General features: G+C 72.2%; 52 protein-coding genes and 1 pseudogene (1 of these 53 only partly in view). 28 read left to right on the top strand and 25 right to left on the bottom strand.

The genetic code is table 11. The features are described 5' to 3' along the window. From K4G64_RS10515 to K4G64_RS10490, 6 genes are all read left to right on the top strand, one after another. Window positions 1-88: the 3' portion of a S8 family serine peptidase gene (locus K4G64_RS10515; RefSeq protein ID WP_221755756.1), read on the top strand. The gene continues 1,703 nt to the left of window position 1, outside the view; the window shows 88 of its 1,791 coding nt (coding positions 1,704-1,791); its start codon lies off the left edge, out of view; the stop codon is at window positions 86-88. A gap of 280 nt (window positions 89-368) precedes the next feature. Beyond that, window positions 369-1,016 (top strand): ScbR family autoregulator-binding transcription factor, encoded by a 648-nt coding sequence (locus K4G64_RS10510; protein ID WP_221755755.1) that lies wholly within the window; start codon window positions 369-371, stop codon window positions 1,014-1,016. A 55-nt stretch (window positions 1,017-1,071) separates the two neighbouring features. Continuing rightward, a complete protein-coding gene (locus tag K4G64_RS10505) occupies window positions 1,072-2,262 on the top strand; it encodes a damage-control phosphatase ARMT1 family protein (RefSeq protein ID WP_221755754.1) in 1,191 nt (396 codons plus the stop codon). Window positions 2,263-2,367: 105 nt separating this feature from the next. Next, complete coding sequence (gene cyc2 / locus K4G64_RS10500) at window positions 2,368-4,563, top strand: germacradienol/geosmin synthase Cyc2 (protein WP_221755753.1); 2,196 nt, start codon at window positions 2,368-2,370, stop codon at window positions 4,561-4,563. Between the two features lie 63 nt (window positions 4,564-4,626). After that, a complete protein-coding gene (locus K4G64_RS41370; RefSeq protein WP_374206397.1) occupies window positions 4,627-4,824 on the top strand; it encodes a hypothetical protein in 198 nt (65 codons plus the stop codon). Between the two features lie 125 nt (window positions 4,825-4,949). After that, the gene (locus K4G64_RS10490) at window positions 4,950-5,522 is read left to right on the top strand and encodes a PDZ domain-containing protein (RefSeq protein WP_221755752.1); all 573 of its coding nucleotides are present in this window, start codon (window positions 4,950-4,952) and stop codon (window positions 5,520-5,522) included. Between the two features lie 9 nt (window positions 5,523-5,531). On the opposite strand, the gene K4G64_RS10485 is transcribed toward K4G64_RS10490, so the two are convergent. Further along, complete coding sequence (locus K4G64_RS10485; RefSeq protein ID WP_221755751.1) at window positions 5,532-6,287, bottom strand: phosphodiesterase; 756 nt, start codon at window positions 6,285-6,287, stop codon at window positions 5,532-5,534. A gap of 185 nt (window positions 6,288-6,472) precedes the next feature. Here K4G64_RS10485 and K4G64_RS10480 point away from each other — a divergent pair, with 185 nt between their 5' ends. The 3 genes from K4G64_RS10480 to K4G64_RS10470 all read left to right on the top strand — a co-directional run bounded on the left by K4G64_RS10480 (window position 6,473) and on the right by K4G64_RS10470 (window position 9,118). After that, complete coding sequence (locus K4G64_RS10480; RefSeq protein WP_221755750.1) at window positions 6,473-7,600, top strand: aminopeptidase P family protein; 1,128 nt, start codon at window positions 6,473-6,475, stop codon at window positions 7,598-7,600. Between the two features lie 46 nt (window positions 7,601-7,646). Beyond that, the gene (locus K4G64_RS10475) at window positions 7,647-8,672 is read left to right on the top strand and encodes an aminoglycoside phosphotransferase family protein (protein ID WP_221755762.1); all 1,026 of its coding nucleotides are present in this window, start codon (window positions 7,647-7,649) and stop codon (window positions 8,670-8,672) included. A gap of 194 nt (window positions 8,673-8,866) precedes the next feature. After that, on the top strand, window positions 8,867-9,118 hold the full coding sequence (locus K4G64_RS10470) for a hypothetical protein (protein WP_221755749.1): 252 nt from the start codon (window positions 8,867-8,869) through the stop codon (window positions 9,116-9,118). Window positions 9,119-9,131: 13 nt separating this feature from the next. On the opposite strand, the gene treZ is transcribed toward K4G64_RS10470, so the two are convergent. Beyond that, window positions 9,132-10,877 (bottom strand): malto-oligosyltrehalose trehalohydrolase, encoded by a 1,746-nt coding sequence (gene treZ, locus K4G64_RS10465; RefSeq protein WP_221755748.1) that lies wholly within the window; start codon window positions 10,875-10,877, stop codon window positions 9,132-9,134. A gap of 173 nt (window positions 10,878-11,050) precedes the next feature. Between treZ and K4G64_RS10460 the strand changes: the two genes are divergently transcribed. Next, entirely contained in the window at window positions 11,051-11,602 is a 552-nt protein-coding gene (locus K4G64_RS10460; protein ID WP_031111569.1) for a DUF1707 and FHA domain-containing protein, read from the top strand. Between the two features lie 176 nt (window positions 11,603-11,778). Beyond that, a complete protein-coding gene (locus tag K4G64_RS10455; protein WP_221755761.1) occupies window positions 11,779-13,116 on the top strand; it encodes a M14 family zinc carboxypeptidase in 1,338 nt (445 codons plus the stop codon). A gap of 21 nt (window positions 13,117-13,137) precedes the next feature. Here the strand turns inward: K4G64_RS10455 and K4G64_RS10450 are convergent, their stop codons facing one another. The 3 genes from K4G64_RS10450 to glgX form a co-directional block, all read right to left on the bottom strand. Next, window positions 13,138-14,388: a M14 family zinc carboxypeptidase gene (locus K4G64_RS10450; protein ID WP_221755747.1), complete on the bottom strand. Its 1,251-nt coding sequence runs from the start codon at window positions 14,386-14,388 to the stop codon at window positions 13,138-13,140. 179 nt (window positions 14,389-14,567) lie between these two features. Next, window positions 14,568-16,937 (bottom strand): malto-oligosyltrehalose synthase, encoded by a 2,370-nt coding sequence (treY, locus tag K4G64_RS10445; protein ID WP_221755746.1) that lies wholly within the window; start codon window positions 16,935-16,937, stop codon window positions 14,568-14,570. A 104-nt stretch (window positions 16,938-17,041) separates the two neighbouring features. After that, window positions 17,042-19,192 (bottom strand): glycogen debranching protein GlgX, encoded by a 2,151-nt coding sequence (gene glgX / locus K4G64_RS10440; RefSeq protein ID WP_221755745.1) that lies wholly within the window; start codon window positions 19,190-19,192, stop codon window positions 17,042-17,044. Window positions 19,193-19,372: 180 nt separating this feature from the next. Here glgX and K4G64_RS10435 point away from each other — a divergent pair, with 180 nt between their 5' ends. From K4G64_RS10435 to K4G64_RS10420, 4 genes are all read left to right on the top strand, one after another. Then, entirely contained in the window at window positions 19,373-20,191 is an 819-nt protein-coding gene (locus tag K4G64_RS10435; protein WP_221755744.1) for a Tat pathway signal sequence domain protein, read from the top strand. Between the two features lie 58 nt (window positions 20,192-20,249). Further along, complete coding sequence (locus tag K4G64_RS10430; protein ID WP_221755743.1) at window positions 20,250-21,572, top strand: copper amine oxidase; 1,323 nt, start codon at window positions 20,250-20,252, stop codon at window positions 21,570-21,572. A 72-nt stretch (window positions 21,573-21,644) separates the two neighbouring features. Further along, entirely contained in the window at window positions 21,645-22,916 is a 1,272-nt protein-coding gene (locus tag K4G64_RS10425; protein ID WP_221755760.1) for an SAV2148 family HEPN domain-containing protein, read from the top strand. 98 nt (window positions 22,917-23,014) lie between these two features. Further along, window positions 23,015-23,737 (top strand): 3'-5' exonuclease, encoded by a 723-nt coding sequence (locus K4G64_RS10420; protein ID WP_221755742.1) that lies wholly within the window; start codon window positions 23,015-23,017, stop codon window positions 23,735-23,737. 25 nt (window positions 23,738-23,762) lie between these two features. Here K4G64_RS10420 and K4G64_RS10415 read toward each other — a convergent pair whose 3' ends face one another. Next, entirely contained in the window at window positions 23,763-24,626 is an 864-nt protein-coding gene (locus tag K4G64_RS10415) for a phosphotransferase enzyme family protein (RefSeq protein ID WP_221755741.1), read from the bottom strand. Window positions 24,627-24,786: 160 nt separating this feature from the next. Here K4G64_RS10415 and K4G64_RS10410 point away from each other — a divergent pair, with 160 nt between their 5' ends. Genes K4G64_RS10410 through mgt form a run of 4 tightly spaced genes read left to right on the top strand, consistent with a single transcriptional unit; the run spans window position 24,787 to window position 29,103 of the window. Then, on the top strand, window positions 24,787-25,749 hold the full coding sequence (locus K4G64_RS10410; RefSeq protein ID WP_308122314.1) for a sugar ABC transporter permease: 963 nt from the start codon (window positions 24,787-24,789) through the stop codon (window positions 25,747-25,749). Continuing rightward, window positions 25,746-26,579, top strand: a complete 834-nt coding sequence (locus K4G64_RS10405; protein WP_221755740.1) for a carbohydrate ABC transporter permease — start codon at window positions 25,746-25,748, stop codon at window positions 26,577-26,579. Before K4G64_RS10410 ends, K4G64_RS10405 begins: the two co-directional genes overlap by 4 nt. Then, the gene (locus K4G64_RS10400; RefSeq protein ID WP_221755739.1) at window positions 26,579-27,853 is read left to right on the top strand and encodes a sugar ABC transporter substrate-binding protein; all 1,275 of its coding nucleotides are present in this window, start codon (window positions 26,579-26,581) and stop codon (window positions 27,851-27,853) included. Before K4G64_RS10405 ends, K4G64_RS10400 begins: the two co-directional genes overlap by 1 nt. 47 nt (window positions 27,854-27,900) lie before the next feature. Continuing rightward, window positions 27,901-29,103, top strand: coding sequence for a macrolide-inactivating glycosyltransferase (gene mgt / locus K4G64_RS10395; protein ID WP_221755738.1), 1,203 nt, complete (start codon window positions 27,901-27,903; stop codon window positions 29,101-29,103). Window positions 29,104-29,130: 27 nt separating this feature from the next. On the opposite strand, the gene K4G64_RS10390 is transcribed toward mgt, so the two are convergent. After that, window positions 29,131-30,081 carry a zinc metalloprotease gene (locus K4G64_RS10390; RefSeq protein WP_221755737.1) on the bottom strand — a complete coding sequence of 317 codons (951 nt, stop codon included), beginning with the start codon at window positions 30,079-30,081 and terminating at the stop codon, window positions 29,131-29,133. Between the two features lie 200 nt (window positions 30,082-30,281). On the opposite strand from K4G64_RS10390, the gene K4G64_RS10385 reads away from it, so the two are divergent. From K4G64_RS10385 to K4G64_RS10375, 3 genes are all read left to right on the top strand, one after another. Beyond that, entirely contained in the window at window positions 30,282-30,599 is a 318-nt protein-coding gene (locus tag K4G64_RS10385; protein WP_221755736.1) for a hypothetical protein, read from the top strand. Window positions 30,600-30,783: 184 nt separating this feature from the next. Then, entirely contained in the window at window positions 30,784-31,176 is a 393-nt protein-coding gene (locus K4G64_RS10380; RefSeq protein ID WP_221755735.1) for a hypothetical protein, read from the top strand. Further along, window positions 31,173-33,020: a caspase family protein gene (locus tag K4G64_RS10375; RefSeq protein WP_221755734.1), complete on the top strand. Its 1,848-nt coding sequence runs from the start codon at window positions 31,173-31,175 to the stop codon at window positions 33,018-33,020. The genes K4G64_RS10380 and K4G64_RS10375 overlap by 4 nt, the downstream gene beginning before the upstream one ends. A 72-nt stretch (window positions 33,021-33,092) precedes the next feature. Here K4G64_RS10375 and K4G64_RS10370 read toward each other — a convergent pair whose 3' ends face one another. Next, window positions 33,093-35,345, bottom strand: coding sequence for an MMPL family transporter (locus K4G64_RS10370; protein WP_221755733.1), 2,253 nt, complete (start codon window positions 35,343-35,345; stop codon window positions 33,093-33,095). A 340-nt stretch (window positions 35,346-35,685) separates the two neighbouring features. Here K4G64_RS10370 and K4G64_RS10365 point away from each other — a divergent pair, with 340 nt between their 5' ends. The 3 genes from K4G64_RS10365 (at window position 35,686) to K4G64_RS10355 (ending at window position 37,610) form a co-directional block, all read left to right on the top strand. Beyond that, entirely contained in the window at window positions 35,686-36,234 is a 549-nt protein-coding gene (locus K4G64_RS10365) for a DUF1697 domain-containing protein (RefSeq protein ID WP_221755732.1), read from the top strand. Continuing rightward, on the top strand, window positions 36,227-36,601 hold the full coding sequence (locus K4G64_RS10360) for a DUF4440 domain-containing protein (protein ID WP_221755731.1): 375 nt from the start codon (window positions 36,227-36,229) through the stop codon (window positions 36,599-36,601). Before K4G64_RS10365 ends, K4G64_RS10360 begins: the two co-directional genes overlap by 8 nt. A 181-nt stretch (window positions 36,602-36,782) precedes the next feature. Further along, the gene (locus K4G64_RS10355) at window positions 36,783-37,610 is read left to right on the top strand and encodes a GvpL/GvpF family gas vesicle protein (RefSeq protein WP_221755730.1); all 828 of its coding nucleotides are present in this window, start codon (window positions 36,783-36,785) and stop codon (window positions 37,608-37,610) included. 4 nt (window positions 37,611-37,614) lie between these two features. Here the strand turns inward: K4G64_RS10355 and K4G64_RS10350 are convergent, their stop codons facing one another. The 15 genes from K4G64_RS10350 to K4G64_RS10280 all read right to left on the bottom strand — a co-directional run bounded on the left by K4G64_RS10350 (window position 37,615) and on the right by K4G64_RS10280 (window position 52,510). Continuing rightward, window positions 37,615-38,355: a sirohydrochlorin chelatase gene (locus K4G64_RS10350; protein ID WP_221755729.1), complete on the bottom strand. Its 741-nt coding sequence runs from the start codon at window positions 38,353-38,355 to the stop codon at window positions 37,615-37,617. A 5-nt stretch (window positions 38,356-38,360) separates the two neighbouring features. Then, a complete protein-coding gene (locus K4G64_RS10345) occupies window positions 38,361-39,257 on the bottom strand; it encodes an ABC transporter permease (protein WP_221755728.1) in 897 nt (298 codons plus the stop codon). Then, entirely contained in the window at window positions 39,244-40,032 is a 789-nt protein-coding gene (locus K4G64_RS10340; RefSeq protein ID WP_221755758.1) for an ABC transporter ATP-binding protein, read from the bottom strand. Before K4G64_RS10340 ends, K4G64_RS10345 begins: the two co-directional genes overlap by 14 nt. A 46-nt stretch (window positions 40,033-40,078) precedes the next feature. Continuing rightward, the gene (locus K4G64_RS10335; protein ID WP_221755727.1) at window positions 40,079-41,182 is read right to left on the bottom strand and encodes an aliphatic sulfonate ABC transporter substrate-binding protein; all 1,104 of its coding nucleotides are present in this window, start codon (window positions 41,180-41,182) and stop codon (window positions 40,079-40,081) included. Between the two features lie 223 nt (window positions 41,183-41,405). Then, on the bottom strand, window positions 41,406-42,740 hold the full coding sequence (locus tag K4G64_RS10325; protein WP_221755726.1) for a sulfate adenylyltransferase subunit 1: 1,335 nt from the start codon (window positions 42,738-42,740) through the stop codon (window positions 41,406-41,408). A gap of 2 nt (window positions 42,741-42,742) precedes the next feature. Continuing rightward, on the bottom strand, window positions 42,743-43,678 hold the full coding sequence (gene cysD / locus K4G64_RS10320; RefSeq protein ID WP_221755725.1) for a sulfate adenylyltransferase subunit CysD: 936 nt from the start codon (window positions 43,676-43,678) through the stop codon (window positions 42,743-42,745). After that, complete coding sequence (gene cysC, locus K4G64_RS10315; RefSeq protein ID WP_221755724.1) at window positions 43,675-44,211, bottom strand: adenylyl-sulfate kinase; 537 nt, start codon at window positions 44,209-44,211, stop codon at window positions 43,675-43,677. Before cysC ends, cysD begins: the two co-directional genes overlap by 4 nt. Before the next feature lie 20 nt (window positions 44,212-44,231). Further along, window positions 44,232-44,942 carry a phosphoadenylyl-sulfate reductase gene (locus K4G64_RS10310; RefSeq protein ID WP_221755723.1) on the bottom strand — a complete coding sequence of 237 codons (711 nt, stop codon included), beginning with the start codon at window positions 44,940-44,942 and terminating at the stop codon, window positions 44,232-44,234. After that, entirely contained in the window at window positions 44,939-45,127 is a 189-nt protein-coding gene (locus tag K4G64_RS10305) for a hypothetical protein (protein ID WP_221755722.1), read from the bottom strand. Before K4G64_RS10305 ends, K4G64_RS10310 begins: the two co-directional genes overlap by 4 nt. Then, on the bottom strand, window positions 45,124-46,821 hold the full coding sequence (locus K4G64_RS10300) for a nitrite/sulfite reductase (RefSeq protein ID WP_221755721.1): 1,698 nt from the start codon (window positions 46,819-46,821) through the stop codon (window positions 45,124-45,126). The genes K4G64_RS10305 and K4G64_RS10300 overlap by 4 nt, the downstream gene beginning before the upstream one ends. Window positions 46,822-46,950: 129 nt before the next feature. Next, the gene (locus K4G64_RS41365) at window positions 46,951-47,034 is read right to left on the bottom strand and encodes a putative leader peptide (protein WP_311241247.1); all 84 of its coding nucleotides are present in this window, start codon (window positions 47,032-47,034) and stop codon (window positions 46,951-46,953) included. 126 nt (window positions 47,035-47,160) lie between these two features. Then, window positions 47,161-47,733 carry a GNAT family N-acetyltransferase gene (locus K4G64_RS10295; RefSeq protein ID WP_221755720.1) on the bottom strand — a complete coding sequence of 191 codons (573 nt, stop codon included), beginning with the start codon at window positions 47,731-47,733 and terminating at the stop codon, window positions 47,161-47,163. 67 nt (window positions 47,734-47,800) lie between these two features. After that, on the bottom strand, window positions 47,801-49,111 hold the full coding sequence (locus K4G64_RS10290; RefSeq protein WP_221755719.1) for a hypothetical protein: 1,311 nt from the start codon (window positions 49,109-49,111) through the stop codon (window positions 47,801-47,803). Between the two features lie 175 nt (window positions 49,112-49,286). Continuing rightward, entirely contained in the window at window positions 49,287-50,564 is a 1,278-nt protein-coding gene (locus K4G64_RS10285) for a GAF domain-containing protein (protein ID WP_221755718.1), read from the bottom strand. Between the two features lie 311 nt (window positions 50,565-50,875). Next, window positions 50,876-52,510 (bottom strand): acyl-CoA dehydrogenase family protein, encoded by a 1,635-nt coding sequence (locus K4G64_RS10280; RefSeq protein ID WP_221755717.1) that lies wholly within the window; start codon window positions 52,508-52,510, stop codon window positions 50,876-50,878. Between the two features lie 110 nt (window positions 52,511-52,620). Here K4G64_RS10280 and K4G64_RS10275 point away from each other — a divergent pair, with 110 nt between their 5' ends. Further along, a complete protein-coding gene (locus K4G64_RS10275; RefSeq protein ID WP_221755716.1) occupies window positions 52,621-53,802 on the top strand; it encodes a YihY/virulence factor BrkB family protein in 1,182 nt (393 codons plus the stop codon). Window positions 53,803-53,822: 20 nt separating this feature from the next. On the opposite strand, the gene K4G64_RS10270 is transcribed toward K4G64_RS10275, so the two are convergent. Continuing rightward, on the bottom strand, window positions 53,823-54,692 hold the full coding sequence (locus K4G64_RS10270; RefSeq protein WP_260460282.1) for an NmrA family transcriptional regulator: 870 nt from the start codon (window positions 54,690-54,692) through the stop codon (window positions 53,823-53,825). An 81-nt stretch (window positions 54,693-54,773) separates the two neighbouring features. Between K4G64_RS10270 and K4G64_RS10265 the strand changes: the two genes are divergently transcribed. Both K4G64_RS10265 and K4G64_RS10260 read left to right on the top strand, forming a co-directional pair. After that, entirely contained in the window at window positions 54,774-55,709 is a 936-nt protein-coding gene (locus K4G64_RS10265) for an AraC family transcriptional regulator (protein ID WP_221755715.1), read from the top strand. 120 nt (window positions 55,710-55,829) lie between these two features. Next, window positions 55,830-56,519: a helix-turn-helix domain-containing protein gene (locus K4G64_RS10260; protein WP_221755714.1), complete on the top strand. Its 690-nt coding sequence runs from the start codon at window positions 55,830-55,832 to the stop codon at window positions 56,517-56,519. Here the strand turns inward: K4G64_RS10260 and K4G64_RS40040 are convergent. Next, window positions 56,499-56,595 (bottom strand): annotated as a pseudogene (locus K4G64_RS40040) (glyoxalase); the annotation flags it as partial. The gene K4G64_RS10260 and the pseudogene K4G64_RS40040 sit on opposite strands and share 21 nt — an antisense overlap.

Raw genomic sequence — 56,595 nt, 5'->3', positions numbered from 1 at the left:
GGCGGCCAACGGCACCTGGAAGCTGCGCGTCCAGGACACCGCGGCCCAGGACACGGGCACGCTCAACAGCTGGAAGCTGACCTTCTGATCCTCCCTCGGGAACGCTGAACGAGGCAGGCCACAAGCGGGCGGGCCGGCCGGTGCGGATGGGGCACCGGCCGGCCCGCCTTTACGTCTGGCCCCACATCCCCCACAGTTAGATACCGAACGCGCTGTTTTCTTTCACCAGTTGCGCTTGTTTTGCCGGATGTGCACCCGCACTCCGGCACACTGGTGTGATGGGCGCCGTCTCAGGGTGAGTTATCGTGTACGGGGGGTAAAAACAAACGGCATGACCCGTTCATTTCCGTCCCGGGAGAGTGCAGTCGATGGCGAGGCAGTTGCGAGCCGAGCAGACCCGCTCGACGATCATCACGGCCGCCGCTGACCTGTTCGACCGTCGCGGCTACGAATCGACCAGTCTCAGCGACATCGTGGAGCACGCGCACGTCACCAAGGGCGCCCTGTACTTCCACTTCGCGGCGAAGGAGGATCTCGCCCACGCGATCCTCGAACTCCAGTCGCACACCGCCCGCCGGCTGGCGACGGAGACCGACAACCGCGGCCACACCTCTCTCGAGGCGCTGATGCGCCTGACGTTCGGCATCACCCGCATGTCCGTCGAGGACCCGGTGCTGCGGGCCGGCCTGCGGCTCGCCACCGGCGGGATCCGGCCCCGGCCGCCCCTGAGCCATCCGTTCACCGAGTGGCTGGACATCGTCACGGCCCGGCTCGTCGGCGCGGTCAAGGAGTCCGACGTCCACCCGGACATCGACATCGACGTCGTGGCCCACTCGCTGGTCTGCTTCTTCGTCGGCACCCGCGTCGTGGGCCGCTCCCGCGAGCCGGTCGCCCGCCAGCCCCGCCGGACGGCCGAGATGTGGAACATACTCATCCGCGGTCTGGTCCCGGTGACCCGCCGAGCCCGCTATCTGAGCCTGGCGGCACGCCTGGAGCGGGAGATCGCACCCGTCTGACCCGAGAGCGGGCGGCTCGACCCGTGCGAGGGGCACGCGCGTTACGGTGTGGCCCATGCCCGACACCCCCTCCGCGCCCCTGCTCCTCGGCAACCAGCCGGGCTCCTTCCCCCACAGTGTGCTGGCCGAGCGGCACCCCGCGATCATCAAGCAGGTCCGCGAGGCCTTCCCCTACGAACCCGCGCAGCACCGCGCCCTGGACGAACTGCTCGCCGAGTGCACCGAGGGCGAGATCGAACCCCTCCCGGCCGACGCGCACGACCGGGACCTCTGGGAGGCCTGGGGGCTGCGCGAGTACACCGGCCGGTCCTGGTTCGACGTGCCGTGGCTCTGGTCCGAGAGTTGGTTCTACCGCCGGCTGCTCCAGGCCGTGGGCTACTTCGGCCCCGGCCCCTGGCAGGGCATCGACCCCTTCCGCCCCTTCAAGCTCGCCGAACTCGACTCCGCCGAGACCGGCGAGGAACTCGCCGCCCTCGACGACCTCGCCGCCCGGCCCGCCGCCGAACAGGCCCAGGCCCTGCTGCACGGCTCCCTGTGGGGCAACCGGGCCGACCTCGGCTTCCGCCTCTCCGCCGAAGGCGCACGGGCCGCGGACGCCGCGCCCGGCCTGGTCGCCGACGACAGCGACCGGCTCTGGTCCCTGCTCGACACCACCGGGCCGGGGACCGGCACGCTGTGCCTGGTCGCCGACAACGCCGGACGCGAACTCGTCCCCGATCTCCTCCTCCTCGCCCACCTCCTGAGCAGCGGCCGCATCGGACGGGCGGTCCTGCACGTCAAGCCGTACCCCTACTACGTCTCCGACGCCACCACCGCCGACGTCGTCGACGCCCTGCGCCGGCTGACCGGCGCCGGGGGAGCGGCCGCCGCGTACGGCGGACAGCTCTGGTCCGCCCTCGCCGACGGCCGCCTCACCCTGCGCGCCCACCCCTTCTCCAGCGCCCCGCTGCCCTACGAGGAGATGCCCGGCGACCTGCGCGAGGAGTTCGCCTCGGCCACCCTCACGATCGTGAAGGGCGACCTCAACTACCGCCGCCTGGTGGGCGACCGGCTGTGGGCCCCGACCACACCGTTCGCCGACGTGACCGCCCACTTCCCCGGCCCGGTCGCCGCCCTGCGCACCCTGAAGTCCGACGTGATCACCGGCCTCGACGCACAGACCGAGGCCGCTCTGGTCGCGGCGGAGGATCAGCGCTGGCGCACCAGCGGCACCCACGCGCTGATCCAGGTGAGGGCCCCCGGCTAGGTCAAGTCTTCTGCACCACGCCCGCGTTCACGTTCGCTTCACGCGATGGTGTGATCATGTCCCGCCCCGCGGATGCCGCCGCGGGGCGCCGGGTAGAGCCCGGCCATGACGCAGCCGTTCGAACTCCCGCATTTCTACCTGCCGCACCCCGCGCGGCTGAACCCGCATGTCGACGAGGCCCGGGCCCATTCGACCGCGTGGGCGCGCGAGATGGGCATGCTGGAGGGCTCCGGCGTCTGGGAGCAAGCCGACCTGGACGCGCACGACTACGGCCTGCTGTGCGCCTACACCCACCCCGACTGCGACGGCCCCGCCCTGTCCCTCATCACCGACTGGTACGTGTGGGTCTTCTTCTTCGACGACCACTTCCTGGAGATGTACAAGCGCAACCCGGACCGCGTCGCCGGCAAGGCGCACCTGGACCGGCTGCCGCTGTTCATGCCGCCGGACCTGTTCGCTGCCGTGCCGGAGCCGCGGAACCCGGTCGAGGCGGGCCTCGCCGACCTGTGGGCGCGCACCGTGCCGGTGATGTCCGAGGACTGGCGCCGCCGCTTCGCGGTGGCCACCGAGCACCTCCTCAACGAGTCGATGTGGGAGCTGTCCAACATCGACGAGGGGCGGATCGCCAACCCCGTCGAGTACATCGAGATGCGCCGCAAGGTCGGCGGCGCCCCCTGGTCGGCCGGGCTCGTGGAGTTCGCCACCGCCGAAGTGCCCGCCGCCGTCGCCGGGACCAGGCCCCTTCGGGTGCTGATGGAGACGTTCTCCGACGCCGTGCACCTGCGCAACGACCTGTTCTCCTACCAGCGCGAGGTCGAGGACGAGGGGGAGAACAGTAACGGCGTGCTCGTCCTGGAGACCTTCTTCGGCTGCACCACCCAGGAGGCCGCCGACACCGTCAACGACGTCCTCACCTCCCGCCTCCACCAGTTCGAGCACACGGCGTTCACCGAAGTGCCCGCCGTGGCCCTGGAGAAGGGGCTCCGGCCGGACGAGGTCGCGGCCGTGGCGGCGTACACGAAGGGACTGCAGGACTGGCAGTCCGGCGGCCACGAATGGCATCTGCGCTCCAGCCGCTACATGAACGAGAACGCGGCGCGCGGCGGGAGCCCCTGGCCTGGATGCACCGGCATCGGCACCTCGGCAGCCGACGTGCGCGCCCTGCTCGCGACGGCCGGGGCCACGGGCGCCCCTCCCACGCCTTTCGGGCAGTCGGGGAGGCTGCGCTCCCACACCCACGTGCCGTACCAGCAGGTCGGGCCGTCGCGGATCCCCGACATCCGCATGCCGTTCCCGCTGCAGCTCAGCCCGCACGTGGACAACGCCCGCCGCGGTCTGCGCGACTGGGCGGAGCGCATGGGCATCCTCGCCGAGGGCGTCTGGGACGAGGACAAGCTCCGCGCCTACGACCTCGCCCTCTGCTCGGCCGGCCTCGACCCGGACGCCACACCCGAGGCCCTCGACCTCAGCGCGCAGTGGCTCGCCTGGGGCACCTACGGCGACGACTACTACCCCCTGGTGTACGGCCACCGCCGCGACCTCGCCGCCGCCCGGCTGACCACGGCCCGTCTGTCCGACTGCATGCCCGTCGACGGCGCTCCGCCGCTCCCGGCCAACGCCATGGAGCGCGGCCTGATCGACCTGTGGGTGCGCACCACCGCCGGGATGACGCCCGAGGCGCGGCAGACACTCAAGCACGCGGTGAACGTCATGACCGAGAGCTGGGTGTGGGAGCTGTCCAACCAGTTCCTCAACCGGGTGCCCGACCCGGTCGACTACCTGGAGATGCGCCGCGCGACCTTCGGCTCCGAGCTCACCCTGAGCCTGTGCCGGATGGGACACGGCCCGGCCGTCCCGCCCGAGGTCTACCGCAGCGGCCCGGTCCGCTCCCTGGAGAACGCCGCGATGGACTTCGGGTGCCTCGTCAACGACGTCTTCTCGTACCAGAAGGAGATCGAGTTCGAGGGCGAGGTCCACAACGCGATCCTCGTCGTGCAGACCTTCTTCGGCTGCGACTACCCGACCGGGCTGGGCATCGTGCACGATCTGATGAGCCAGCGCCTGCGCCAGTTCGAGCACGTCGTCGAGCACGAACTGCCGGTCCTGTACGACGACTTCCGGCTCACGCGGCAGGCGCGCGCGGCCATGGCGACGTATGTGGCGGACCTGCGGAACTGGATGTCCGGCATCCTCCACTGGCACCGCGAGGTGGACCGCTACAAGGCCGAGTGGCTGTCCCGCCGCACCCACGGCTTCCTCCCGGACCGGGCGCCGGCCGTGCCCGTGCCCGCGCTCCGCTGAAGGGGCGACCTCCACGTTCCGGCCGGGGGCGTCATCCAGGTCACCGGCCCGGACGCGCCCATCGTGCACCCCCTGCACATCCACCTGGTCGACTTCCAGCTCCTCGGCCGCGACGCCCACGACGTGTCGGGCTTCGACCCGGCGGTGGGCGGCACGCGTGCGCCGATCCGGTACGCCCCGGGCACCAGATGCTGCGCGTCATGCGGACGTTCGACGGCGCGCACGGGGGTCACGGGGACGGGCACACAGGCTGATCCCTGACCGCGCCGGACCCCGGTCAGTCTCACTCGTTCGTGGCTCGTGGCCCGACGGTGCGCCGGGTAGAGCACCTGCCGTGATCGTTCCGGGATCCGCCGGAGGCGATCGGCACCATCCGGAGGCGAGCCATGGAACAGACCGCGCTGCGACCCAAGCCGATGCCGGGCCGGGAACCCGAGGGGGCCGCCCCGGCGCCGGGGTCCGGACCGTCCCGGCCCCGTCCGCATGCCGCGCGGCGACGGGGGCGGCGAATCCTGAACGTGCTGCTCGCCGGGTTCGCCGGTGCGGTCCTGGTGCTCTCCGGGATCGGCCTCGGGACGATGGGCACCGCGGTGCTCGGCAAGGGCGCGCGCCTCGACCTGCGAGGGTGGCAGCACACGTCCTCGCCACCCGGCCCCACGCCCGCCGCCGCGGCACCCACCGCCCCCGCCGCCGCCGCCGCGACGCTCGGCGTGCAGGTCATGGACGCCCGCAAGCCGGGGGCCGTGGTGGTGGGACTGCACGTCCCCGGTCCGGCGCAGGCCGCCGGTCTGGTGCGCGGCGACGTGCTGCTGGCCTTCGGCGCGACCCGGATCGACACCGCCGCCGATCTCGTCAGGGCCGTCGCCCGCGTTCGCCCGGGCGCCGAGGTCAGGCTGACGGTCCGCCACCGCAGCGGTGGCTACGAGCAGCTGACCCTCGTACCGGCCGTCGCCGCGTGAGGCACGCCCTCACGGCACGACGCGGAAGTGGCTGGTGAGCCGCCCCGAGTCGTCCAGGACGTGGAAGGCGAGCCCGGGGGGCGCCTCCCGGTCGGCGATCTGCTCACCCTCCCAGGGCAGCCGCAGCGTCCACGTCACACCGGGCCCGACGACCAGGGGCCGCCCCGCGAACGAGGTGGCGGCCGGGGTGTGGGCGTGGCCGGTGATCAGCCCGGCGATCTCGGGCCGGCGGGCCAGCAGGTCCGCCAGCCGGCCGGGATGCCGCAGCGCGTAGGAGTCGGGCAGCGGGTGGTGCAGCGCCACCGGCGGGTGGTGGAAGGCGAGCAGGGCCGGAAGGCCGCCGTCGAGTTCGTCGAGGGTCGTCTCGATCCAGTCGTACGTCTCCTCGTCCAGTTCCCCGTCGTCGCTGCCGGGGATGCTGGAGTCGCACATCAGCACCGCGCCGTCGTCGAAGACCTGCACGCTGTTGACCGGCCCCTCGCCCCCGGGCCGGTCCAGCAGCGCCTTGCGACAGGGCGTACGGCTGTCGTGGTTGCCCGGGCAGGTCAGCACCGGGAACGGGGCGTCGCCGGTGCGCAGACCCAGGATGCGGGCGGCCTCCTCGTACTCCGGCTCCGTGCCGTGGTCCGCGATGTCCCCGGTCACCAGCAGCGCGTCCACATGGCCCGGCAGCTCCCACAGCCGGTCGCGCACCCGCTCGGCGCGCTCCGTCGCCCGCGCGCTCCCGTCCAGATGCAGATCGCTGATGTGCGCGAGTACCAGCACCGTCGTACGCCCCCTCGATCGACCGCTTAATGGAAGAGTCGCATCTAAGCATTAGGCGTAACGCCGGGGCAATCCGCTGCCGTTGGGCAGGTTGCCGGGGTGAATGCCCGCAGACGGCTCGCGCCGCCCCCTTGGGCCGGGCAGGATGCTGCCCGTAGCCCCTTCGCCCGTCCTGGGAGGCCCGGATGACCGGAAGCACGGCCGCGACCTTCACCGCCGACGACTACCGGGCCCGCATGGAGCGCGCCGCGCGCACGGCCGCCGACGCCGGTCTCGCGGGCCTGCTGGTGGCCCCGGGCCCGGACCTGGTCTGGCTCACCGGCTACACACCCCCGGCGGTCACCGAGCGGCTCACCCTGCTGATCCTCGCCGCCGGGCAGGACCCCGTCCTCGTCGTCCCCGCCCTGGAGGCCCCGGACGCGCAACGCGCCGCCGGCGCGGCCGCCCTGACCCTGCACGACTGGACCGACGGCAAGGACCCCTACGCCGCCACCGCCGCCCTCCTCGAAGACTCGGGCCGGTTCGGCATCAGCGACAACGCCTGGGCCCTGCACCTGCTGGCCCTCCAGCAGGCCATGCCCCGCAGCTCCTACGCCTCGCTCACCGACGCCCTGCCGATGCTGCGCGCCGTCAAGGACGCGGCCGAGCTGGACCTCATGGCCGCCGCCGGAGCCGCCGCCGACGCCACGTTCGAGGAGATCCGGAACGTCCCCTTCGCCGGGCGCCCGGAGTCCGAGGTGGCCGCCGACCTCGACCGGCTGCTGCGCCGGCACGGTCACGAGCAGGTCGACTTCACCATCGTCGCCTCGGGCCCGAACGGCGCCAACCCGCACCACGAGGCGGGCGACCGCGTCATCGCGCGCGGCGACATGGTCGTCCTCGACTTCGGCGGGCTGCGGGACGGCTACGGCTCCGACACCTCCCGCACGGTCCACGTCGGCGAGCCCACCGACGAGGAGCGGCGCGTGCACGACATCGTGCGCGAGGCCCAGGAGGCCGGCTTCCGCGCGGTGCGCCCCGGCGCCGCCTGCCAGGACGTCGACCGGGCCGCCCGCGAGGTCATCGCCGCCGCCGGCTACGGCGAGTACTTCATCCACCGCACCGGGCACGGCATCGGCGTCACCACCCACGAGCCGCCGTACATGATCGAGGGCGAGGAGCGGCCCCTCGTCCCCGGCATGTGCTTCTCCGTGGAACCCGGCATCTACCTGCCCGGCCGCTTCGGGGTCCGCATCGAGGACATCGTGACCGTCACCGAGGACGGCGGACGGCGCCTGAACACCACCACGCGCCAGCTGGTCATAGTGGAGTGAGGCCCCGATGTCCCCAGCTCGCCTCCCGAACGGCAACGGCGCGACCATGACCCAGGCACCCACACCCACCGCGGACACCGTCCGCCGGCTGGTCCTGTCCCTCCTCGAGGACGCCAAGGAAGGCAAGGACGGCAGGGACTCCAAGAGCACCAAGAGCACCGAGGGCCCCGCGGGCACCCCGCAGGGCCGCGGCGGCAAGGAGCCCCGGCCGGGCGGGAGCGGCTCCGGCCCCGACGTCCGGCCCGCCGGCCCGGGCGCCGAACCCGTCACCTGGTGGGTCGGCACCCGCCACGTGCTGCGCCTCGCCCCCGACCGCGAGGCCAGCCGGCGCCAGCGCCGCGAACTGCGCCTGCGCGACCTCGTCCGCCCGCACGTCCCGGCCACGGTGCCCGCCAGCGTCGCGCACGGCGAGTGGGCCCCCGGCCTGAGCTACACGCTGGACACCAAGGTGCCCGGCGGCTCGGGGGAGGAGCACGACGTGTCCGCCGTCGGCGAGGCCGACCTCGCCGCGCTCCTGACGGGTCTGCGCGAGGTGCCGGTCCGGCAGGCCGAGACGCTCGGCGTGCCGCGCGCCGCGCCACGCTCCCTGGAGGCGCTGCGCCGGGCCGCCATACGCGCCGCCGAACGCCTCGCCGCAGCCGACGAGTTCGACGCCACACGCCTGAACCAGCTCACCCCGCCCGCCGCGTCCCAGCTCGCCGCCCAGCCCGCCTCGGCGGTCCTCACCCACCGCAGCCTCACGGGCGGGCACCTCGTGGTCAGCGCCGACGGCCGGGTGCGCGGCGTGCTCGGCTGGGCGGGCGCGGTCGTCGGCGACCCGGCGGAGGACATCGCGGGCCTCGCGCTCGCCGTCGGCTCACCGGCCGCCGTACGCGCCGCCACCCTCGCCGGCTACGGCGCCCGCCCCTGTCTGCGCGGCCTCTGGCTCGCCCGCTGCGACACCGTCGTCCACCTCGCCGAGGACCTCACCGGCAAGGACGCCGCCCTGCTGCGGACCCGGCTGCGCCGCGCCTGGGAGCCGATCCTGCTGGAACGGGTGACGGACCTGGGGGACGCCGACGACGCCCTGTGACGTGCCGGGCGCCGCCCTTCCGTACGGCTGCCCTCCGCCCATGACGCCTGCCGCGGCGGCCCTGCTCCTGCTGACCGCCGCCGCCCTCACACACCTGGCCGGCCGCTCCGGCACCCCCGCGCCCCGGCACCGGCGCGACGGCGCCCCCGGCCCGGCAGCAGGCCCCGGAGCAGCGCCTTACCGGGCTCCCCAGGGTGACGGCGCCCGACCTCGGCCCCGGCCGGTGCGCCCGCACGGTGAAGCCGAGGGAGCAGCCCTGCACGGCGTCGGCGAGGAGAGTGTCCATCACCGTCACGCACGAGGGCGGCACGCCCCGCCCGGTCCGCACCGCCGCCGTACGCCACGGCGACGTCACCGCCGTACGCACCGCGGTGGGCGGCGCCCCCATCGCGAGCCCCGCGGTCCTCACGCCCGTGATCGAGGCACAGGACGCGAAGCTCCGCTGACGGCCCGCGCTGCTCAGTCCTGGGCGAGCACCACGGCCGACTCCCCGGGCAGCCGCACCACCCCGTCCGCCCCGGGCTTGTCCACCGGCTCCCACGCGGCCAGCACGCGCGCGTGGGGCACGCCGAGCGGCAGCTCGGCCGGCTCGGCGGCCAGGTTCACCGCCACCAGGACGTCCCCGCGCCGGAAGGCGATCCAGCGCCGCTCCTCGTCGAAGGCCACCTTGGTGTCGGCGAGGTCGGGGTCGGTCAGGTCCGGCTGCTCGTGGCGCAGGGCGAGGAGCTGCCGGTACCAGGCCAGCATGCGCGCGTGCGGCTCGCGCTCCGGCTCGGACCAGTCGAGGCAGGAGCGGTCCCGGGTCGCCGGGTCCTGCGGGTCGGGCACGTCCTCCTCCTTCCAGCCGTGCGCGGCGAACTCCCGCCGCCTGCCCCGCCGTACGGCGTCCGCGAGCTCCGGGTCGGTGTGGTCGGTGAAGAACTGCCAGGGCGTGCCCGCCGCCCACTCCTCGCCCATGAAGAGCATCGGTGTGAAGGGCGCGGTCAGGATCAGCGTGGCCGCGCACGCCAGCAGCCCGGGGGAGACAAGGGCCGAAAGCCGGTCCCCCCGGGCGCGGTTGCCGACCTGGTCGTGGGTCTGGCCGTAGCCGAGCAGCCGGTGCCCGGCCACCCGCGAGCGGTCCAGCGGGCGCCCGTGGTGGCGCTCCCGGAAGCTGGAGTACGACCCGTCGTGGAAGTAGCCGCCGGTCAGGGTCTTGGCGAGCCCGCCGAGGCCGGCGCGCGCGAAGTCGGCGTAGTAGCCCTGCGACTCGCCGGTCAGCGTGGTGTGCAGGGCGTGGTGGAAGTCGTCGTTCCACTGCGCGTGCAGCCCGAGGCCGCCCTCCGCGCGGGGGGTGATGAGCCGCGGGTCGTTCAGGTCCGACTCGGCGACCAGGAACAGCGGCCGGTCCGTCTCGGCGGCCAGGGCGTCCACGGCCTGGGACAACTCCTCCAGGAAGTGGTACGCGCGCGTGTCCACCAGCGCGTGCACCGCGTCCAGGCGCAGCCCGTCGATCCGGTAGTCGCGCAGCCAGGCCAGCGCGCTGCCGATCAGGAACGCGCGCACCTCGTCCGAGCCCGGTGCGTCCAGATTGACCGCGGCGCCCCAGGGCGTGTGGTGGGTGTCCGTGAGGTACGGGCCGAAGACGGGCAGGTAGTTGCCGGACGGCCCGAAGTGGTTGTGCACCACGTCGAGCACCACGCCCAGTCCGAGTTCGTGCGCCCGGTCGACGAAGCGTTTCAGCGCCTCGGGGCCGCCGTACGGCTCGTGCACCGCCCACAGCGAGACACCCTCGTAGCCCCAGCCGTGCGTGCCCGGGAAGGGGCACAGGGGCATCAGCTGCACATGCGTGACGCCGAGTTCGGCGAGATGGCCGAGCCGCCCGGCGGCCGCGTCCAGGGTGCCCTCGGGCGTGTACGTCCCTACGTGCAGCTCGTACAGCACCGCTCCGGGCAGCGGCCGCCCCCGCCACCGCGCGCGCCACGCGTACCGCTCGTGGTCGACGACCGCGCTCAGCCCGTCCGGGCCGTCCGGCTGCCGCCGCGAGCGCGGATCGGGCAGCACGGTCCCGTCGTCCACCGCGAAGCCGTACCGGGATCCCTCGCGCGCTTCGGCCTCACCCCGCCACCACCCCGCCCGTTCCGGATCTCGCTCCAACGCGTGTGTGACGTCGTCGCACCGGAGCGTCACACGGCCGGCCTGTGGTGCCCACACCTCGAACTGCACGGACGGTTCCCCTTCGTCTGCTCACCGTGATGTAGCCCGTCCATGGTGCGTCAAAAGAGATCAATCCGCTGGTGCATCCACCCATTTGCGGCGGGTCTACCCGGGTACGCGCGCGGGGCGGCCGATTTCCCGTTTTCTGGACAGCCCGGCCGCGCTGCCCGACAATCACCAGCGTGACGTCGTCCTTCGAGTTCAACACGTTCCCCGCGCGGCTCTCCGACGCGGAGCGGGACCGGGTGCTGAAGGTGCTGCGGGACGGCGTCGCCGTGGGCCGCCTCTCCCACGACACGTTCGTCCACCGCATGGAGCTGGCGCTCGCCGCCCGCCGCCCGGACGAACTCGCCGCGCTCACCGCCGACCTGCGCACCGAGAGCCGCCTCTCGCGCCTGGTGTTCGGCACCGTCGAGGCGGTCTCCGGATTCTCCGTACGGCTGCGCAGGGCCTGGCAGGCCGAGCGGCTGCCCAAGCTGCAACTGCCTCACCCCTCGCACGGCCATCCGCTGCGCATAGGCCGCGATCCCGCCAGCGGACTGCGCCTCAACCACGAGACGGTCTCCCGCGTGCACGCCGAACTCCGTCACCAGGGTGGCATGTGGGTCCTGCGCGACCTCGGCTCCACCAACGGCACGACGGTGAACGGCAGGCGCGTCGTCGGCGCGGCCGTCGTCCGCGAGGGCGACCAGGTGGGCTTCGGCCGGATGACGTTCCGGCTGTCGGACGGCTGACCGGAAACCGAGCCACGCCTCACCTCTGGCCTGGGGGTTGCCGAAAGCCGGTCCCGGAACCCTGGCCGAAATCCCGTTGCCGCTCACGGTGTTGACGTACCCCTGAAGTCGTGACTGACTGTGCGTACGCCATCTACACCTGGTGAACCGACGGCACCGCATGGGGGAGGTGTGCCCTGCCGCCCCTGCTGCGCTACCCGACCGTCGACGAACTGGGCGCCCGGGCCGCCGCCCTCGTCGCCCGCCACCCCCGTGACGCCCGGCTGCGCCGGGTCGGCACCTCCCGCGCGGGCACCCCGCTGTGGCTGCTCTCCGTCGGACACGGCAGCCGCCAGGCCCTGGTCGTCGCCGGCCCGCACGCCAACGAACCGGTGGGCGGCGCCACCGTGCTCCGCCTGGCCGAGCGGGCCCTGGCCGACCCGCGGCTGACCGAGGGCGCGCACGCCACCTGGAACCTGCTGCTGTGCCTCGACCCGGACGGCTCGCGCCGCAACGAGGGCTGGCTGCCCGGCCCCTACACGCTCGGCCGGTACGTCCGTCACTTCTTCCGGCCCGGATTCCTGGAGCAGCCCGAGTGGCTGCCCGACGGCGCGGCCGGCGCCGCCCTGCCGGAGACCCGCGCCCTGCTCGGCCTCCAGGACGAACTGCGCCCGTTCCTCCAGTGCTCCCTGCACGGCGTCGACATCGGCGGCGGCTTCGTGGAACTCACCCACGACCTGCCCGGCCTCGACCGGCGCCTCGCCCACATCGCCGCCCGGCTCGGCATCCCCCGCGAACTCGGCGCCTACGACGCTCTGTACTGGCCCGGCCTCGGACCCGCCGTCTACCGGATCCCGCCGCCGCGCCGGGCCGATCTGGTCGCGGCCATGACGGAGGCCGCCGTCGAGTCCACGTGGTACCACCCCTACCGGCACGGCACCGTCACCGCGGTCGTCGAGGCACCCATGTGGGGCGTGAGGGCCGTGGCGGACGGCTCCCCGCCCGCGGACGGGGAGGCCGTGCTCCGGGCCGTCAGCCGCACCCTGCGCCACGACACGGACCTCCTGCGGCACCTGCTGGCCCGGATCCGGCCGCACCTCGCCACCGCGCCCGACGCGGCCCGCCTGCTCGCCCCGGTCGACGACTACCTCCTGGTCTGCCCCGGCCTCGCCGACGCCTGGGACCCCGACACCGGCGAAAGCCCGGGCCATCCCCTCCCGGCCCTGAGCACCGCCCACCTGGTCGCCCTGCGCATCTCCGGGCGCCGCCTCGCGCTGCGCACGGCGGGACTGCTGCACCAGCTCGTCCGGGCCGCCGGCCGCGACCCCGGCGGGGTGCTGCCGGACCTGGACCGGCTGATCGACCAGTGGTGCGCCGAGTACCGCGACGGCTGCGGGGCGCGCTGGATCCCGGTGGCCCGCCAGGCGGAGTACCAGGCCCGGGTGGTGCTCGCCGCGTTCGAGCTGGCGGGGCGGCGCACCCGCGCGTGCTCCGGCTCGGGTCCGGGTGAGCCGGTGCCGCTGCAACGGGACTGAGGAACGGGACGGGGACGCCGGCTACCAGGCCCGCTCGCGCGCATGCAGCGCCGCCGCGACGACCGTGCGGGACTGGTGCTCCACCTGGTGCTCCAAGGGCACCCAACGGGCGCGGAAACGTTCCGCGAAGGCGTCGCTCCAGGTCGAGACGAGCCCCTCGAGCTGCTTCGCCGCCGCGTCGTCGGTCCCGCGCAGCACCCGCAGCAGCATGGCCGCCGCCCGCAGCGGCACGCGGCGCGCGAACGCGTCCACGCTGCCGACGTACGCCCGGGTGCGGTCGGCGGGCGGCGTGTGGAGCAGGTCCGAGGCCAGGCCCGGCACCAGCTCCAGCCCCCACCGGGCGGCCCGCAGCAACGGCCCGTCCAGGTCCGCCAGCCGCGGCAGCACGCCGTCGAGCACGCGCGACACCTCCAGCGCGTCCCGCTGCAGCCGGCGCGCCAGCATCCCGATCGCCGCCGCCGGAGCCGGATGCGGAGCCGGGTCGTCGACCAGGTCGCTCGCCCACATCGGCACCTCGACGACCGCGGTCAGCCCGCCGTAACGGTGGGCGTGGTACCAGGTGCTGTGCCGCGCGTCGTCCGGCAGGCTCGGGTACGCCGGCCCGATCCCCGGCGCCGGCATCACATGGACGCCCGGCCCGGAGGCGGGCCACCCCGCGGCGTCCGACGCCCCGGTCTCCACCGGGATGTGCAGCTCGGCCGCGGACTTGACGAACGGCTCGGCGAGCCCCGGCACGTCCCTCGTCAGCTGCACCCAGCTGCCGCCCAGATCCGTGCCGTGCAGGGTGACCTGCAGATATGGGCGCAGTTCGTCGATGACGCCCGTCAGGGCCCGGGTCTCGGGCGGCAGCCGGTCCGGCGGCAGCACCGACGGCGCCCACTCGGGCTGCTCAGGGCCCGCCGGCCGGAAGAAGCCCAGGTGGTAGTCGAAGAGGCTGCGCGGCGCCGGCGTGACGTGCAGGCTCGCCCCGTCGGGGTCCGCGCACAGCAGGAAGTGCCAGGAGATGCCGTCGCGCAACTCCCGCTGCTCCAGGACCCGCCGGGCGAGCGCGAGCAGGGTGCAGGAGCCCGTCGGCTCGTTGGCGTGGGCGCCGGCCACCACCAGTACGGCGCGGCGGGCCCGGCCCACGGACAGCAGGTGCAGGGGCCTGCCAGCGCGTGAGGCACCCACCTGCCGCAGGGTGCACACACCGGGACGCTGAGCGGTCAACGCCCGGGCAGCAGAAACCTGTTCGGTCACCGTCGGGTAGCGCAGCTCCGGCAGGACACTCACCCCCGTCACATCCGCCCGAGTTCGCCATCGCAGTACCCCACGGCCATGGTGCGCTGTCAAGGGCGCGACGGGGTGGCCGCCAGGGGGCGCCCGGAAGCATTGGCCGCCGGGGCAGGCGCCACACCCGGTGCGGCCGCGTCCCATCAGGGCCCGGACACCTCCGGCCGGCTGTCCCGCCCTCAGTCACCCACCCGCTCCAGCAACGCCACCGGCAGCCCGCCGAACAGCTCCGCCACGCGCGCGTGCCCCGAGAACTCCCGCCCCGGCTCCAGCACGTCCGCCCACCGGCCGGGCGGCAGCGGCAGGCGTGTGTCCCCCCAGCCGCCCGCCTCCGCGAGCCGCAGGGACAGGCGGGTCACCGCCGTCAGCACCTCGCCGGAGCGGACGAACGCCAGGCAGTGCTGTGCCGCCGGGCCCTCGGCAGGCAGCGCCTGGTACGTCGCCGTGTCGCCGAAGGCGCCGGGCCGCCGGGCCCGCAGCCCCAGCGCCGCCCGCGTCACCGCCGCCTTCTCCCCGGACGTGCCGCCGGACTCCGCGGGCGGGAAGTCCACCGCCCGCCGGTTGTCCGGGTCGACCAGCGCCCGGTACTCGGCCTCCGTGCCCTGGTAGACGTCCGGGACGCCCGGCATCGTCAGCTGCACCAGGGCGGTGCCCAGCACGTTGGCCCGGATGTAAGGCTCCAGCGACCGGCGGAACGCGGCGACCCGCTCACCCGGCGCCCCGCACGGCCCGGCCGCCACGAACCGCTCCACCGCCTCCTCGTACGGCGGCTCCTGCTCGGTCCAGCTGGTGTACAGGCCCGCCTCCCGCACATGCTTCAGCAACGCCCCCTGCACCCGCTCCCGCACCCCGGAGGCCGGGCCCAGGCCGAACACCGTCTGCCAGGCCGCCCACGCCAGCTGCGCGTCCGGCACCCCCTCCCCGGTGCGGGTCACCTCCGCGAGCACGTTTGCCCAGCGGCCCGGGCACTCGGTGAGCACGTGCAGCGCCGCCCGGACGTCCGCACTGCGCTTGGTGTCGTGCGTGGTGGCCACCGTGCCGGTGACCGGCCAGTCGCGCTGCACGCGCGCGCAGTACGCGTGGAACTCCTCCGGCGACAGCGCGGGAGCCCCCGGATTCCCGCCCACCTCGGTCGCCGACAGCAGCGGCACGTACCGGTAGAACGCCGTGTCCTCCACGGACTTGGCCCGCAGCGCCGACGAGGTCTGTGCGAACCGCGTCCGGAACTCCAGCTGCGCGGGCCCGTCGCCGTACCGCCCCAGCACCAGGTCCCGTACGACGTCCACCGCACCGGCCTCCTCGGGCACGACGAAGGCCTGCCGGGCCTCGGCGGCCGCCTCCTCGGTGACCACGGACGCCGCGTCGGCGGACTCGTAGGGCCGGTAGACCTCCATGCGGACCAGGAGCTCCTGGAGCGCGGTGCGCAGTGCCCAGGGGGCGCGGTCGCGCAGGGCCGGCTCCGGGGAGGAGGCGCACAGCCGGCTCGCCACCCGGGTCAGCCGGTCGGTCTCGGTGGCCAGCTCGTGCGTGAGGACCTTGTACGCCGCCCGCCGCACCGTCGCCTCCCACTGCCCGCCCCGGTCCGTCTGCGGGGCCGCGAAGCGCCGGTACTGCCCCAGCAGCTCCCCGAACCCGGCGGGGTCCGTGAAGACCCCGTCCACGTGCCGCAGGGCGTCGTACCCGGTGGTCCCCGCCACGGGCCAGGACGCCGGCAGGTGCTCACCGTCGGCCAGGATCTTCTCCACGACCGTCCAGCGCCCCCCGGTCGCCTCGTGCAGCCTGGCGAGGTAGCCGTCGGGATCCGCGAGCCCGTCGGGGTGGTCGATGCGCAGTCCGTCGATCACGCCCTCGTGCAGCAGCCGGAGGATCGTGTCGTGGGTGGCCTCGAACACCTCCGGGTCCTCCACCCGCACCCCGATGAGCTCCGAGATGCTGAAGAACCGCCGGTAGTTGAGCTCGGTCCGGGCCAGCCGCCACCACACCGGGCGGTACCACTGCGCGTCCAGCAGATGCGGCAGCGGCAGGTCCTCGGTGCCCTCGCGCAACGGCAGGACGTGATCGTAGTAGCGCAGCACGTCACCGTCGACGCGCAGCTCGTCGAGCACCTCGCCCAGCGGCCCGCCGAGGATCGGCAGCAGCACCTGGCCGTCCTGCGCCTCCCAGTCGATGTCGAACCACCGGGCGTACGGCGACTTCGGGCCCTCGCGGAGCACCTCCCACAGGGCGCGGTTGTGGCGCGGGGCCATGGCCATGTGGTTCGGGACGATGTCCACCACCAGGCCGAGCCCGTGCTCGCGTGCGGTGCGCGCCAGTGCCCGCAGGCCTTCCTCGCCGCCGAGCTCCTCGCGCACGCGCGCGTGGTCGACGACGTCGTAGCCGTGCGTCGAGCCCGGCACGGCCTCCAGGACGGGGGACAGATGCAGGTGCGAGACGCCGAGCGAGGCCAGGTACGGCACGACGGCCGCGGCTGCTCCGAACGGGAACTCGGGCTGCAGCTGCAGCCGGTACGTGGCCGTGGGCACCACCGGGTCAGGTCGCTCAGGTGTCATGGAACGTACGTACCCGCCCCGCCGCCGTTCGTGTCATCCCCCGCGCCAGGTGCGCCGCGCGTCGCCCGGACGAGTGGCTTCCGGGCGACGCGCGCGCCGGGCGGTCAGACGGGCCGCTGGAGCACCGTCATGCTCCGGTCCGGCAGGGTCAGCCGGTCCCCGGCCTGCACCTTCGGGCCGGTCTCCGAGGGCACGCCGGCCGGGAGGGCCGTGTCGACCACGACCTCCCACTGCCGTCCGTGATTGACCGGCACCACGAACTCCAGCGGCTTCGGCGAGGCGTTGAACATCAGCAGGAACGAGTCGTCGCTGATGCGCTCCCCGCGCGGGCCCGGCTCGGAGATCGCGTTGCCGTTGAGGAACACGGTCAGCGCCGACGCCTGCGCCGAGTCCCAGTCCCGCTGGGTCATCTCACGGCCGTCCGGAGTGAACCAGGCGATGTCGGACAGGTCGTCGTGCGTGCCCTCCACGGGCCGGCCGTGGAAGAAGCGCCGACGGCGGAAGACCGGGTGGTTGCGGCGCAGCCACACCATCGCGCGGGTGAAGTCCAGCAGCCCGGTGTTCGCACCGCCCTGCGCGTCCTCGTCGCCCTCGGTGTTCTCGTCGTTCTCGGGCCACTCGACCCAGGAGATCTCGTTGTCCTGGCAATAGGCGTTGTTGTTGCCGCGCTGGGTGCGGGCGAACTCGTCGCCGTGGCTGATCATGGGCACGCCCTGGGACAGCATCAGCGTCGCGATGAAGTTCCGCATCTGCCGGGCGCGCAGCCGCAGCACGTCGGGGTCGTCGGTCTCGCCCTCGACCCCGCAGTTCCAGGACCGGTTGTGGCTCTCGCCGTCGCGGTTGTCCTCGCCGTTGGCCTCGTTGTGCTTGTCGTTGTAGGACACCAGGTCGTGCAGCGGGAAGCCGTCGTGGCAGGTCACGAAGTTGATCGAGGCCAGCGGGCGGCGCCCGTCGTCCTGGTACAGGTCGGACGAGCCGGTCAGCCGCGAGGCGAACTCCGCGAGGGTGCGCTGCTCGCCCCGCCACAGGTCGCGCACGGTGTCCCGGTACTTGCCGTTCCACTCGGTCCACAGCGGCGGGAAGTTCCCCACCTGATAGCCGCCCTCGCCCACGTCCCACGGCTCGGCGATCAGCTTCACCTGGGAGACCACCGGGTCCTGCTGCACCAGGTCGAAGAACGACGACAGCCGGTCCACCTCGTGGAACTGCCGGGCCAGCGTCGCGGCCAGGTCGAAGCGGAACCCGTCGACGTGCATGTCCGTGACCCAGTACCGCAGCGAGTCCATGATCAGCTGGAGCACGTGCGGGGAGCGCATGAGCAGGGAGTTCCCGGTCCCTGTCGTGTCCATGTAGTAGCGGGGGTCGTCGGTGAGCCGGTAGTAGCGCGGGTTGTCCAGGCCCTTGAAGGACAGGGTCGGGCCCAGGTGATTGCCCTCGGCGGTGTGGTTGTAGACCACGTCGAGGATCACCTCGATCCCGGCCTCGTGCAGCGCCTTGACCGCCGACTTGAACTCCAGCACCTGCTGGCCCCGGTCGCCCCAGGACGCGTAGGCGTTGTGCGGGGCGAAGAAGCCGATGGTGTTGTAGCCCCAGTAGTTGTTCAGGCCCATGTCCACCAGGCGGTGATCGTTCACGAACTGGTGCACGGGCATCAGCTCCAGGGCCGTGACCCCGAGCTCCGTGAGGTGCTCGATGATCGCCGGATGCGCGAGGGCCGCGTACGTGCCGCGCAGCTCCTCCGGGAGGCCCGGGTGCCGCATGGTGAGGCCCTTGACATGGGCCTCGTAGAGCACCGTGTGGTGGTACTCGGTGCGCGGACGCCGGTCGTCGCCCCAGTCGAAGTAGGGGTTGACCACGACCGAGGTCATCATGTGCGGCGCCGAGTCGAGATCGTTGCGCCGGTCGGGATCGTCGAAGTGGTAGCCGTAGACCTCCTCGCCCCAGCGGATCGAACCGCTGATCGCACGTGCGTACGGGTCGAGCAGCAGTTTCGCGGAGTTGCACCGCAGTCCGTGCTCCGGTGCGTACGGTCCGTGCACCCGGAACCCGTACCGCTGCCCGGGCATGATGCCCGGCACGTACGCGTGCCGCACGAACGCGTCGCTCTCGCGGAGCTCGATCGCCGTCTCCGAGCCGTCGTCGTGCAGCAGACACAGCTCTACTCGGTCCGCGGCCTCCGTGAAGACCGCGAAATTGGTACCGGCGCCGTCGTACGTGGCACCGAGTGGATACGCCTCGCCAGGCCAGACCTGCATGTCTACGACTCTTTCAGGTGTGCGGCGCCGGTGGGGACGCCTTGGTCCCGAGTCTCCCCGAAAGTGAGGGAACCTCCTATGACTTATCTCCCTCTTACCGAGTGACCAGTGCATACGCGGTATGCCAAACCAATGGGGCAATCACATACTCCCGGGGCTGTGGGGGAGTAGGGGGAAGACGTGCGCAACACAGTGCACCGCCACCTGGGGAAGGTGGTGGCCGGTACCGCCATCGCGGTGGCCGGGACCGCCGTGATGGTGGCGGTGACCCTGCCGGGCACGGCGGGGGCGGACGACAGCGGGGCCCGGGCGGGGCAGGCCGTCCCGCAGGAGGCCGGCGCGACGGCGGGCGCGGGCGGCCGGGCCGTGTCGCCGGGCGTGGTGGAGGCGGCCCCCGCCGAGGGGGAGAAGGGCGAGGGCCGCGACCCGCTGACCGACGACGAGCTGAAGCGGGTCGAGAAGATCGCCCTCGGCAAACAGCTGTTCCGCAACAGCGAGAGCGTCGACGGGGACCGCGGCCCGCAGCGGCTCGGCATCGACCTCGCCGAACCCGAGGCCGACGAGGCCGGCAGGCCGGACGCGCCCCGGCGCGCCGACGTGACGTTCTACGACTACCGGGACGACACCCTCGTGACCCGGACCGTCGACCTGGGTACCGGCAAGGTGGTGCGCAGCGACACCCAGCACGGTGTCCAGCCGCCGCTGAGCCGCGCCGAGAAGGCCGAGGCGGCCGCCCTCCTGATCGCCGACCCGCTGGGCTCGGGCCTGAAGGCCGACTACAAGGGCGCCACCGGCAAGGCGCTCACCGGTCCGGACCAGCTCCAGCTCAGCGGCGCCGTCTACCGCGCCGCGCCGGGCGCCCAGCCCGCCGTGCTCGACCGGTGCGGGGAGCACCGCTGTGTCCGGCTGTTCCCGAAGGTCAAGAACGGTCCGTGGGTCGACGCCCGGTCGCTGGTGATCGACCTGAGCGCCCGCAAGGTCGCCCGGCTCGACGGCTGACCCGCCCTCCTCGCTCACCCGTCCACCCCGCTCCTCCTCGTCAGGGAGTCATCTCGTCATGCGCGTGAACAGCCACTCCAAGGCCCGTACCCGGGCCGCCGTGGGCCTGACCGTGGCCGCGCTGGCCGCGGGCGCCACGGCCGGCGCGGGTCCGGCCACCGCCCAGCCGAAGGCCGCCCCCGCCGCGCCCACGGCCGCCGACTGCAGCACCGCCTACCGCATCGAGCAGAAGCTCTCCACCGGCACCACTTGGCGGATGTGCTGGCGCTACGACGGCAAGGCCGGCCTCGTGCTGGAGAACATCTCGTACCAGCCCAAGGGCGAACCCAAACAGATCAAGGTCCTCAACAGTGCCCGCCTCGGTCAGATCCACGTCCCCTACGACGACGGCAACGTCGAGTACGACGACCTGACCGGCTTCGACTTCGCCCAGGGCCTGATGAACCTGGCGCCGGGCGAGTGCCCCGGCGGCACCATCAAGACGGTCAAGGTCCCGGACTCCTGGAACGAGGACCCGAACGTCAAGGGCCTGTGCACCACCACCCGCTCCCGCGGCCACGCCTACCGCATGCAGGGCGACACCGCGAACAAGGTCTTCCAGGCCGAGGGCAAGGACCTCCTCGTCTACACGGTCAACCAGGTCGGCTGGTACGAGTACATGACCGAGTGGCGCTTCCAGGACGACGGCACCATCACCATGAACGTCGGAGCCACCGGCAGCCTCTCCTGGGACGACTACGACGCCGGCGACGGCCGCGGCTGGCCCATCGGCAAGGGCGCGAGCGCCAAGGCCACCAGCCACAGCCACAACGCCTTCTGGCGGCTCGACTTCGCCCTGGACGGCTCCACCAAGAACAACGTCGAGCAGTACGACTCCACCGTCACCGCGCCCACCCGGGGTCAGCGCGCCCCCACCACCAAGACCACCCGCAAGAAGGTGACCAAGGAACTGGCCGGCGACAGCAAGGCCTACCGCTGGTGGCGGATGGTCAGCGCGACCGGCAAGAACAAGGACGGACACGCGCGCTCCTACGAGATCGTCCCCGGACCCACGACCAAGTACCCGGGCCGCGGCTACACCAAGCACGACCTGTACGTCACGCAGTACAACAAGTGCGAACTGTTCGCCAGCAACAACCCCGGCAACTGCGGGGCCGGAGCCGGTAGATCCGTCGACAAGTGGGTGAACGGCCAGGCCCTGACCCACCCGGTGGTCTGGATGAACATCGGATTCCACCACATAGCCCGGGACGAGGACCAGCAGCCCATGCCCGTCCACTGGCAGGGCTTTTCCATCGCCCCGCGCGACGTCACCGCTATGAATCCGCTCACTCCGGCCGAGCTCGGTCGGCAGAACGGCCACTGGCGTCCGCGGAGTTGAGAACTACCCTGCCCATCCGGCTGCACCGCCGACCGCTCCCGGAGTACCCTTCCTTGATCGTTGACAAGGGGAGTGCTCGGGGGAGCGGAAGGCGGTGCGCGGGTGGGCTCGGGAGGGCTGGAGCTGCCCCCTGGTGACGAGGGTCACGAGGGGAACTCCACTGACGTCCCGACCGGTGCCGTGTCCCTGGCACGGCCGATGGACGCGACGGGCTCGATCGGCCCGGAGCTGGACTGGGACGCCGACGCCTGGCGCGAGGTGCGCACCCGCGCGCAGCGGGCCGGCCGCGCCTACATCTGGCTGAACCTCGTCGAGCAGAGGCTGCGCGCGGTCGTCGCCGCCGTGCTGAGGCCCGTCTACGAACCCGTGCACGGCGAGGACTGGGTGGTGGCCGCCGCCGGGCCGGCCGGCCAGGAGTGGGTGCAGCGCGCGGTGGCGGTCCGCGAGGTCAGCCGCCGCAAGGGCTATCTGCTCGACCCGGCCGACGACAACGTGCTCTCCTTCCTCACCCTGCCGCAGCTGCGCGAGCTGATGGTGCAGCACTGGCCCTGTTTCGAGCCGTACTTCGACGACCGCCGGGACGTCGAGCTCGCCCTGGACGAGCTGGAGGTCACCCGCAACGTCGTCTCCCGCAACCGGGCCCTGTCCGAGGCCGTGCTGAACCAGGCCGAGCGGGCCTCGGCCCGGCTGCTGGAGATGCTCGGCGCGGGCGGTGACGTGCCCTCGGCGCGCAGGCTGCCGATCGACGCCGTCGAGGACCTGGTCGGTGACCGGTACGCCGACGTGGTCGCCGTCCACCCGGACCGGGTGCGGCTGATGCGGCAGTTCCCGGCCGAGGACATCTTCGGCGGCGCCCGCCGCCTCGACGCCATCGGTATCGGACTCAACCTGCTCGTGCAGAACTTCTCCGGCCGGCGTCTGGTGCGGCTGGCCGAGTCCGGCTGCCGGGTGCGGCTGCTGTTCCTCAACCCGGCCTCCAGCGCCGTCAAGCGCCGCGAGCGGGAACTCGGCATCAAGCGCGGCGAGCTCAGCCGGGCCGTCGAGATGAACATCCTGCACATGCGGCGGGTGCGGGCCCGGCTGCGCGACCCGGGTGCCTTCGAGATCCAGGTCTTCGACGAGACGCCCCGCTTCACGGCGTACCTGGTGGACGGCGACGGTGCGGACGGCATCGCGGTCGTACAGAGCTATCTGCGCCGCACCCGGGGCATGGAGGCACCGGTGTTCGTGCTGCGCAACGGCAGCAAGGTGGTCAAGTCGGGCGAGGCGGATGAAAGCGGCCTCTTTCCCACGTACCGCGAGGAGTTCGAGGTGATGTGGGCGGATTCGCGGCCGGTGTCGTGAACGGCCGGGCGTAAACGGAGCGCGGCCCTCTGGTTGTCAGTGGTGCATGCGAAGGTGGAGACCACTGGGGGAACGCACCACAAGGAGGGGGACCGCCCATGGGCTGGCACCGGGAGCTGCTGATCGGCTTCGACCTGGAGACGACGGGCACGGATCCGCGCGAGGCGCGCATCGTCACGGGGGCCGTGATCGAGGTCAGGGGCGGGGAGCCGATCGGGCGCCGGGAGTGGCTCGCCGACCCGGGAGTGCCGATCCCCGAGGACGCGGTGGCGGTGCACGGCATCAGCAATGAGCGCGCGGCGGCCGAGGGCAGACCGGCCGACCAGGTGGCGGACGCCCTGGCCGACGTCCTCACCTCCTACTGGAAGACGGGCGTGCCGGTCGTCGCCTACAACGCGACCTTCGACCTCACCCTGCTCTCCGCGGAGTTGCGGCGCCACGGACTGCCGTCCCTGCGCGACCGCCTGGGCGGCGTGGACCCGGCGCCGGTCATCGACCCGTACACTATCGACCGCTGGGTCGACCGCTACCGCCGTGGCAAACGCAACCTCGAAGCGGTCTGCGCCGAGTACGGCGTCGTCCTCGATGCCGCCCATGACGCCCTGGCCGACGCCCTGGCGGCGGCCCGGCTGGCCGGGGCGATAGCCGACCGCCACCCCAAGATCGCCATGCTCGGCCCGGCGGCCCTGCACCACCGCCAGATCGAGTGGTACGCGCAGTGGGCGGCGGACTTCCAGAGCTTCCTGCGCGGCAAGGGCGACCCGACCGCCTCCATCGACGGGACATGGCCCCTGCGGGAGTTGGCGGACGAGCCCGTCTGAGACGGCTCCAGGCGGGGCCGGACGGTCAGAAGGGATACCACCGCACGGTCTCGTCCCCGTCCCTCAAGGACCGCACCCGCCGCTCGAACTCGGCCCGTGCCTTCGGGTTGCTCGGCGCATGCTGGGCGACCCACGCGCAACTGGCCGTCTCCCGGGCTCCGCGCAGCACACCGCAGCCGGCCCAGTCGCGCACGTCCCATCCGTAGGTCTCGGTGAAGGAGGCGTACGCCTCGTCCGGCATCCCGTACCGGTCGTGGGACAGCGCCATCACCACGAGGTCGTGCTCGCGCAGATCCGCGGACACCGTCTCCAGATCCACCAGCACGGGCCCGTCGGGGCCGACGTGCACATTGCGCGGCAGCGCGTCCCCGTGGATGGGCCCCGGCGGCAGGTGCGGCGTGAGCGCGGCGGCCTGCGCGGCGAATCCGTCCCGCCGCTCGCGCAGGTAGGCCGCGTCCGCGGGATCGATCGCGTCCCCCGCGAGCCGCAGCCACCGCTCCACCCCGCCCAGCAGATCGCGGGCCGGGAGTGCGAAGGGAGGCAGGGGCGTGGCATGCACGACCCGCAGCAGTTCGGCCAAATCCCGCGGCTCGGCGGGGCGCACGGCGTCCGGCAGCCGATGCCACACCGTCACCGGATGCCCGTCGACCAGCAGTGCCTTGGGCTCGGCCGCCCGCACCGCCGGCACGCCCGCCTCGGCGAGCCACACCGCGACGTCCAGTTCACGGCGCGCCCGGTCCAGGAGTTCGGCGTCGCGGCCGACCTTGACGACCAGGTCACCGGCGGCGAACACCGCGTTCTCGCCCAGGGCGAGCAACCGCGCCTCCCGGACCGCACCGGGCAGCACCCCCGCCGCGGCCAGTACGTCCCGCGCCCGTGCCTCGTCCATCGTCCGCCTCCGTCGTCCGCGCTTCGACCGTCGGGTTCCGGCCATCCCTCGGTCAGTGTCCCATCGGCACAGGTCGGGCGGCGTACGCGGTGCCTTGACGAGGCACGCCGCCTTCACGAGCATGACCAGGCCGACCCGAGCGTGCAAAGGGGTTGATTCCGTGACAACGGTGACCGAGGCCTCGCCCCCCTCGCCCCCTTCGCCTCCGAGGAGAGGGGCCGGCCGCAGACCGAGCGGGGGGCGGCCCCGGCACCACGTCGACCACGGCGCGTGGTTCCTGGTGCTGCCCGCCCTGATCCCGATCCTCGTCCTCAGCGTCGGACCCCTGCTGTACGGGATCCTGCTGGCCTTCACCGACGCCCAGTCGGGCCGCACCGCACCCACCCAGTGGATCGGCGCCCTCAACTTCCGGGACCTGCTGCACGACACGCTGTTCTGGGAGTCGTTCCGGATCGGGCTGGTGTGGGCGGTCGGCGTGACCGTGCCGCAGTTCCTCCTCGCGCTGGGCCTCGCCCTGCTGCTCAACCAGGACCTGCGGCTGCGCTGGCTGGCCCGCGCCCTGGCGATCATCCCGTGGGCCATGCCCGAGGTAGTCGTCGGCATCATGTGGCGGCTCGTCTACAACCCCGACGCGGGCATCCTCAACGAGACCCTGCGCGACATCGGCCTGGGCGGCGGCCGGGACTGGCTCAGCGGACTGGCGACCGCGCTGCCCGCCGTGGTCCTCGTCGGCGTCTGGGCGGGCATGCCCCAGACGACGGTGGCGCTGCTCGCCGGGCTGCAGAACACCCCGCGCGAACTGCACGAGGCGGCGGCGGTCGACGGCGCCGGCGCCTGGCGCCGCTTCCGCACGGTCACCTGGCCCGCCCTGAAACCCATCGCCCTCGCCATCACCGCCCTCAACCTCATCTGGAACTTCAACTCCTTCGCCCTGGTCTACGTGCTGACCAGCGGCGGCCCCGGCGGCCGGACCAGGCTGCCGATGCTCTTCGCCTACGAAGAGGCCTTCCGCTACGGACAGTTCGGCTACGCGGCGGCGATGGGCTGCGTGATGGTGGCCGTGATCTCGATCGCCCTGGCCGTCTTCCTGGCCGGCCGCCTCAGGGGAGGTGACGGCGCATGAGGACCAGCACACCCGCCCGCGCCGGCCAGTACGCCGCGCTGCTCGCCTACCTCGTCTTCCTCGCCTTCCCGTTCCTCTGGCTTCTCTCCACCGCGTTCAAGCCGCCGCGTGAGCTCGGCAGCCTGCACCCGGCCTGGATCCCGAAGGACCCCACCCTCGCCAACTTCCGGCAGGCCTTCGACGAACAGCCGCTGCTGCAGGCCGCCCTCAACTCCCTGCTCGCCGCGCTCGCGGCGGCGGTCGTCGCCGTGCTGATCGCGACGCCGATGGCCTACGTCGTCGCCCGCCGCCGCACCCGGCTCGCGAAGGCCGTGACGGGCTGGGTGGTGGTCAGCCAGGCCTTCCCGTTCGTCCTGCTGATCATCCCGCTGTTCCTCGTGCTGAAGAACCTGCGCCTGATCAACTCGGTGCCGGGCCTGGTGCTGGTGTACGTGGTGTGGGCGCTGCCGTTCGCACTGTGGATGCTCGCCGGGTACGTACGGGCCGTGCCGCCCGAACTGGAGGAGGCCGCGGCGGTCGACGGGGCGGGGCGGGTGCGGACGCTGGTGTCGGTGACCGCGCCGCTGCTCGCGCCGGGCATCGTGGCGACCGCGCTGTTCGCGTTCATCACCGCGTGGAACGAGTTCTTCTTCGCGCTGGTGCTCCTCAAGACACCGGAGAAACAGACGCTTCCCGTGGTCCTCACCCATTTCATCGGCGCCGAGGGCGTCGCCGACCTCGGCCCGCTCGCGGCGGCGGCGTTCCTCGCGACGCTGCCCTCGCTCGTCGTCTTCGCGCTCATCCAGCGGCGGATCACGGGCGGCATGCTCACCGGGGCGGTGAAGAGCTGATGCGCACCCGCCTGCTCGCCCTGGTCCTCCTGCTGCTGCTCGCGGGCTGCTCCTCCGGCGGCACCCGTGACGACGGCCGGATCACCCTGCGCTTCCAGTCCCTGGCCTGGCAGGAGGAGTCAGTCAAGGCCAACAAACAGCTGGTGAAGGAGTGGAACGCCACCCATCCGGACGTCCGGGTCGAGTACGTCCAGGGTTCCTGGGACAGCGTCCACGACCAGCTCCTCACCGCCTTCGAGGGCGGCGAGGCACCCGACATCATCCACGACGCGTCCGACGACCTCGCGGACTTCGCCTACGGCGGCTACCTCGCCGATCTGACCGGCCTGCTGCCCGCGAGGCTGAAGTCGGACATCCCGCAGCGCAGTTGGGAGACCACGACCTTCGGGGACGGCGTCCACGGCGTGCCGTTCCTCCAGGAACCGCGGGTGCTCATCGCCAACGCGACGTGGCTGCGGAAGTCCGGTGTACGGATCCCGGCCCCGGAAAAACCCTGGAGCTGGGCCGAGTTCCGCCGGATCACCGAACGCCTCAGCGGCCCGGGGAAGTACGGCGTCGCCTGGCCGCTGAAGGAACCCGTGTCCGCAACGCTCAACCTCTCCCTGTCGGCGGGCGGGCGGCTCTTCCACCGTGGTGCGGACGGCAAGGTGACGGTGCGGTTCGGGACGGCCGACCAGGTGGTGCCGCGCACCGTCCACGCCCAGGCGACCATGGATCACAGCGCCTCGCCGACGACCCTGGGCAGCGGCGGTTCCGACACCCTGCCCGGCTTCTTCGCGGGCCGGTACGCGATGGTCCCGCTCGGCTTCTCCTACCGTCAGCAGATCGTCCAGCAGGCCCCGAAGGGCTTCGAGTGGCAGGTGCTGCCCGCCCCGGCGGGGGCCGGTGGACTCACCCAGGGCGTCAGCCCGCAGACCCTCTCCATCGCCGAGGACTGCCCGCACAAGAAGGAGGCCGCGGAGTTCCTCGACTTCTTCCTCAGGCCGCCGAACATGGTCCGCCTCGCCCTCGGCGACTGGATGCTTCCCACCGGCACCGAGGCGCTGAAGGACCCCGCCCTGCACCGGACGAAGGACGGCTGGGCCACCGGCACGGCCCTCGCCGGGCATCTGAGACCGGCACCGGCCCAGTCCGTTCGCGGCTACCCCGAGTGGAAGGACAAGGTCGCCACCCCCGCGCTCCAGGAGTACTACAGCGGAGCGATCGGCATCGGCGAGCTGCGCCGACGGCTGGAGGAGGACGGCACCTTGGTGCTGGCGCGCTACCAGCGCTGACGTTCAACAGGTTGCACGAGACGTCTCGTCTCGCATAGGGTCGGCGCATGACCAGTCGCGCCCACATCGCCATGTTCTCCATCGCCGCCCACGGCCACGTGAACCCCAGCCTGGAGGTGATGCGCGAGCTCGTGGCGCGCGGCCACCGGGTGACCTACGCGATCCCGCCCGTCTTCGCGGACAAGGTCGCGGACACCGGCGCCGAGGTGAAGCCCTGGAACTCGACGCTGCCCTCGCCCGACGACGACCCGGAGGCGTGGGGGAGCACCCTGCTGGACAACGTGGAGCCGTTCCTCGCCGACGCGATCCAGGCCCTCCCGCAGCTGATCGAGGCCTACGAGGGCGACGAGCCGGACCTCGTGCTGCACGACATCGCCTCCTACCCGGGGCGGGTCCTCGCCCACCGCTGGGGCGTCCCCGCGGTCTCCCTCTCGCCGGCCATGGTCGCCTGGGAGGGGTACGAGGAGGAGGTCGCCCGGCCCATGTGGGAGGAGCCGAAGAAGACCGAACGGGGCCGCGCCTACTACGCCCGCTTCCAGGCCTGGCTCGAGGGGAACGGCATCACGCGGCACCCCGACGACTTCGCGGGCCGGCCCGACCGCTCGATCGTCCTGCTCCCCAAGGCGCTCCAGCCGAACGCGGACCGTGTCGACGAGCGCGTGTACTCCTTCGTCGGCGCCTGCCAGGGCGACCGCACCGCCGAGGGCGACTGGCAGCGGCCGGCCGCCGCCGAGAAGGTGGCGCTCGTGTCCCTCGGGTCGGCCTTCACCAAACAGCCCGGCTTCTATCGGGAGTGCGTCAGGGCGTTCGGCGACCTGCCGGGCTGGCACCTGGTGCTCTCGATCGGCAGGCACCTCGACCCTGCCGAGTTCGCGGACGTCCCGGCCAACGTCGAGGTGCGCACCTGGGTGCCGCAGCCGGCGATTCTCAAGCAGGCCGACCTGTTCGTCACGCACGCCGGCGCCGGCGGCAGCCAGGAGGGCCTGGCCACCGCGACGCCCATGATCGCCGTACCGCAGGCCGTGGACCAGTTCGGCAATGCGGAGATGCTCCAGGGCCTGGGCGTCGCCCGCCGGATCTCCACGGAGGAGGCGACCGCGGAGACCCTGCGCGCGGCGGCCCTCGCCCTGGCCGGCGACCCGGAGGTGGCCCGCCGCCTGAAGGAACTCCAGGCGCAGACGGCGCAGGAGGGCGGCACCGGGCGAGCGGCCGACCTCGTCGAGGCGGAGCTGGCCGCCGCCCGGAGGTAGGAGCGCCGCCCTCGCGTCAGGCCGTCGTCACACCGCGACGGCCTGACGGGTCAGGGTCAGGCGGGCGTTGTCGAGCGTGGCGTCCATCCGCGCCGACTGGCCCTTGGTGAACATGAACATCGCGGCGTCGTCCGTGTAGTCCATGTAGTTCATGAACATGTCGCCGTCCGGTCCGTTGCCGCACGTCATATGGGGGAAGGTGGGCGAACCGGTGTTGGCACCCCCCTGGTTGGGGGTGTCCGCCACGAAGTCGCTGCCGCTGCACCCCTCGTCGTCGTCGCCCCAGATGTGCCGCAGGTTCAGCCAGTGCCCGATCTCGTGCACGGCCGTGCGGCCACCGTCGAACGGCGCCGTGGCGGTGCCGGTGGTCCCGAGGGCGGTGTGGGTGACGACCACGCCGTCCGTGGATGCGGCGCCACCCGGGAACTGGGCGTAGCCGAGCAGTCCGCGGCGCAACTGGCAGACCCAGAGGTTCAGGTAGATGTCGGCGGGCCAGGCGTCCTGGCCGCCGCTCAGGCTGAACTTGACCTGGTCATCGGTGCCCCAGTCGTCGACCGCGCTCTCGGTGCGCGTGATGCCGTCCGTGGGGCGGCCCAGCGGATCGGTCCGGGCGAGATGGAACTGCAGGCGGGCGTCGGCCACCAGGTCCTGCCAGACCGCGGGCACCTTGCTCACGTCCGGGTTGCTCGCGCGGAAGTCCTGGTTGAGGACGTCGATCTGACTGTGGATCTGGGCGTCGCTCACGTTCTGTTCGGAGTTGCTGTGCACCACGTGCACGACGACGGGGATGTCGATCAGGCCCTGCCGGGCGGTGACCTGCTCCATCGACTCGTAGGCGAACGCGGTGTTCTCGATCAGGGCGCGGTTCTCGGCGTACTCCGGGTTCAGGGTGAGGAGTCTGCGGTGTACCTCCATGGCGCCGCACCAGCGGCTGTAGTCGGGCGAGGTGGCGCGAAGGAATGCCTGCGCATCGGACATGGCTTGCCCCCGGGGGGAGCTGGGGTGTGCCGCGCACGCGGCTGAGGAACTGCGCGTATGACACGCGCCGCGAGGGCCGGGCGACGCCGGTCGGAGCGGTCGGTTGCCCGTTCCCTCCGAACCCATACACTGATAATTCTAGTCACTTCGGTATCAGAGCGGCAATGCGGACGGCGTCGGACGAGTGAGGTGGCCGGGTCATGCGAGAGCCCCCGTCGGACCTGTTCCGTTCGTGGTTCCACTTCTACGAGGAGGACCACGAGGACGTACGGGTTTACCGGCCGGACGACTTCCCCTTCCCACCCGCGCGCGGGCGCCACGGCATGGAGTTCGCACCCGACGGCGGCTTCGTCGACCACCCCGTGGGACACGGCGACGCCCCCGGAGCGGTGCCCGGCCGCTGGCGGCTCGTCTCGGACCGCCACCTGGCACTGTCCTTCGGGGGCGGCCGTCCGGAGCGGGAGCTGGAGATCGTGCGCTGCGACGAGCGGGTGCTCGAGGTGCGGCGGCTGGTGTAGGGCCCGTTCGCGAACCTGGGCCAGCCCAAGTTGAACGAGGAACTTTACCGTTGAGCCGTCAATTTCATTCCGTCCCGGGTGACTTGCCGCCCCGCTCTGAGCAGCGGAAACTGAAAGTGATGACGTAGAGCCCACCGACACTCCGACTCTGCGCCGCTCCGACGGACGAAAAGGGGGTGACCCGGTGGAGAACGAACTGCACATCCTCCTCACCGAAGAGGACGCGGAAGCCGAGCGCGTCGCGGAGCTGACCGGCTATCTGCGCGAGGAACTGCTCGATCTCGACGTGGACGACGTCGCCACGCTCCCCGGCGGCGAGGCCCCGCCCGGAACGCGCGCCGTGGACGTCACCCAGATCGGTGCCCTGCTCGTGACCCTGGGCAGCTCGGCCACCGCCCTGAACCAGGTGATGACCGTGATCCGGTCGTGGATGGGCCGTGGCCACGACACCCACCCGTCCCTGCACCTGCGGATGGGGGACGACGTCCTGGAGGTGTCCGAGGCGACCGACGACCAGGTCACCGAGGCGTTCAGGATCTTCGTCGAGCGCCACTCCAGGGCTGGAGCCGAGCCATGACGGATTCCAGACACGCGTTGATCATCGCCAACGACCGGTACGCCGACCAAGGGCTCAAGAAGCTCAAGGCGCCCGCCCAGGACGCCGCGGCTCTCGAACGGGTGCTGCACGACCCGCAGATCGGCGACTTCGAGGTGGAGGTCGTGCACAACGCCTCGGCCGACCTGATGCGCAGGCGCATCCAGGGCTTCTTCAACGACCGCCGCCGCGCCGACACGCTCCTGCTGCACTTCTCCTGCCACGGCCTCAAGAGCGAGTCCGGCGAGCTGTACTTCGCCGCGAGCGACACCGAGCCCCCGCTGCTGGCCGCCACGGCTGTCGCCTCCCAGTTCGTCCGCGGCTGCCTGTCCGGCACCCGGGCGGGCCGCAGCGTCCTGTTCCTCGACTGCTGCTACGGCGGCGCCTTCTCCCGCGGCTCGGCCTCCGTGCGCGCTGCGGGAGATGTCAACGTCCTGGAGTCGTTCGCGAAGGACGAGCCGGCCGGCGGGCGCGGCTGGGCCGTCATCACCGCGTCCGACTCCATGGAGTACGCCTTCGAGGACCGCGAACTCACCGAGAACTCCGCTCCGCGACCTTCGCTTTTCACGCACGCGGTGGTCGAAGGCCTGGAGACCGGCGAGGCCGACCTCGACGCAGACGGCAACGTCTCCCTCGACGACCTGTATGAGTACGTCTACCGGCATGTACGCGATCGGAACCCTCACCAGACACCGAAGAAGGCGGCGGAGCTGCAAGGGGAGCTGCATCTGGCACACAGCCGGCGCGGCGGCATCAAGATCGTTGCCATTCCCTCGCCGTCCGCTCTGCAGGCGGCTCTGCACAGCGACGAATTCCTCAGACGTCAGGGCGCCGTCACGGAGCTGTGCAAGCGACTGCAGCGCCCCGAGCTGCCCGTGGCGGAAGGGGCGCGTCAGCACCTGGGGGAGGTCGCCCACGACGAAGTCCAGCCGCTCGCCGATCTGGCGGCCGACGCCTTGAGCACGATCCGCCTGGCACCGTCCCCGGACCGCCTGGACTTCGGCCGGATACCGAGGGGCTCGACCTCTCCGAGGCTTCCCGTGACCATGCAGGGCCCACCGCTGGCACGTCACTGCGTGGTCCAGCCCAAACAGCCGTGGCTGCGGGTCGATCCGACCCGGAGCGGTCTGGAGGTCCACGTCGACACGACCGCCGAGGGGCACCTCTCCGGGGACATCGCGCTGAAGGGCGTGGCCGACGAGTCCGTGATCCACGTCGAGGCGGAGGTGACCCCGGCGGACGGTCCCCGGACGCCCGGACCGCACGTCCCGAACCGCTCCACGACGCCGCAGCCCCCGCCGGACGACAAGCGGCGCACGGTGGTCATCGGTCCCTCGCACATCCCCTCCAAGCCCAAGGAGCCGCCCAGGACCAAGGAGCCGCTCAGGACCAAGGAGCCGCCCAGGACCACGGAAAAGGAGAAGCGAACGGACGGGAAAACCCCGTCCCGGCGCGCTCCCGCCCTCGCCGGTGCCGCGCTCGCCCTCGCCGTCACGGCGCTCGCCATGCTCTTCATGACCATCCAGCGGGGAGCGGTGGCCATCGTGGCCCGGGCCGACGCAGGTGTGACCGGCAACGTCGAGAACGACATCCGCGAGTACGGAGCGCTCACACCGCTCATCGTGTGTCTGATCACCGGTGCGGCGGCCCTGTTCGTCGGCGCGTTCGCCCGGCACGACCTGGACACACGGCGGGAGCACTACACGAAGCAGGCGGCGAGCGGTACGCGGACACTGACCTCGGTCGCGAAGGGCCTGGCGATCCCCGCGCTGGTCCTGGCCGTCCTCGCGGGCATCGCCTACCTGGTGGGCAGCGCTCATTGGTGACGCCAGGCCGTGGAAGGGCCCGTCGATTGCCTGGGCAGGCAACCGACGGGCCCCTCCACGCCACCGCGGCGATCAGACCTTGAGGGGCTCGCCCTCGTCGTCCCGCGCCGCCGGGGCGACGACCGCCTGCGGCGTCTCGTCGTGCGTGAGGTCCGGCAGCCGGTGCAGCCACCTCGGCAGATACCAGTTGCGCTCCCCGAGCAGCGCCATCACGGCCGGCAGCAGCACACCGCGGATGATCGTCGCGTCGATGAGGACCGCCGCCGCGAGGCCGACGCCCATCTGCTTCATGGACTGCATGGAGAGCGTCCCGAAGATCGCGAACACGGCGACCATGATGACCGCGGCACTGGTGACCACCCCGGCCGTGGTGACCACGCCGTGCCGGATCGCGTCCTTGGTCGCCAGGCCCCGCAGCCGCGCCTCGCGGATCCGGGAGACCACGAACACGTGGTAGTCCATCGACAGGCCGAACAGGATCACGAAGAGGAACAGCGGCAGCCAGGTGATGATCGCGCCGACGCCCTCCGCGCCCACCAGGGACGCGCCCCAGCCGTGCTGGAAGACCGCGACGAGAATGCCGTACGCGGCGCCCACCGACAGCAGGTTCAGCACGATCGAGGTGACCGCGATGGTCAGCGAACGGAACGACAGCAGCATCAGGACGAAGGCGAAGACCACGACGAACGCGAACACCGGAACGACCGCGCCCGCCAGCTGGTCGTTGAAGTCCTTCGACCCGGCCACCTGCCCGGTGATGGGCGCCTCCAGACCGTCGACCTTGCCGAGCGTGGCCGGACGCACCTCGTCCCGCAGCAGGTCCAGGCTCGCCCCCGCCCTGTCCTGGTCGGAACCGCCCACGAGCGGGACGTAGACGAACGCGACGTTCTGCGCGTCGTGCAGCTTGATCTCCACCGGGCCCCGCGAGGCGCCCGAACTGATCGCCCGGTCACGGAAGTCGGCGAGCGCGGACTTCACCTCCGGCGCGTTGATGTCGTGCGCCTTGACGATCACCTCGGCCGGCTCGGAACCGCCCGGGAAGGCGTCGTTGAGCCGGTTGTACGTCTGGACGATGGGCAGCGAGTCGCCGAACTCCTGGTCCAGGGTGAGCTGTTGCGTCTTCATGCCGAGCGCGGGAGCCGTGATGGCCAGCAGCGCACCGGCCGCCACCACGACGGCGACCACCGGCTTGGCCAGGACGCGCCGCAGGACGGCCGTCCAGAACCGGCTGTCCTGAGTGCCGCCGCTGCGCTTGCGCCGCCGCAGGAACGGCAGACGGCCCTTCTCGACGCGCTCGCCCAGCAGCGACAGCAGCGCGGGCAGCACGGTCACGGACCCCACCATGGCCACGGCCACCACCATCAGCGAGGCCAGGCCCATCGCCTCGAACTCGGCGAGCCCGGTGAACAGCATGCCCGCCATCGCCACGCACACCGTGACACCCGAGACGACGATCGCCCGGCCACTGGTCGCGGCGGCGATCCGCAGAGCCGTCTGCGCGTCCCGGCCGGCCTCCCGCTCCTCGCGTTCCCGGCGCAGGTAGAACAGGCAGTAGTCGACACCGACCGCCATGCCGACCAGCAGCATCACGGAGTTGGCGGTCTCGCTCATCGGCATGACGTGGCTGACCACGCCCATGAGGCCCATCGTCGCCATGATGGCGGTGACCGCCAGCGCCACCGGCAGCAGCGCCGCGACCAGCGCCCCGAAGGCGATGAGCAGAATGCCGAAGGCCACCGGCACCGCGGAGTACTCGGCCTTCTTGAAGTCCTCGCCGAACGCGTCGTCGAACGTCTTCATCATGCTGGCGCCGCCGATCTCCTCGATCCGCAGCGACGCGTGATCCTCCTGGACGCCCTCGACGGCCTTCAGCACCGGTTCGACCCGCTCGCCGGCGGTGTCCGACTCGCCGCGCATGTCGAACTGCACGAGCGCGCTGCGCCCGTCCTTCGAGATCGTCTTCGTCTCGTACGGCGAGGTCACCTCGGTGACCTTGCCGGTTCCCTCGACGGCCCGCACGACCGCGTCGACGGCATCCCGGAACTCGGGGTCCGTCGCCTTCAGGTCACCGCCCCTGGCCTGGATCAGCACGGTCTCACCGGCCGGCTCGTCGATGCCGGCGTCCTCCACGATCCGCGCGGCGGTGTGCGTCTCCCCCTTCAGCTGGTCGCTGTCCTTGACGTCGACCCGGCCCGCGGCCGAACCGAGCCCCATCGCCAGGACGACGAACAGCACCCAGATGCCGACGGCAGCCCATCGGTGTCTGGCGCTCCAGCCACCGGCCCGGGCGGCGAGGCCCCGCACCCGTATGTCTCCGTTCCCCATGACGGGCTTGCCCCCTCGTGACGCGGTGGCGACCCCCTGCCGCCCCCTTTCGTTTCGAAGGTATGGGCCGGATAAAGCCATCTCGTCGTGCTGCCCGGTGACGTGGCGGAGCCGGAACTCATCCCCATGGAGCGAGCCCTCTCCCCACTGGGGAGGACCCCCACGGACCGTGGTCCCTTACACCTATCGCCGGACATGTCCGGGTCCCCGGGTGTGTGGATCCTGGGCAGACGGTTGTGCCCCGCACTGACCGGTGAGTAATTTACGGGGCCGGGCAGCTGCCCGCGGCGGCCGTCGTGCCCACCCCCACGGGGCACGACGGCCGCCTTATCGTGAGCGGATGACGACGACATACGCGGCCCTGCTGCGCGGCATCAACGTGGGCGGCAGCAGGAAGGTCCCCATGGCCGACCTGCGCACGCTCCTGGCGGATCTCGGCCTCGGCGACGTCCGCACGTACCTGCAGAGCGGCCAGGCCGTGTTCTCCTCCGGCCACGGCGACGAGGAGTCGCTGGCCGGTGAGATCGCGCGGGCCATCGAGAAGCGTTTCGGCTTCGGCGTCGACGTGATCGTGCGCGATCACGCCTATCTGCGGGCCATCGCCGACGCCTGCCCCTTCCCGGCCGCCGACCTGGAGCCCAAACAGCTCCACGTCACCTACTTCTCCGCCCCCGTCACCCCCGACCGTTTCGGGGAGATCGACCAGGAGGCCTACCTCCCCGAGGAGTTCCGCCTCGGCGACCGGGCCCTGTACCTGTACGCCCCGAACGGACTGGGCCGCTCCAAGCTGGCCGAACACCTGTCGAAGCCGCGCCTCACCAAGGGCGTGATCGCCACCAGCCGCAACTGGAACACGGTCGTCAAGCTCGTGGAGATGACCGGTGCCTGAGCACAACCCGGCCGTCGAGGCCGCGATGGAGGGCGAACTCGCCCTGCTCACGCCCAAGGTCCGCCGCTCGCCCGACCGGGTCGGGGCACTGCTGCACCCCGACTTCCACGAGTTCGGCGCCTCCGGCCGGCACTGGAGCCGGGCCGCCATCATCGCCTCCCTGGCCGCGACCACCGAGACCGGCGCCCGGCCCGTCGCCGTCTCCGCCCTCAGGGGGGTGCAGCTCGCCCCGGACCTGGTCCACCTCACCTACGACACCGAGTACGACGGCAGCCGCGCACACCGCAGTTCGCTGTGGCGGCGCACGGAGGGCCGCTGGCTGCTCTGGTTCCACCAGGCGACCCCGTTCAGCGAACGGGCCACGTGACGCGCAGGCCCCCGGGGGCAGGGCCTGCACGACGTCACGTCGGCCCTGCCCGCGGGGCCGGGCCAACCCGTCGGTCGTCCCCGTGAACACCTCCGCCGTCCGCTGCGTACCTACCGACGGACGGCACGAGAACGGAGTCTCGCGAGAGGAATCGCACGGCCACCGACAGGAGCCCGCAGTCATGAGCGACACGAACCTCGTCTACGCCTACGCGGTCCTGCGCCGCACCCCCGAGGCCGCTGCGGCCGCGGCCCACCTGCGCGGTGTCGCCGGAGAGCCGATCCACCTGGTCGACCCGGCGGTCTCCAGCCCGCCGCTCGCCTTCGCCGTCGGCCACGTCCCGCACGGCGACTACGACGACGCTCCCCTCCAGGCCCACCTCGACGACCTGGACTGGCTGGAGTCCACGGTCCGCTCCCATCACGCCGTGGTGGCCGCCCTGGTGGCCTCCGGCGCCGCCGTGCTGCCCCTGCGCCTCGCCACCGTCTACCGCGACGAGGACACCGCCCGGCAGGCCCTCGACACCCGCCGCGGCTACTTCCTCTCCCTGCTCGACCGCCTCACCGGCCACGTCGAACTCGGCGTCAAGATCTACGCCGCCTCGGACATCACCCCGCCCGAGTCCGACACCGAGCCCGAGCAGGACCCGGTCACGGGCCTCGGTGTCGGACGTGCCTACCAGGTGATCCGCCGCCGCAGGCAGCGCAGGAACGAGGAGGCCTGGCGCACGGTCGCCCAGGCGGCCGCCCGCCTCACCGAAACGGCCGGGACCCTCGCCGTCGACCGCGTCACCCACACCCCCGAACGCGGCAGCCTGGCGGGCACGGCCCCCGGCACCAACATCGGCAACGACGCCTACCTCGTCCCGAAGGACCGGGTCACCGCATTCCGCACGGGAATCCTCACGGCCGCCCAGGGCGTCCCCGGCCTGCGCGTGGAGATCACCGGCCCATGGGCCCCGTACTCCTTCGCCCTCCAACCCGAACCGCACGAGGAGACGGCGGCGTGACCCGTCAGGCGCTCACGGCCGCCGGCAACGGCATCCGGGCCGCCTCGTACCGCTGAAGCACCACCCGCGCCACTTCCGGCGCCGCTCCCAGGACATCCGCCAGGACGTCCGCCTCGGCCGCGCCCCGGGCGATGCGGTCCGGGAGGAAGCCGGGAGCCAGGACGTACGGGGCGACGGCGACCCGGGAGCAGCCGAGCGCGCGCAGTTCGCGGACGGCGTCCTGCGTGCGCGGAAGGGATGCGGAGGCGAACGCAGGCCGCACGGCGCACCAACCGGTGTGCCGCCACTCCCGCGCGATTTCTGCGATCACTGCGATCGCCTCCGGGTCGGTGGACCCCGCCGAGGCCAGGACGACCCCGGTCGAGGACTTGTCGGCGGGCGTCAGGCCCGCCTCGAACAGGCGCCGTTCCAGCGCCGCCATGAGCAGCGGCGAGGGGCCCAGGACATCGGCCTGGTGGATGCGCAGCTGCGGCGGCGCGTCCGCGAGGACCGCGGGGATGTCCGCCTTCGCGTGGAACGCCCGGGTGAGGAGGAGGGGCAGGGCCACGACGTCGCGCACACCCTGCACCGCCAGGGACTCCAGGACCCCCTGGACCGAGGGCACGTTGAAGTCCAGGAAGCCCGTCTCCACCCGTACGTCGGGGCGCGTCGCGCGCACCCGGCGTACCAGGGCGTGCACCGTCGCGGCATGGCGCGGGTCGCGGCTGCCGTGGGCGATGACCAGGAGGACGGGCTTGTTCGTCATGGGAATCAGCTCTTCACCAGCAGGCCGCGGCTGCGCAGCACCCACCGCTCCAGCGGGCTGAAGATCAGCAGGTCGATGGCGATGCCGACGATCAGGATGAGCAGGATCGCCTCGAACACCATGGCCATGTCGCTCGCGTTGCGGCCGTTCTCCAGCAACTGTCCGAGGCCGACGCCGAGGTCGGGGAAGGACGCGATGATCTCGGCGGCCATCAGGGAGCGCCAGGAGAAGGCCCAGCCCTGCTTCAGACCCGCCACATAGCCGGGCAGGGAGGCGGGCAGGACGATGTGCCAGGTGCCCTTCAGGCCCGTCGCGCCGAGCGTGCGGCCCGCGCGCAGGAACAGCGGGGGCACCTGGTCGACGCCGGAGACCAGGCCGTTGGCGATGGACGGGACCGCGCCGAGCAGGATCACCGCGTACATCATCGAGTTGTTCAGACCCAGCCAGATCACCGCCGGCGGCACCCAGGCGACCGACGGCAGGGACTGCAGGCCCGACAGGATCGGGCCGATCGCCGCGCGGATGAACTTCACCCGGGCCACGATCAGGCCCAGCGGCGTGCCGATCAGCAGGGCGAAGCAGAAGCCGAGCAGACCGCGCGAGACGCTGGTCCAGATGTAGCCGAGCAACTCGCCCTGGAGCCACGCCGTGTGCACGACGTCCCACACCGCGGACGGCGCGGGCAGCTTCGTCGGGTCGTCGACGACCTTGAACGAGACGAGCGCCTGCCAGACCGCCAGGACCAGAGCCACGGCGAGGACGGGTGGCAGGATCTTCTGGGTGAAGGTCTGCCGGAACGGGGTCCGGCTCGTCTGCCGTGTCTCCAGCGCGTCGAGGCCCGCCTCCAGCCCGGCGAGATCGTTGCCGTCCTTGGCGACGGTCGTCGAATCAGTGCTGGCCATGACGGCGGATCTCCCCACGCAGTTCTTCGGTGATCTCGACGGACAACTCCGCCACGGCGGTGTCCTCGATGCGGCGCGGGTGGGGGATGTCCACCCGCCACTCGCGGGCGATGCGGCCCGGGCGGGAGGACAGCAGCACCACACGCTGGGCGAGCCGGACCGCCTCACGCACGTTGTGCGTGACGAACAGGACGGACACCTGCGTCTCACGCCAGATGCGGGTCAGCTCGTCGTGCAGCACGTCCCGCGTGATGGCGTCCAGCGCCGCGAACGGCTCGTCCATCAGCAGCAGCTTGCTCTCCTGCGCGAGCGCCCGGGCCAGCGCGACGCGCTGGCGCATGCCGCCCGACAGTTCGTGCACCCGCTTGCCGTACGCGCCCTTCAGCCGCACCAGTTCGAGCAGCTCCTCGGCACGCTCGCGGCGCTCGGCCTTCGGCACGCCCCGCAGCTTCAGGGCGAGTTCGATGTTCTTGCCCGCGGTCAGCCACGGGAACAGCGCGTGCTCCTGGAACATCAGCGCCGGACGGCCGTCCGTGGCGATCGCGCCGACGCTGGGGCGGTCCAGGCCCGCCACCAGGTTGAGCAGTGTGGACTTGCCGCAGCCGGAGGCCCCCAGGAGGGTGACGAACTCTCCGGGCGCGACATCGAGGGTGATGTCGTCCAGGACGAGCTGCTGCCCGGCGGGGCCCGCGAACGACTTCGAGACGTGCTCGATGCGAGCGGCGTGCGTGGCCGACTCGGTGCCGTCGGCGGCCCTGGCGAGGGTCGTGGCCATGGTCGTCACCTCCTGGGAACTCTTCATGCGGCTTCGGGTTGCGGGCTTACTTCACGCCGAGACCGGCGTCGTCGACCGCGGGTTCGCCCTCGGCCTTGAGGACCTTGTTCAGCGGCGCGAGGTCGTAGATGCCGTTCAGGTCCGGCTTCTGCAGCAGGCCCGCCTTCACCGCGTGCTCCGCCTCGGTGCCGAGGGTGGAGGCCAGCGGGTCGTCGGTGAACCGGATCGACTTCCACGCCGGGTCCAGCACCTCGGCCGGCAGCGCCTTGCCGGAGTCCGTCTCCAGCTGCTTGTTCGCCGCCGCCTTCGCCTCGTCCGGGTTGGCGTTGATCCACTTGTTGGTCTCGACCGAGCCCTTGAGGACGGCCTCGACGACCTTCGGGTGCTCCTTCAGGAAGTCCTGACGCACGATGATGTTCGTGATCACGAACTTCTTGTCCGGCCACAGCGTCGACTCGTCGAGCAGCACCTTGCCGCCCTCGGCCACCAGCTTCGACGCGGTCGGCTCCGGCACCCACGCGCCGTCGATCGACCCGGACTTGTAGGCGTCCGGGGTGACCTTGTTGTCGCTGCGGACGACCGTGACATCGCCCTTGCCGCTCTGCGGGTCGACCTTCCAGCCCTGCTCCGCCGCCCAGTTGAGGAACGCCACGTCCTGCGTGTTGCCGAGCTGCGGAGTCGCGATCCGCTTGCCCTTGACGTCCTTCAGCGACGTGATCTTGTCCGGGTTCACCACGAGCTTCACGCCGCCGGACGCCGAACCGCCGATGATGCGCAGGTTCTTGCCCGCGGCCTTGGTGTAGCCGTTGATCGCGGGGGAGGGGCCGATCCAGCCGATGTCGATGGAACCGGAGTTGAGCGCCTCGATCTCCGAGGGGCCCGCGTTGAAGACGGCCGGCTTGACCTCGGTGGCGCCGAGGGCCTTCTGGAAGATGCCCTTCTGCACGCCCACCAGAGCGGTGCCGTGGGTCAGGTTGCCGAAGTAGCCGATCTTGACGGAATCGAGTCCGTCGATCTTCTTCGCACCGGCGGCGACCTTGGCGGCGCCGTCGTCCTTGGCCTGGGAGCCGTAACCGCAAGCGGCCAGCGTGAGCAGGGGAAGCGCGGCGACGACCGCGAGAGAGCGGCGAAGAGCGGATGAAGCAGGCACGGGAGGTGGTCCTCTCGCCAGGCCCGGCGGTCACGGTCTCTCAGGTCGTGGCCGGGAGGTCGGCAGGTTTTCGTCTACGGCGGTGGGGGGCGAGGGCGCGCGGGCAGTGCGCGTACGTCAGCGCACACATCGCGCCACTCCGCCCTGCCCGCTACCGAGAGCCCCGCTGCCGACGCGGCCGCCCTCCTTGGCGAACATCGAGTAGAAGTCCGGGGAGGTCATGTCAGAAGTCCCACCCGTCGTCCTCGGACTCGTCCTTGACCGGCTCCGGCGCCGCGAAGGACTCGCCGACCATGCCGGCGGTGAGGGTCTGGCCGTCGTTCGGGTCGATCAGGATGAACGAGCCGGTGCGGCGCGAGTCGGCGTAGGAGTCGACCGGCAGCGGCTCGGCGGTACGGACCTTCACCCGGCCGATGTCGTTGGCGACGAGCTGTCCCGGGTGCGGGTGCAGGGACAGGTCGTCGAGCGTGAGGCGGGAGGGGATGTCCTTGACGATCGCCTTGACCGTGCGGGTGCCGTGCTTGAGCAGCACCCGGTGCCCGACCGTCAGCGGGGCGTCCGCGACATGGCAGACGGTCGCCTCGATGTCCTGCGTGGTCGCGGGCGCGTCCTTGCTCGGCACGATCAGATCGCCGCGCGAGATGTCGATGTCGTCCTCCAGCAGGAGGGTCACCGACTGCGTCGTCCAGGCCACGTCCACCGGCTCACCCAGCAGGTCGATGCCGGCGATCTTCGAGGCCCGGCCCGACGGCAGCACCGTGACGGACTCGCCGACGTGGAAGGAACCCGCCGCGATCTGGCCGGCGTAGCCCCGGTAGTCCGGGTGGTCCGGGCCCTGCGGCCGGATCACGTACTGCACGGGCAGCCGGGCGTGGCAGTGGCTCAGGTCGTGGCTGACCGGCACCGTCTCCAGGTGCTCCAGCACGGTCGGGCCGCCGTACCAGTCCATGTTGGCGGAGGGGTCCACCACGTTGTCGCCGACGAGCGCCGAGATCGGGATCGCGGTGACCTCGGGGACGCCCAGCTCGGTCGCGTACGCCGTGAACTCCTCGGCGATGGCGGCGAACACCTTCTCCTCGTAGCCGACGAGGTCCATCTTGTTGACCGCGAGGACCACGTGCGGCACGCGCAGCAGGGCGGCGATGGCCGCGTGCCGGCGGGTCTGCTCGACCACGCCGTTGCGGGCGTCGACCAGGACCACCGTCAGCTCGGCGGTGGAGGCGCCGGTGACCATGTTCCGCGTGTACTGCACATGGCCGGGGGTGTCGGCGAGGATGAACCGCCGCCGGGGCGTGGCGAAGTAGCGGTACGCGACATCGATCGTGATGCCCTGCTCCCGCTCGGCCCGCAGGCCGTCGGTGAGCAGCGCGAGGTCCGGCGCCTCCTGGCCGCGGCTCGCGGAGACGCGCTCCACGGCCTCCAGCTGGTCGGTGAGGACCGACTTGGAGTCGTGCAGCAGCCGGCCCACGAGGGTGGACTTGCCGTCGTCGACGGAGCCGGCGGTGGCGAACCGCAGGAGCGTGGTCTCCGCGAGTTCCTCGGTGGTGATGGTGCTCATCTCTAGAAGTACCCCTCGCGCTTGCGGTCTTCCATCGCGGCCTCGGACATCTTGTCGTCGGCGCGGGTGGCGCCGCGCTCGGTGAGCCGGGAGGCGGCGATCTCGACGATCACCTTCTCGATGGTGTCGGCCTCGGAGTCCACCGCGCCGGTGCAGGACATGTCACCCACCGTCCGGTAGCGCACCAGGCGCTTCTCGACGGTCTCGCCGTCCTTCGGCCCGCCCCACTCGCCGGCGGTCAGCCACATGCCGCTGCGGGAGAACACCTCGCGCTCGTGCGCGTAGTAGATCTGCGGCAGCTCGATGCCCTCGCGGGCGATGTACTGCCACACGTCCAGCTCGGTCCAGTTGGACAGCGGGAACACACGGACGTGCTCACCGGGGGCGTGCCGGCCGTTGTAGAGGTTCCACAGCTCGGGGCGCTGGCGGCGCGGGTCCCACTGGGAGAACTCGTCGCGCAGCGAGAACACCCGCTCCTTGGCCCGGGCCTTCTCCTCGTCGCGGCGGCCGCCGCCGAAGACGGCGTCGAACTTCTCCGCCTGGATCTTCTCGGTCAGCGGCAGCGTCTGCAGCGGGTTGCGGGTGCCGTCCGGGCGCTCCTTGAGCACACCGCGGTCGATGTAGTCCTGCACGGAGGCGACGTGCAGCCGCAGCCCGTGCTTCTCGACCGTGCGGTCGCGGTAGTCGAGGACCTCGGGGAAATTGTGCCCGGTGTCCACGTGCAGCAGCGAGAACGGCACCGAGGCCGGCCGGAAGGCCTTCAGCGCCAGGTGCAGCATGACGATGGAGTCCTTGCCGCCGGAGAAGAGGATCACCGGCCGCTCGAACTCGCCCGCCACCTCGCGGAAGATGTGCACCGCCTCGGACTCGAGGGCGTCGAGGTGCGACAGCGCGTACGGGCTGCCGGTCTCCTCGGAAACGGTGGCGACGGTCGTCATGCCAGTCCCCTTTCGGTCAGCAGGGCGAACACGGAGGCCGCGGACTCCTGCACGGTCTGGTTCTGCGACTCGATGCGCAGATCGGGTGACTCGGGCGCCTCGTACGGGTCGTCGACCCCGGTGAGCCCGGTGAGCTCACCGGCGGCCTGCTTGGCGTACAGCCCCTTCACGTCGCGCTCGCTGCACACCTCTACGGGCGTCGCGACATGCACCTCGACGTAGGCGGTGCCGTTCGCCTGGTGGCGCTTGCGCACCGCCTCCCGGCTGTCCTGGTAGGGCGCGATGACCGGGACGAGGGCCAGCACGCCGTTGCGCGCGAGCAGCTCGGCGACGAAGCCGATGCGCTGCACGTTGGTGTGCCGGTCCTCGCGGCTGAAGCCGAGGCCCGCCGAGATGAACTCGCGGATCTCGTCGCCGTCGAGCACCTCGACCCGGTGGCCCTCCTCGCGGAGCCGGCCGGCCAGTTCGTAGGCGATCGTGGTCTTGCCGGCGCTCGGCAGACCCGTGAGCCAGACGGTGGCTCCGGTCGTCACGTCACTCTCCTGAATCGTCGTCATCCGTGCAGTCCGCACTCGGTCTTGCTCCGGCCGGCCCAGCGCCCGGCGCGCGCGTCCTCGCCCTGAAGGACCCGGCGGGTGCAGGGGGCGCAGCCGACGGACGCGTAGCCGTCCATCAGCAGCGGGTTCGTCAGGACGCCGTGCTCGGTGATGTACGCGTCCACGTCGTCCTGGGTCCAGCGGGCGATCGGCGAGATCTTGACCTTCTGCCGCTTCTCGTCCCAGCCGACCACCGGGGTGTTCGCACGGGTCGGGGACTCGTCGCGGCGCAGCCCGGTCGCCCAGGCCCGGTAGTCCTTCAGGCCCTGCTCCAGCGGCTGCACCTTGCGCAGCTTGCAGCACAGGTCCGGGTCGCGGTCGTGCAGCTTCGGGCCGTACTGCGCGTCCTGCTCGGCGACGCTCTGCACCGGGGTGAGCGTGATGAGGTTGACGTCCATCACGGCCTCGACCGCGTCGCGGGTGCCGATGGTCTCCTCGAAGTGGTAGCCCGTGTCGAGGAAGACCACGTCGACGCCCGGCATGGCGCGGGCGGCGAGGTGGGCGACCACCGCGTCCTCCATCGAGGAGGTCACGCAGAACTGCTTGCCGAACGTCTTCGCCGCCCACTGGAGGATCTCCAGCGCGGAGGCGTCCTCGAGATCGCGGCCCGCCTGCTCGGCGAGCTGCTTCAGGTCCTCGGTGGTGCGCTCTTCCTGAGCGGTCGTCATATCTGTGCCCCTCCGGAATCGGATCGCTTCAGTCCCTGGGACAGCAGCCCGAGGAACTTCAACGAGAAGGCCCGGCTGCACGCCGCGCATTCCCACGCGCCGTGCCTGCCCTCGGCGGCCTCGCTCGGACGCAGGTCCTCGTCCCCGCAGTAGGGGCAGTAGAACGGGGCCATCCGCTCGCTCACGACAGGGCCTCCTCGCCGGCCCGCGCCGCCCAGGTGGCGAACCGCTCGCCGTCCTCGCGCTCGGCCTGGAACCGCTTCAGGACGCGCTCGATGTAGTCCGGCAGTTCGTCGGAGGTGACCTTCAGACCGCGCACCTTGCGGCCGAAGCCGGCCTCCAGGCCCAGGGCGCCGCCCAGGTGCACCTGGTAGCCCTCGACCTGCTCGCCCTGGTCGTTGAGCATGAGCTGGCCCTTGAGACCGATGTCCGCGACCTGGATACGGGCGCAGGCGTTCGGGCAGCCGTTGAGGTTGATGGTGAGCGGCTCGTCGAAGTCCGGCAGGCGGCGCTCCAGTTCGTCGATCAGCTGCGCACCGCGCTGCTTGGTCTCGACGATGGCCAGCTTGCAGAACTCGATGCCGGTGCACGCCATCGTGCCGCGCCGGAACGAGGAGGGCCGGGCGGTCAGGTCGAGCGCCTCCAGGCCCTCGACGAGCGACTCGACCTTGTCCTCCTCGACGTCGAGGACGATCATCTTCTGCTCGACGGTGGTGCGCACCCGGCCCGAGCCGTGGGCCTCCGCGAGGTCGGCGATCTTCGTGATCGTCGCGCCGTCGACGCGTCCCACGCGCGGGGCGAAGCCGACGTAGAACCGGCCGTCCTTCTGCCGGTGCACACCGATGTGGTCGCGCCACAGCTGGGACGGCTGCTCGGGGGCCGGGCCGTCGGTCAGCTTGCGCTGCAGGTACTCGTCCTCCAGGACCTGCCGGAACTTCTCCGGCCCCCAGTCGGCGACGAGGAACTTCAGCCGGGCGCGGTTGCGCAGCCGGCGGTAGCCGTAGTCGCGGAAGATCGAGATGACGCCCTCGTAGACGTCCGGCACGTCGTCGATCGACACCCAGGTGCCCAGGCGTACGCCCAGCTTGGGGTTGGTGGACAGGCCGCCGCCGACCCACACGTCGAAGCCGGGACCGTGCTCGGGGTGGACGACGCCGACGAACGCGACGTCGTTGATCTCGTGCACCACGTCCAGCACCGGCGAGCCGGAGATCGCGGTCTTGAACTTCCGGGGGAGGTTCGAGTACGCCGGGTTGTTCAGGACCCGGCGCTTCATCTCCTCCAGGGCCGGTGTGGCGTCGATGATCTCGTCCTCGGCGATGCCCGCCACCGGGGAGCCGATCATCACACGCGGGGTGTCGCCGCAGGCGGTGACCGTCGACAGGCCCACGCCCTCCAGCCGGTTCCAGATCTCGGGCACGTCCTCGATCCGGATCCAGTGGTACTGGACGTTCTGCCGGTCGGTGATGTCGGCGGTGCCGCGCGCGAACTCCTGCGAGACCTCGCCGATGACCCGCAGCTGCCGCGTGGTCAGCGCGCCGCCGTCGATCCGGACGCGCAGCATGAAGTACTCGTCGTCCAGCTCCTCCGGCTCCAGGACGGCCGTCTTGCCGCCGTCGATGCCGGGCTTGCGCTGGGTGTACAGACCCCACCAGCGCATGCGTCCGCGCAGGTCGTTCGGGTCGATCGAGTCGAAGCCCCGCTTGGAGTAGATCGTCTCAATGCGTGTCCGCACATTGAGACCGTCGTCGTCCTTCTTGAACTGCTCGTTGCCGTTCAGTGGGGTGTGGTGCCCCACGGCCCACTGACCCTCACCGCGGTGACGGCTCACCTTGCGGCGGGGAGTCGCGGCAGCAGGGTTCTGCGGGGTGGCGGCCATGGTTGATACGTCCTTCGGGACAGGCGAAAATGCGGCTCTGACCTGCGCATGCGTGCGCATGGGCATAGGGCGCGTCATTGCGCAGGGGTGAGGCAGGAAAGGAAGATGTCGGGCGCGGGCTGAGTACGCTCAGTGCGCCGGACAGATGGCGCTGGACATGCGGCCGAGGTCGACGTGCCGCCGACTCACCAAGGCAATTCCAGTTCCAGACATGACGGAAGCGTGTCACGGCGATCTGGACACAGTCCAGCTTCGTCCAAGATGCGGACACCCTTGTCTCGCACAGCAAGACAAGGGTGTCGTGGGTCACATCGGGGGCTCCCGAGGTGTCCGACCAGGTCAGACGGGGAACGCCCCAGGCCACGGTCCCGGAGCGGAGACGTCCGCCTCCTCCTCGACCTTGGTGTCGAACAGCTTGAAGCCCCGCCGCTGGTAGTTGTCCATCGCGTGCTCGCCGTCCTTGCTGCAGGTGTGCAGCCAGACCCGCTTCGTCGGGGTCAGCCCCGCCCAGCGGTCCGCGAGGTCCCAGGCCCGGGCCGCGCCGTACGACAGCAGGTGCCCGCCGATGCGTCGGCCGCGGAAGGCGGGGAGCAGTCCGAAGTAGACGATCTCCACGACCGCGTCGTCCTGCGCCTCCAACTCCACGAACCCGGCGGGCGTGCCCCGGTCGTACGCCACCCACGTCTCCACGCCGGGCCGCTCCAGATGCTCCACCCATCGCGCGTACGGCCAGCCGAGCCGGTCCGTCCAGCGGATGTCGCCGCCCACCGACGCGTACAGGAACCGGCTGAACTCGGGCGAGGGCACCTCGGAGCGGACGACCCGGACGTCCCCGTCCGGCGCGACGGCCGGCAGCAGGTCGGTCGGGGCGGTCTGCTCCAGGGACCAGGTGGTCACGGCGATGGTGGTCATGCGGGCCAGAAAACCATCTGACCACCTGGTCTGTCGATCGGTCCCCGGCCCGGGCGACCGGTGCCGGTCAGTCCAGCGCCCGGTCGATCGACGTCAGTGGCAGCGCGAACAGCATCCGCCCCGACTGGGACCAGACCTCGCCGGTCGCCTCCCAGTAGGACAGGGAACCCGCCCCGCCGCTCCAGCAGTGCCGCGTCCCGTCCGTGCCGCACTCCGTGGCTCCCGCGCCCTCGGTGTCCTGGCGCCACAGCGTCCCGTGCCCGCCCGGGCTGCCCGCCGCGCGGTCGAGGTACCAGCCCGAGCGGTGGGCCAGTACGCCCCGCACGTCGGCCGTCTTCGTCTCGTAGGCCTCGACCGGGGTTGCCTCGCCGGAGAAGTCGGTGGTGAGCAGGCCGGTGCGGGCCGGATCCCGGCTCAGCGCGTAACGCCACAGCCGGGTGTGCCGGTCGCCGTCCGCGGGCACCCACTCGCTCGCGACCAGACTGTCGGGGGAGGTGCTGCGGTCCAGGGAGACGGTGGCCGGGCGGGAGATGTCGTCCCCGCGGGGCAGGGTGTACGAGCCGACGGCGGGCAGCACGAAGCGGTAACCGTGCGCGGCCCAGCCGCCCCGGACCCGGCCGACCGCGTCGGACTCGACGGTGGCGCGCTGGATGCGGTCCATGTCGTACACGTACAGCGCGTCCCGGTCGCCCTCGCGGGTCGTCACCAGCAGCTTGTCCTGGTACCAGACCATGCCGGACAGCGGGGAGACCAGCCCCCGGTAGTCCCGCCCGCCGTCCACCGGCACGGCCAGCAGGGCCCAGGTGTAGCGGAGCGCGCCGGGGTCGTTCGCGTCGACGAAGGCGACCTTGGCCAGTCCCTGCCCGGGGGCCGGGCCGTCCAGGGAGCCGCCCGCCGCGCCCCGGGTCCAGCCGGAGAGGATCACGCGGTTGCCGCCCCAGAGGCCGTCGTCGTCCGCGTCACCCGAGGTCGTGACCGCGCCGGCCCGCCAGCCGCGGGTGTCGGAGGCGCCGAAGCAGTATGCGCGCGTGGCCGCCGGCTCCACCGGCAGGCTGTGCTTCTCGGCCGTCGAGCAGCCGGCCGCGCTCCGCAGCGGCAGGTCGGCGCCCTCCAGGACCGCGCCGACGCCGACGGGCCGGCCCATCTTGGACGCGAGCCGGTCCAGCCACTGCCCCGGCACCCGGTGCTCGGCCAGCGGCAGCCGCCCGGCCTCGTCGGACGCGGCGACCGGCTTCAGAGCCCCGGGGGCGTCGGCGACGGTGGCCTGCGAGGCGCTGATCAAAGTGGCGGCGGCGGTGAGTGCGAGGGCCGTCCCGGCCAGGGTCGCGCGCAGCGCCCTGCCCCGCCTGCGCCGCCGGTGTCTGCCGCGATGCTTCATAACGTCCTCCCGAGACGGACCAACTGCGCCTGGTGATCCGCACGTTGGCGGAGGAGCAGGTGGGGCGGTCCGTAGAGGGATGCTACGGCAGGTGAGGGGGTCGGCGGACGAAGACCCCGCAAATATGCGAAAGATGCACCGCTCGGGGCGGCTTGTACGCCACGCGCGGTGAACCTCAGGGCGCCGCTGGGGACCTGCGCCGGCTGCTCACGGCCGGTGCGGTCGAGTGCGGCAGCAGATCACGCGGGTCGTCCGGAAGCAGCACCTCGACCTCGGCCGCCTCGGCGAAGCGGTACGGCCGGTGCTCCAGGAACGCCCCCAGATACCGCCGCACCCGCGACATCTCGGCACGCACCGTCACCGTGCGGGCCGGGTCGCCGAACACGTCCCCGGCCAGCCCCGAGGCGCTGCGGCCGGAGCGGTGGACCGCCAGGAGGTACAGCAACTCCGCGTGCCGGGGACTCAGTTCCCGGGTCCAGGAGCCCGCCCCGCCGAGCACCTGCACCGACCAGCGCCGCGCCTGCCTGAGGTCCAGCACGATCCTGGCCGGACCGCGCCGGCCCGGCTCGTCGTCGGCCACCCGCAGCAGCCAGCCCCCGGCCAGCGGCTCCACCGAGCACAGCCCGAGCGCCGGCAGCCATCTCGGGCCCGCCGACAGCGATTTCGGCAGCGCGACCCGCCGCGCGTACGGCATCCCGCTGACCGCGGCCGTCCAGCCGTCCGGGTCGACGACCAGGGCACGGCCGTCGAGCCGGGCCAGCACCGGCGCCGCCACCGCCCGCAGCCGCTCCAGCGACTCCGTGTGCATCTCCCGCAGCCGGGCCTCGGCGAGTTTGGCCACCGAACCGACCCAGGAGAGCGTCGCCGGGTGCATCGTCTCCAGCGGGCCGCTCACGTCCACCACGCCGAGCAGCCGGCCGTCCCGCGGATCCGTCAGCGGGGCGCCCGCACAGGTCCAGCCGGCCTGGGAGCGCACGAAGTGCTCGGAGGCGAAAACCTGCACGGGCCGGCGCACCACCGCCGGGGTGCCCAGACCGTTCGTTCCGACCACGTCCTCACGCCAGTCCGCGCCCAGTTCGAAGCCCAGCCCGTCCGCCTTGCGCAGCACCGGCGCACTGCCCTCGCGCCACAGCACCCGGCCGTCCTCGTCGGCCACCACCATGATGTGGTGCGCCACGTCCGCCGCCGCCAGCAGCCCCTCCCTCAGCACCGGCAGCACATGGCGCAATACCGACGTCTCGCGCCGCCGCTGCACCTCCTCGCGGGGGAGCGGATCCGCCCGGACGTCGTGGTCGGGATCGACGCCGCTGCGCATCATCCGCTCCCAGGACCGCTCGATCACCGGACGCGGTGCCACCGGAGCCGGCTGCCCCGCCAGCCGCGCGGAACGCACCTGGCTGAGGACCCGGGCCGCACGCGTGCTGTCCACGGCGGCCAAGTGCGTGACGTCCATCCGCGTGCGCCCCCCGAGTCGCTTTTGACTGTGCGTCTCATAGTGCCGTCTGCCCCGCCGGCTCGTGCACAGTCCGCACACAGTCAGCAGCAAGTTGCAACCCCCTGCAACCCTGGTGGACGGCCCGACCGTGTCCGAAACTTGAGCGGCGCCGTCCCGATCGGCGTTCAGTGGCTCGAACGGGCCAGTGCTGCGGGGGTGGTGCCGTGTCGGCGCAGCACCACCCTCGCTTTTTCGCGCACACGGAACCTCCGCGCACACGGAACCTCCGTGCACACGGAACCTCCGCGCACACGGAACAGCGGACCGGTTCAGGAGACCGGACGCGCCCGCTCCACCACCGACGCCAGGTCCAGCGTGTGCGGCAGCGTCCCGAACGCCGCTCCCGCGTCGCCCCCGAGCCGCCCCGCGCAGAACGCGTCGGCGACCTGGGGTGGCGCGAAACGCACCAGCAGCGAACCCTGGAGCACCAGCGCGAGCCGCTCCGTCAGCCGCCGCGCCCGCCCCTCCACACCCTCCAGGTCGGCGAGCTCGGTCAGCAGGTTCTTGATGGCGGCGTCGAGACGATGATCGGCACCGCGCGCCTGCCCGACCTCCCGCAGATACGCGTCCAGCGCGCCCGGCTCCCGCCGCAACGCCCGCAGCACGTCCAGCGCCTGCACATTGCCCGCGCCCTCCCAGACCGAGTTCAGCGGCGACTCGCGCACCAGCCGCGGCATCCCGGACTCCTCGACGTAGCCGTTGCCGCCCAGGCACTCCGCCGCCTCCACCGCAACGGGCGGGCACCGCTTGGTCACCCAGTACTTGGCGGCCGGCACCGCGATCCGCAGCAGCGCCCGCTCCTGCTCGCCGCCGTCGTCGTACGCCGCCGCGAGCCGCAGCGCCAGCGTCGTCGCCGCCTCCGACTCCAGGGCCAGATCGGCGAGGACGTTGCGCATCAGCGGCTTGTCGACGAGCTTCCCGCCGAACGCCTCGCGGTACGTGCAGTGGTGCACCGCCTGCGCCACGGCCTGCCGCATCAGCCCCGCCGAGCCGAGCACGCAGTCGAGCCGGGTCGCCGCGACCATCCCGATGATGGTGCGCACCCCGCGCCCCTCCTCCCCGACCCGGCGCGCCCACGTCCCGTCGAACTCGACCTCGGCCGACGCGTTCGACCGGTTGCCGAGCTTGTCCTTGAGCCGCTGGATCAGGAACACGTTGCGCGTGCCGTCCCCGAGCACCCGCGGCACCAGGAAGCAGGTCAGCCCGCCCGGAGCCTGCGCCAGCACCAGGAAGCCGTCGGACATCGGCGCCGAGCAGAACCACTTGTGCCCGGTCAGCTCGTACGTCCCGTCCTCGGCGAGGGGCCGCGCCGACGTGGTGTTCGCCCGGACGTCGCTGCCGCCCTGCTTCTCCGTCATGCCCATTCCGAACAGCGCCCCGGCCTTGAGGCGCGCGGGCCGCAGCTCACGGTCGTAGACCATGGACGTCAGCCGCGGCTCCCACTCGGCGGCCAGGTCCGGGTCGGTGCGCAGGGCGGGGACCGCCGCGTGCGTCATCGACAGCGGGCAGCCGTTGCCGGCCTCGACCTGCGTCCACACGACGAAGGCGGCGGCCCGTCGCAGATGCCCGGCCGGTCGGTCCCAAGCCGCCGTCAGACCGGCCGAGACGCCCTTGCCGAGCAGCCGGTGCCAGGAGGGGTGGAACTCGACCTCGTCGATGCGGTTGCCGTACCGGTCGTGCGTGTGCAGCCGCGGTGGGTTCTCGTTGGCCTGCCGCCCCCACTCCTGCACCTGGGCCGAGCCGGAGGCCCGGCCGAGTGCCGCCAGCTCGCCGAGGACGTCGTCGCGCAGATCCGGATCGAGATGCCGGTCGACCGCATCGGTCAGAGACCGGTCGGCGGAGAAGACGTCGTACCCGACCAGCGGCGGGACCTGGTTCGTCACGGTGTGGGTGCTGCCTGCCATGGTGCGAACGTACCCCGGGGTGGCACCTTGGCACCCGGTGAACCCGGACCGGTCGGCGAAGACCCGGCCGGTGGGTGAGTGGGGCAGGGCACGGCGGATACCGTTAGGGGGTGCAGCCAGCAAGTGACACCCCCGACACGCCCACCGGGCGCCTCCACCGGGCGCGGGCCCTCTACCGCAACGTCTCCAAACGCAGGACCGCCTGGCTGTTGGTCAAGGACACCGTCAACTCCTGCGTCGAGTACCGCATCCTCGGCCTCGCGGCCGAGGCCGCGTTCTTCACTCTGCTGTCGGTGCCGCCGCTGCTGCTGAGCATGATCGGACTGCTCGGCTACGTCGACGCCTGGACCGGCGCCGACACCATCCAGAGCCTCCAGACCAACCTCCTGGAGGCCTCCCGCACGGTCCTGTCCGACCAGGGCGTCCGCGAGATCGCCCAGCCGATCCTGCACGACGTGACGAAGGGCGGCCGGCCGGACGTCATCTCCATCGGCTTCCTGTTCGCCCTGTGGTCGGGCTCCCGCGCGGTGAACGTCTTCATCGACACCATCACCGTGATGTACGGCCTCGACGGCGTCCGGGGCATCGTCAAGACCCGTCTGATGGCTTTCCTGCTGTTCATCGTGGCCCTGCTGATCGGCTCGGTCGCGCTGCCGCTGATGGTGGCCGGGCCGGACGCCGTGGTGCGGATCGTGCCGTGGTCGACGACGCTCGTCCAGGTCCTCTACTGGCCCACGGTGATCCTCCTGTCGATCGCCTTCCTGACGACCCTCTACCACGTGTCCGTTCCGGTCCGCTCCCCGTGGATCGAGGACGTGCCCGGCGCGCTGGTCGCCCTCGGCATGTGGGTGCTGGGCAGTTTCCTGCTGCGGATCTACCTGACCAGCACGGTCGAGGGCCCCACGATCTACGGCTCCCTCGCCGCGCCCGTCGCCGTGCTGCTGTGGATCGGTGTGTCCGCGTTCGCCGTGCTCGTCGGGGCCGCGGTCAACGCCGCCATCGACCGGGTCTGGCCGGCCGCCGCCACGGCCGCCGCCCGCGAGGCCAACGAGCGGATGCGGCAGGCGCAGGTCGCCGAGTACGTCGCCCGCGCCACGGCCACGGGCGAAGGCGACCCGGACATGCCCTCCGAGTTCCCGGAACGCTGGTCCCGCTTCCTGCCGCCCGAGGACGTCTCGGCCCGCCTGCGCACCCATGTGAAGAGCACCCACGTCAAGAACAGCCACGTCAAGAACAGCCACGTGAAGAGCACCCAGGTCAACGGGGAGGGGCAGCCGCCCGAGGAGAAGTGACGGCCGCCGCGACCCCCCTTTCAGGCCTTCCAGGTCCCCGCCGCGGCCTCCTCGCGCACGAAGTCGCCGAAGTCCCGGGGTGCACGGCCCAGGACCTCCCGCACGCCGTCCGAGAGGTGCGCGTTGCGGCCGTCGAGGAGCGTGTCGAAGATCGCGGTCATCCCCGCCACCTCCTGCGGCGGCACACCGAAACCGACCAGCGCCTCTCCGTAGTCCCGCGTCGGGACGGCCCGGTACGTCAGCGGCCGCCCCGTCGCCCCGGCGATCTCCGCGACGGCCTCCCCGAAGGTCAGCAGCCGCGCCCCGGAGAGCGTGAGGGTCCGCCCCACGTACCGGTCGCCGGACGTCAGCGCGGCCACCACCACGTCCGCGATGTCCCGCACGTCGAGGAACGGCTCCCGCACCTCGTCGGCCGGGAAGACCAGCTCACCGCTCTCCCGCAGCTCCGCCGCCAGCGGCCCCTCGCTGAAGTTCTGCGCGAACCACGCGGCCCGTACGACCGTCCAGTCCGCCCCCGAGGAGTGCAGCGCCTCCTCGGTGGGCAGGGCCTGGTCCTCGCCCCGCGCCGACAGCAGCACCAGTCGCCGCACCCCGAGCCGGACCGCCTCCCGCGCCAGCGCGCCGACCGCCTCCGCGGCGCCCGGGGCGCCGACGTCCGTGGGGTGGGCGAGGTAGGCCGCGTCGGCGCCGCGCAGGGTGTCCGTCCAGGTCGAGCGGTCCCACCAGTCGAACCCCGTCGCCCGCGACGCCGCCCGCACGGCCGGCCCGGCCGCCTCGGCGGCCCTCGCCACCCGGCTCCCGGTACGCCCCGAGGCGCCGGTCACCACCACCGTCATGCCCGGTGTGTTCCGTACCGCGTTCTGTGTCGTGTTCTCCGCCGTGTTCGTCATGCTCCCGAGTCAACTGCCGTACGCCGCACGGAACCATCGCTCAACGGCTCATTCCCATACGACCGCGTCTACGCTGGCCGCATGGACCAACTCGCCGGTCTGCTGGAGGGGCCCCGCGCCCGGGGCGCGTTCATGATCAGGGCCTGCTTCGACCCGCCCTGGGCGGTCCGCATCGAGGACCGGGCACCGCTCACCGTGATGCTCGTCGTCCGCGGCGAGGCCTGGATCGTGCCCGACCGGGGCGAAAGGGCGCGGCTCGCGGCCGGGGACCTCGCCATCGCCCGCGGCCCGGACCCGTACACCTGCGCCGACACCCCCGACACGGCACCGCAGGCGGTGATCCTGCCGCACCAGGAGTGCCGCTACCCCGACGGACGGCCCCTCAACGGCTCCATGGACCTGGGGGTGCGCACCTGGGGCGACCGGCTCGGCGGGGAGACCGTGATGCTGATCGGCACCTACCCGATGCGGGGCGAGGTCGGCGGGCGGCTGCTGGACGCTCTGCCGCCGCTGCTGACCCTCACGTCCGAGGTGTGGGACTGCCCGCTCATGCCCTACGTCACCGAGGAGATCACCCGCGACGAACCGGGGCAGGAGGTCGTCCTGGACCGGCTGCTGGACCTGTTGGTCATCGCCGCGCTACGGGCCTGGTTCGCACGCCCCGAGGCGGAGGCGCCGGCCTGGTACCGGGCCCTTGCCGACCCGGTCGTCGGCGGCGTCCTGCGCCTGCTCCAGGACGACCCGGCCCACCCGTGGACCGTCGCCACGCTCGCCGCGAAGGCCGGGGTGTCCCGGGCCGCGTTGGCCCGCCGCTTCACGGCCCTGGTGGGGGAGCCCCCGATGAGCTACCTCACCGGCTGGCGCCTCGCCCTCGCCGCCGACCGCCTGCGCGACTCCGCCGACACCCTCGACGCGGTGGCCCGCAGGGTGGGCTACGGCAGCGCCTTCGCCCTGTCGACGGCGTTCAAGCGGGTGTACGGGGTGAGTCCGGTGGAGTATCGGGGGCGGGGGGCGTAGGGGCGGGTGCCGGGCCCCCTGCCCGCAGTCGGAACGGCGTCGGTGCCTTGGCATGATGCCTCGTGCCCGCTGTCCTCCTGGCCCGTGCCGGTCACCCGCTCGCGGCGTAGCCTGGCCCCCGTGTACGTGGAGCGGGCGTCGCGGCTGCCCGGGGCGGTCGTGTGGACCAACACCCCGTCCCGGCCCGGGGTGGGACGGGTCCTGCCCGACGGGTGCATGGATCTGCTCTGGCACGACGGGCGGCTGATGGTCGCCGGGCCCGACACCCGCGCCTACCTCCCGGACGGGGTGAGCGGCCCCTGGACGGGAGTCCGCTTCTACCCGGGCACGGCACCGGCGCTCCTGGGCGTGCCGGCGCACGAGCTTCGCGACCGGCGCGTCGAGCTCACGGACCTGTGGCCGGCCTCGCAGGTGCGGCGGCTGGCCGACCGGGTGAACGCGTCCCCCGACCCGGCGAGCGGCCTGGAGGAGCTGGCGCTGCGGCAGGCCGCCGCTGCCGAACCCCCGGACCCGTTGCTCCGGCAGGTCGTCACCGCCCTGGACGCGGGCCGCCCCGTCGCCGCCACCGCCGATGAACTCGGCCTCGGCGCACGCCAGTTGTACCGCCGCTCGCTGTCCGCCTTCGGCTACGGCCCCAAGACCCTGGCCCGCATCCTGCGGCTGCGCCGCGCCCTCGAACTGGCCCGGGCCGGTGTGCCCTTCGCACAGACGGCCGCCCGGGCCGGTTATGCCGACCAGGCCCATCTGGCCCGCGACGTGAGGGAGTTGGCGGGGCTGCCGCTGGGGGAACTACTCGGCGGCGGTGGCTAGCGGGGCGTACAGATCCACTCCGTTGCCGTCCGGGTCGTGGACGACGGCGTACCGCTGTCCCCAGAAGGCGTCCCAC

The sequence above is a fragment of the Streptomyces sp. WAC04114 genome (assembly GCF_019733245.1).
Lineage (GTDB): Bacteria > Actinomycetota > Actinomycetes > Streptomycetales > Streptomycetaceae > Streptomyces > Streptomyces massasporeus_A.
This window is presented reverse-complemented; position numbering and strand designations above follow the sequence as displayed.

What these genes read in the sequence shown, in the direction of transcription:
- K4G64_RS10510 (WP_221755755.1), top strand. Translation starts at nt 369, where the DNA reads ATGGCGAGGCAGTTGCGAGCCGAGCAGACCCGCTCGACGATCATCACG.
- K4G64_RS10505 (WP_221755754.1), top strand. Translation starts at nt 1,072, where the DNA reads ATGCCCGACACCCCCTCCGCGCCCCTGCTCCTCGGCAACCAGCCGGGC.
- cyc2 (WP_221755753.1), top strand. Translation starts at nt 2,368, where the DNA reads ATGACGCAGCCGTTCGAACTCCCGCATTTCTACCTGCCGCACCCCGCG.
- K4G64_RS10490 (WP_221755752.1), top strand. Translation starts at nt 4,950, where the DNA reads ATGGAACAGACCGCGCTGCGACCCAAGCCGATGCCGGGCCGGGAACCC.
- K4G64_RS10480 (WP_221755750.1), top strand. Translation starts at nt 6,473, where the DNA reads ATGACCGGAAGCACGGCCGCGACCTTCACCGCCGACGACTACCGGGCC.
- K4G64_RS10475 (WP_221755762.1), top strand. Translation starts at nt 7,647, where the DNA reads ATGACCCAGGCACCCACACCCACCGCGGACACCGTCCGCCGGCTGGTC.
- treY (WP_221755746.1), bottom strand. Translation starts at nt 16,937, where the DNA reads ATGACACCTGAGCGACCTGACCCGGTGGTGCCCACGGCCACGTACCGG.
- glgX (WP_221755745.1), bottom strand. Translation starts at nt 19,192, where the DNA reads ATGCAGGTCTGGCCTGGCGAGGCGTATCCACTCGGTGCCACGTACGAC.
- K4G64_RS10430 (WP_221755743.1), top strand. Translation starts at nt 20,250, where the DNA reads ATGCGCGTGAACAGCCACTCCAAGGCCCGTACCCGGGCCGCCGTGGGC.
- K4G64_RS10420 (WP_221755742.1), top strand. Translation starts at nt 23,015, where the DNA reads ATGGGCTGGCACCGGGAGCTGCTGATCGGCTTCGACCTGGAGACGACG.
- K4G64_RS10415 (WP_221755741.1), bottom strand. Translation starts at nt 24,626, where the DNA reads ATGGACGAGGCACGGGCGCGGGACGTACTGGCCGCGGCGGGGGTGCTG.
- K4G64_RS10405 (WP_221755740.1), top strand. Translation starts at nt 25,746, where the DNA reads ATGAGGACCAGCACACCCGCCCGCGCCGGCCAGTACGCCGCGCTGCTC.
- K4G64_RS10400 (WP_221755739.1), top strand. Translation starts at nt 26,579, where the DNA reads ATGCGCACCCGCCTGCTCGCCCTGGTCCTCCTGCTGCTGCTCGCGGGC.
- mgt (WP_221755738.1), top strand. Translation starts at nt 27,901, where the DNA reads ATGACCAGTCGCGCCCACATCGCCATGTTCTCCATCGCCGCCCACGGC.
- K4G64_RS10390 (WP_221755737.1), bottom strand. Translation starts at nt 30,081, where the DNA reads ATGTCCGATGCGCAGGCATTCCTTCGCGCCACCTCGCCCGACTACAGC.
- K4G64_RS10385 (WP_221755736.1), top strand. Translation starts at nt 30,282, where the DNA reads ATGCGAGAGCCCCCGTCGGACCTGTTCCGTTCGTGGTTCCACTTCTAC.
- K4G64_RS10375 (WP_221755734.1), top strand. Translation starts at nt 31,173, where the DNA reads ATGACGGATTCCAGACACGCGTTGATCATCGCCAACGACCGGTACGCC.
- K4G64_RS10370 (WP_221755733.1), bottom strand. Translation starts at nt 35,345, where the DNA reads ATGGGGAACGGAGACATACGGGTGCGGGGCCTCGCCGCCCGGGCCGGT.
- K4G64_RS10365 (WP_221755732.1), top strand. Translation starts at nt 35,686, where the DNA reads ATGACGACGACATACGCGGCCCTGCTGCGCGGCATCAACGTGGGCGGC.
- K4G64_RS10355 (WP_221755730.1), top strand. Translation starts at nt 36,783, where the DNA reads ATGAGCGACACGAACCTCGTCTACGCCTACGCGGTCCTGCGCCGCACC.
- K4G64_RS10350 (WP_221755729.1), bottom strand. Translation starts at nt 38,355, where the DNA reads ATGACGAACAAGCCCGTCCTCCTGGTCATCGCCCACGGCAGCCGCGAC.
- K4G64_RS10345 (WP_221755728.1), bottom strand. Translation starts at nt 39,257, where the DNA reads ATGGCCAGCACTGATTCGACGACCGTCGCCAAGGACGGCAACGATCTC.
- K4G64_RS10340 (WP_221755758.1), bottom strand. Translation starts at nt 40,032, where the DNA reads ATGGCCACGACCCTCGCCAGGGCCGCCGACGGCACCGAGTCGGCCACG.
- K4G64_RS10325 (WP_221755726.1), bottom strand. Translation starts at nt 42,740, where the DNA reads ATGAGCACCATCACCACCGAGGAACTCGCGGAGACCACGCTCCTGCGG.
- cysD (WP_221755725.1), bottom strand. Translation starts at nt 43,678, where the DNA reads ATGACGACCGTCGCCACCGTTTCCGAGGAGACCGGCAGCCCGTACGCG.
- K4G64_RS10310 (WP_221755723.1), bottom strand. Translation starts at nt 44,942, where the DNA reads ATGACGACCGCTCAGGAAGAGCGCACCACCGAGGACCTGAAGCAGCTC.
- K4G64_RS10300 (WP_221755721.1), bottom strand. Translation starts at nt 46,821, where the DNA reads ATGGCCGCCACCCCGCAGAACCCTGCTGCCGCGACTCCCCGCCGCAAG.
- K4G64_RS41365 (WP_311241247.1), bottom strand. Translation starts at nt 47,034, where the DNA reads ATGTCTGGAACTGGAATTGCCTTGGTGAGTCGGCGGCACGTCGACCTC.
- K4G64_RS10295 (WP_221755720.1), bottom strand. Translation starts at nt 47,733, where the DNA reads ATGACCACCATCGCCGTGACCACCTGGTCCCTGGAGCAGACCGCCCCG.
- K4G64_RS10290 (WP_221755719.1), bottom strand. Translation starts at nt 49,111, where the DNA reads ATGAAGCATCGCGGCAGACACCGGCGGCGCAGGCGGGGCAGGGCGCTG.
- K4G64_RS10285 (WP_221755718.1), bottom strand. Translation starts at nt 50,564, where the DNA reads ATGGACGTCACGCACTTGGCCGCCGTGGACAGCACGCGTGCGGCCCGG.
- K4G64_RS10280 (WP_221755717.1), bottom strand. Translation starts at nt 52,510, where the DNA reads ATGGCAGGCAGCACCCACACCGTGACGAACCAGGTCCCGCCGCTGGTC.
- K4G64_RS10270 (WP_260460282.1), bottom strand. Translation starts at nt 54,692, where the DNA reads ATGACGAACACGGCGGAGAACACGACACAGAACGCGGTACGGAACACA.
- K4G64_RS10265 (WP_221755715.1), top strand. Translation starts at nt 54,774, where the DNA reads ATGGACCAACTCGCCGGTCTGCTGGAGGGGCCCCGCGCCCGGGGCGCG.